Below are 57,671 nucleotides of genomic sequence, written 5' to 3'. Positions count from 1 at the left end.
TGCGACGTCTCTGCCGTTTTCTGCGAGCCTGCTGTGCTTCGCAGGTCTGGCGGTGACTTTTGTGGGCTTACTGGTGCAGCGGTGGAGAGCCAGGTTAGGGCTGGTCATCTCTGGCGTGGGGCTGGCAATGCAGGGCATTTCTGCGGTGCAGGTCTACTTTTTGGCGTATTTCGTTGTCTGTTTCGAGGCGTGGTACATCGCGGCATACTTGCGCCGGAAAAACTGCTGGTGGCTGGCGATCCTGTGGGTCGGTTCAATGGCATCCGTGACCTGGGGTTACATGCGCGTGAACTTGGGTGGCGACTATAGTTCGGTGCCACAAGTGGGATTCTTGGCGGTAGTGCTGACACTGCTGATCACGGCGAGTATTGGGTTGTCCACGATGCTGGGGCGTTCCACCGCCAAGCGCAACGAGAAGATGGAAACGCTTGCCGCGCGCGCCGAACTGGCCACCGTGTCGGAGCGCAACAGAATCGCCCGAGAGATGCACGATATCGTCGCCCATTCCCTCACCGTGGTCATCGCCCAGGCTGACGGGGGCAGGTACGCGGGCCGGAAAGACCCGGACAAGGCCATGGAAGCGCTGGAGACGATCTCCGCGCGCGGTCGCGATGCGTTGGCGCAGATGCGATCCTTGCTGTCCGTATTGCACGACGATTCGCAGGACGAGCGCGAAGTTTCTGTCGCGCCGGGTGTGGCGGGAATTCCTGATCTAGTGTCCGACGCCAAGCGCTCCGGCCTTACCGTTGGTTACCAGGTCGAAGGCGAACCGCAATCCTTGGAGGAGGTGCGTGACCTCACGGTCTATCGCATCGTGCAGGAGTCTTTAACGAATGTCATGAAGCACGCAGGCAGCGTGCGCGTGGTGCTGCGCATGCAGTGGAGCAAGGAGAAGGTGCGCATCGCCGTGGACAATCAGCGCGGCGAGGACCAGATCGAAGGCAGCGGTCGGGGACTGACGGGCATCGCGGAACGGGCCCGCGTACACGGTGGCACGGCAACCTGGGGGCCTTCGCGCCTGTTCGCGGGTGGTTGGAACGTCACTGCTGAGCTTCCTACTGGGCGCTAGAAATTAGGACGATATTGTGAAGGGCATGAACTCACCACACATCACGGTCGGGTTGGTCGATGATCAGCAACTGGTGCGTGCCGGTTTTTCCTTGGTGCTCGATTCACAGGACGACATCGAGGTGCTGTGGCAGGCAGAACAGGGACAGCAGGCCTGTGAGTTGGCAACGCAGCAGCCGGTGGACATCATGCTGATGGACGTGCAGATGCCCGTGATGGATGGCATTGCTGCTACGCGAAAGATCCTGGATGCAGCTCCGGTCGGCCCCGGTGGCGAAGTGACGAAGATTATCGTGCTGACCACCTTTGATAACGATAGCTACGTGTTGAAATCAGTGGAGGCGGGCGCCAGCGGGTTTCTGTTGAAGGACGCGGAGCCCGAGGATCTGCTGTCTGCTGTGCGCACGGTCGGGGAATCTGCGTCCGTCATTAGCCCCAAGTCCACCGCCCGTTTGCTGCGACACGTGCGGGAGATGGGGACGGGTGAAGAATTTGACGGCGCCGCGTCCACAGAAGGTATGGATGGCGAGTGTGTCTGCGACAAGGGTGCGAATAGAGAGTGCGCGAGCGAGGATGGCACTCAGGGGAATTCTGATGCGAGCGCAGATTTCGGATTGGTAGAACCGCTCACCCCGCGCGAATTGGAGATCCTACGGCTGATGGTCAAGGGCAAAAGCAATCAAGAAATCTCCACAGAGCTATTCATCTCTTTGCCGACCGTGAAGACCCACGTGGGTAAGGTCTTGCTCAAGACAAATTCCCGTGACAGGGTGCACGCCGTACTGTTCGCCTTCAGAAACGGGGTGGTTAACCCTGAGGATCTTCTGGGGGATGTGGGGGATCATCCCTGAGGATGACCGATTCAGACCGAAAGAAATAGTACTTCGGTCGGATGTGCAGTCTTAAAGTTTCCGGCACAGTAGATGTCATGATCACAGTCGAAAATCTCACGAAGCGGTATGGAAAAAAGACCGCAGTCAATCAGCTCAACTTCCACGTTCCGGACGGCCAGGTCACAGGATTCCTTGGGCCCAACGGTTCCGGAAAGTCCACCACCATGCGCTGCATGCTCGGCCTGGACGCTCCTACGACGGGGCATGTGTCCTTCAGCGGCGCATACCCACACGGCGAGGCTTACAACGCCTCGTTTGCTTCTCTGAACATGAAGGCCGCCGTGGCGGGTTCTGTTCTCGACGCCCACTGGTTCGAACCCAAGCGCTCCGGACGTAACCACCTGCGCGTCATCGCTGCTGGTGCCGGCATTTCGGACAAGCGAGTGGAACAGTGTTTGGAACTAGTCGGTCTGGAAAAGGCTGCGAAGGGCAAGGTCGGCGGTTACTCCCTGGGTATGAAGCAGCGCCTCGGCCTGGCAGGCGCTCTGCTGGGCGATCCACAGCATCTGTTGCTGGACGAGCCCGTCAACGGCCTGGACCCAGAAGGCGTGTCCTGGATCCGCCGTGTCATCCGGCAGCAGGCCGTCGAGGGGCGCGCTGTATTGGTCTCCTCCCACCTGCTTTCGGAAATGCAGCAGACGGCTGACCGCCTCGTGGTGATCGGTAAGGGAGAGCTCATCGGTGAGTATTCGATGGCGGAGTTCCTCGCAGACGGCACCCGCGTGCTGGTGGAATGCCGCGAGGCCGTTCTGCTGGCAGAGGAGTTGCGCAAGCAAGGCCTGAAGGCAGATGTGGAACGCGAACGCGTGTTGAGCATCACTGTAGGACAGCAGATCTCGGAACAAAAAGTCCGTACGGTGGTCGCCGAAGCAGCACTTTCTCAAGGCTTCCTGGTCACTGGTCTGAAGACTGAAGCCGCCAACTTGGAACAGCGCTTCCTCGCAGCCACTTCGGGTGCCCAGGAGTACCGCACCCAACAGATCCCAGGTCAGAATTCGGCACCAACCAACACCCCACAACAGCGCTCGGAGGCCAAGTAATGAACGCCACAGTTGCCGAAAACCACAATTCTCAATCTGTGCCACGCCGCCAGCCGGTAGTGGCGCAAGGAAATCAATTCGCTCACGCATTCAAGTCCGAGCTACGCAAGGTGCTGACTCTGCGCAGCTCCATCATCTGGGTTGTCCTGATGACTGGCTCACTCTACGGATTCGTGGTGCTGCAAGGCCTGTTCACCACAGAGAAGGCTCCGTTGAACTGGAACGACCTCACCACTGGCACTTTGGTGTTCATGCTGCTGGCGATCGTCTATGGAGCGGGAGCTAGTGCCGGTGAGCTGGGCAACCACATGCAGGCCCACTCATTCTTGACCCAGAAGGCCCGCTGGCACTGGCTGTCCGCACGCTTAATCATCACGGTGATGTTCGTCATCGTGAACTACGCAGTGGGCCTGCTCGTGTCCCTCCTCGTCGCGGTCATTATGCCGAAGCTGGAGTTCAACGGCGGAGATATCAAATTCGCGTGGGTCCCAGCAATCTACCTGGCTGGATACGCCCTTGTCGCAGCAGGTGTGGCCATGATTACGCGTAGCCGCGTGGCTGGACTGGCACTGCCGCTGGTGTGGTTCCTGGTCATTGAAAATCTGCTCTTTGCTTTCGGAACTACTTACGAAATCGCCAAGAAGCTCTACGAAATCTCCCCGGGGCACGCCATGCAGGATCTCTCCATGGAGGCCTTTACAGCAGAAGCTCCGGCATTCACCGTTGCCCACAACGTGACGGTGCTCGCCGTGTGGGTAGCGGTCGCGGTAGCAGCCGCACTGTTCTTCAACAGCAAGCGGGACGTGCGCTAAGCACCAACGGTCAAACGACCTCACCCTGCGAAGACAGTACTACGAAGTCAGCTCTGTGAAGCCGAAGATCTAGCCGGCGTCATCTACGCGATGACGTCGGCTTTTTCCGTGTCCTTTAGCTCCTCCAAGCGCGCTGGGTGGGAATCCGTGGACATCACCACGGAACCGCCAACAAGCAGGGGAGACAAGCATCGCGCCAAGCCGCGAACGTCATCCCACGGCCCCATCACCACGCGTGCACCGCGCCCAATTCCGTGCTCAGTCTCCAGCTGCTCCGCAGCCGCGCGAACCACGTCCACATCAGCGCTGGGATTGAGCGGTGCCGAACCCATGAACGCATCGGGGTGCACGCGCAGCTCGGGGGAGAAGTCATTAATGCCGAAGGGCACATCGCCACCAGCTTCCTCCACGCCCCGGCCGAAAGGGTCGGAAGACAAAAGGTAAATTTCCTGCACGGAAGCCCCCGTGGGGGAGTCCTCGAAGCCCTCGGCCAGTTCCAGTGAGTCGGTGAACAGAACTGCAGGCTCGCCGGAGTTGGCGTCGGAAATAAAGGCACCGACCTTCCATGCACCCACCGCAATACACGCTGGCTGCCATCCGGGCGCGGCGGCGATGGCGACGGTATCGCCCTCGCCCACGCCAATGCTGGTGAGCAGATTAGCCACCTTGGCCTGCCAATTCGCCAGCGTGATGCCAGACAATTCCATGCGCCCAGCCTCGGTGTACGTGGTCAGGCGGGGAGCAGCAGGGTCGTTGAGAAGGTCTGCGATGAGATCCATGGCTCCCCAGACTACGTGCTCACCGCACGCGAATTCGTCGCGCTCAGCAAGGGAGCTAGTTCACGCACATAGGGGCGTTGGAACCCGCGTCCAAGGTCTGATTCAGCTTCGGATCATCGCCCATGGAGCCCTCCGTGCCCACCACACCCGTACCGGAATCACTGCCGGTATCGCTGGAGGAGCCGCTGGAGTTCGAGGTGGAATCACTAGTGGAGCTGGAATCCGTGTCCTCGTAACCGTCGCCATCCAGGTCCTTAATGCCCTCGGTCAACGTGCCAACGGTAGGCGAGTTCGGATCCTGCAGGGCCACCATGACGCCGTTGGCACCTGGACCGGAGTATGTTCCGGCCAGAGTGATGGACAGTTCCTTATCGCCCAAATCCGGGTCCTCTACGACCTTCAAACCACCCAGCTGGCGGGCTAGTGCACGCGCGGCGGGATCGTTCTTGTCCTTCGCGTTGACCTGGGATTCGGAGATGCCGGATTCAGGGGCATTGCCCACCTTGCCTTGCTTGTATCCGTAGCCCTCCACCAGGGAACCGACGGACGCAGCCAGTCCGGCCACGTCACCACCGTTGAGGACATCCACGGTGTAATCCTCAGCCTTGAAGTCCTCAATTGGTGCGTTCGGATCGGTGGTCTCTTCCGGCTTTTCCTCGGCTGCCTCGTCATCAGTGTTGGCGAGATCGTCGAAGAACTTGTGCACCTGATTGCGGTCCACGGTGACGATGGATTCGCCGTAGTCGCCGGTGCCATCGATGCTGGTCACGGGGATCGTCTGGAACGTCACGTTGCCACCGGCCAGAGACTGCATCTGGGTGGCCATGCCCATGATGTCCCATCCCTCGTCCAGAACCACCGAGCGCTTCACCGCTTCGTTGATGTGGTTCAGGCTGGAAGGGTTGGTCAAGGTTTCCGAGCTGAGGATGTGGTTGGCCAGAGATGCCATGTACGCCTGCTGACGAGTGATGCGGTCCAAGTCGCCGCGGGGCAACTCATGGCGCTGGCGCACAAAGCTCAAGGCATCGGGGCCGTCGAGTGTTTGGTAGCCCTTGGGGAACTTCGCACCGGATAGCGGCTCATCCACCGGGTTGTTGAGGCACACGTCCACGCCGCCCACGGCATCGGTGAGCAGCACGAATCCCAACAGGCCCACCTCGGCGTAGTGGTCCACGTGAATGCCAGTCAGGTCGCCCACAGTGCGGATCAAGGCCTTACGTCCTGCCTCGGTGGACTGTTTGTCCACATCTTGGGCATCAGTGTCCCCGCTCTGCTCCAGTTGCTGAGCTTTCTCGAACTTCGCGGAGCCGTACACGCCGTTGAGCTTCATATTGCCCATGTCCTCGGTGGATACGTACGTATCGCGGGGCAAGGACACGGCGGTGGCGGAGGATCCATCGTTGGGAACGCGAATGAGGATCATCGTGTCCGTGTTGGTGGCATCTTCTTCACCTGCGCGCAGCATGTCGATTTCCTGCTGGCTCAGAGGCTTGCCCTGGGCATCCGTACGGGAATCTACACCCACCAGCAGGATGTCCGTGGCGCCATCTGGTTGCGCGCCGAGGTCCAAGCCGCTGGCTTGGGCCAGCTGGCTGTTCAGGTTGCCGATGGTGGCGTATCCAATGCCCGTGGCCAGCAGGAAAATCGCAGAAATGAGAGCCAGTCCAGCCTTAACCGGGCGCGCGCCGATCTGCCGCGGGCGTTGTGCGGAAACCGGGGAAGCCTGAATCTGCCGAGAGTGGCGCGACCGTGTGCTGCGCTGCTCAGAGTCTTCAGGATTCATATGCTTCGGTTTCCTACCAATGTCGATCGGGGGCAACGGGTCAGCGCGGCAAAAAGGGACAGTGCGCCGGGACTGTGTCTAAAAGTATCCCCACACTGTAGTGCGCGAGTGCGTGGTTGAACATAGTAATGATAGGTGATGGTGCGCGAAATCACTTCAGGTGCGACACTTGGAAACCATGACGCTGTACTTCACCGGTGCCTCTGGGCAAGTCGGCCGCGCGATGGGGGCTTTGTCTCCCCATGCCGTGGGTCTGACCCGTCGCGATGTGGACCTGGCGGGGGACGTGGTGGATCTTCGTTCTTTCTTTTCGACGCCACCTCCGCCCCATTCCGTCTTGATTAACCTGGCCGCTTATACCGCCGTGGATGATGCGGAGGCGCAAGAAAACCGGGAGCTTGTGCACCGGATTAATGCCATCGCGCCGGGGGAGTTAGCGCGGCAATCCCAGGAATTGGGAATGGCAATGATTCAGGTGTCCACGGAATACGTGCTGAGTGGGCGTCGGGAAAAAGGACAGTGCAACCCCACCACCGAAACTCCCGCACCACTGAGCTACTACGGACAAAGCAAATGGGAAGGCGAGCAGGCGGCGCTGGCCTACGGCGCACACGTGGTGCGTACCAGCTGGGTGTATACGGGGCCACGAAATTCTGGACGGGACTTTGTGAAGACCATGGCGGATCTGGCGGGACGGGGCATCGACCCAAACGTGGTGAATGACCAGTGGGGCAGGCCCACCTACGCGCCCCACCTGGCTGGTGGCTTGGGGGAGATGGCTCGTGCGTTAGCGGGGCAGCACGAGGCGGTAGTCCCGGCAGATATCCCGCAGGTGCTGCACTGCGCGGGCTCGGGGGAGCCCATCACGTGGTACGAGCTGGCCACAGCCTCTTTTGCTGCGGCCGGCTACGATTCCCAGCGCGTCACGGGCATCCCCACCAGTGAGTACCCCACCCCAGCCAAGCGGCCACTGAACGCTGCGTTGTGCGTAGATGAATGGGAACGGCTGGGTCTTGCACCTCTGCCCGCGTGGCAGGCAGGGCTGGCAAAAGCAATGCAGTAGGGTGCTTGACCATGGCACCGATTGCGATCATTACAGTCACGTTTTCTCCCGGGAAACACCTGTGGGATTTCATGAACTCTGTTCCTGCCGCCACCACCCAGGGCGCGCACGTGGTGATGGTGGACAACGGATCCACCGACGGAGCGCCGGAGGCAGTTGCCGCCGCGGAGCACTCCATGCCGGTGGAACTGGTGAATTCCGGAGGCAACATCGGCTATGGCGCGGCAATGAACTTGGGTGCGCGCCACCTGCGCGAGCTGCGCGAAGCGGGCGAAATCGACGATGAGTTCTTTGTGATCTCCAACCCCGACGTGGTGTTCGGTCCCGGTTGTGTGGACGCGATGGTGGAGGTTGCTGGCCGTAATCCGCGCGCTGGTGCGGTGGGCCCCGTGATCAAGGAGGCCGACGGCAGCGCCTACCCCTCTGCGCGAGAGATCCCCGGGCTGCTGTCCGGAATTGGGCACGCGCTGTTGGGTCCCATCTGGCCGGGTAACCCCTGGACGGTGCGCTACATGAATCAGTCAGACATGCGCCGCGAGCGGCTGGCGGGCTGGCTGTCTGGCTCCTGCCTGCTGCTGCGGTGGGATGCTTTTGCGTCTGTCGACGGCTTTGACGAGCGCTACTTCATGTACATGGAGGACGTGGACCTAGGAGATCGCTTGGCGAAGGCCGGGTGGACGAATGTGTTCACCCCGTCTGCGGAGATTGCGCACGCGCAGGGGCATTCGGCCAGCAAGCACCCGGAGATTTCGCTCAATGCGCACCACCAGAGCGCGTATCGATTCCAGGCTGATCGTCTGCGCGGACCGCTGTATGCGCCGGTGCGATGGGTATTGAAGGCCGGGCTGACAGTTCGCTGCACGGTGGCTATTTGGTGGGCCAAGCGAGAGCTGGCGCGCGAGTCTGCCTGAGGTACTCAGCCGACAATAATTCTGCAGCCTGCCCGGCGTGGGTACGGGACAGTTGTCTTTCTCGTGGATAGTCTGCCGGGTGAAGATATTTTGAACGGCAATCGAACTCAAACTAACTCTGCAACAAGAACGTCTGACAATGAATGAGGAAAGCATGACTGAGAATCTCGCAGCAACCACTGATGCGGTCATTCTGGTTGGCGGTAAGGGCACGCGGCTACGTCCGTTGACGAACTCCATCCCTAAGCCGATGCTGCCCACCGCGGGCTTTCCTTTCTTGCAGCACCTACTGGCCCGCATCAAGGACGCAGGAATGACCCACGTGGTGCTGGGGACCTCCTTCAAGGCAGAGGTCTTTGAGGAGTTTTTTGGTGACGGCTCTGAGTTCGGGCTAGAGATCGAGTATGTCGTCGAAGATGAACCACTAGGCACGGGCGGCGGCATCCGCAACGTTGCGTCTCGCCTGCGACACGACCGTGCGATGGTGTTCAACGGCGATGTCCTCGGCGGCACGGATTTGGGCGCTGTGTTGCGCAGCCACGTGGAGCGGGAAGCTGATGTGACGCTGCACCTGCTGCGTGTGTCCGATCCTCGTGCTTTTGGTTGTGTCCCCACCGATTCTGACGGCCGAGTGAGTGCCTTCTTGGAGAAGACGGAGGATCCTCCAACGGATCAGATCAACGCGGGAACCTACGTGTTCCAGCGTGAGGTGATCGAGGCTATTCCTGCCGGACGCGCCGTGTCTGTGGAGCGCGAGGTCTTCCCCGAGCTGCTGGAGCGAGGCAGCCGTGTGTTTGGTCACGTGGACCAGGCGTACTGGCGCGATATGGGAACGCCTTCGGACTTTGTGCGCGGGTCTTCTGATCTGGTGCGTGGCATCGCTCCATCGCCGTTGTTGGACGGGCGCCACGGTGAGGCTTTGGTGGATGAATCTGCAGCTATCGCTGGGGGAGCGCTGCTGCTCGGCGGAACTGTGATTGGCAGAGGTGCTGAAGTGGGAGCTGGAGTACGCGTGGATACTTCGGTGATTTTTGATGGAGTGCAGATTGAAGCTGGCGCCATCGTGGAGCGTTGTGTGATTGGTGCAGGTGCGCGCATTGGTGCGCGGGCACAATTGACGGATTGCATCATCGGCGAAGGTGCTGTGGTGGGCGCCCGTTGTGAGCTGCGAGATGGCGCGCGAGTGTGGCCAGGAGTGCAGCTTCCCGACGGTGGACTGCGTTTTTCTTCGGACATTTAGTAGACATTGAGTTCCCTTTGGGGGCCAAAAGCTGCTGAGGAGAAATTTTTTTAAAATTTCTCTAGATGTGGTGGCTGGACACAGGATTGTTCAGATTTTCTCCCATATATTGTGGTTGCTTCGTTGGGCTGGGGGATATCTCGTGTTGCTGCAGCGGGGTGTGGCAAAAGTAACCTCAATGCTTCTGTGGCTGATGTGACTCAAGTGAATATTGGGACTACATGGGGTTTCGCAAAGGTTGACGCGATGTAATTACCATTGTGTAATCTGTCCAGTAGTGACACGCAGTAAGGTTTTCCCGCGTAGTCCTCGCAAAGGTTTTGGCTTCAGTTTCCGTAAAGGGAATGTGCTTTAAGGATCTGACAGGGGATTGTGCGCCAGCTGTAGTTCGATAGGACTTCAAGCAGGTACGGAAGATACAGCGTGTAAATCAGACACAGCATGCAGTAGTAATAAGGAGAAAACGGTGGAAAAGTCAGTAGATACGGCCTTTAGCGGCCAGTTCGCTGACGGCTCTGCTGCGGTGGATAGGAGCGCTAACGTGCACGGTGATACACGCCAGCGCAATCTATTTGATCTCACTGAGGACTTTGACCTGTTGTTCGACGCAGTCGAACAGGACTGGCAGGAACAAGCACTCTGCGCGCAGACCGATCCAGAGGCGTTCTTCCCGGAAAAGGGAGGCTCTACCCGCGAGGCCAAGCGCATTTGCCAAGCCTGCGGTGTGCGAGACGAATGCTTGGAGTACGCACTGGCTAATGACGAGCGCTTCGGAATCTGGGGCGGCCTGTCCGAGCGCGAGCGCCGCAAGCTAAAGAAGCGCCTTGGCTAATTACGCCCCGTGGGGGCTGCTAATTGCACAATGATCCCCCGGAAGTGCCACTAGTTTTGTATTGCCCCAGTTCGCGAAGACCGGGCTGGCACTTCCGGGGGATCGTTGCGCACGTGAGGTCATTCCGGCCCCACTGGCCCTTTAGTCTTCCCAGCTAAAACGGGGATCAATCGTGTTCGGGGAAACATTGAGGTAGACGGCCACCAGCCGTACCAAAATGTAGTGCAGTTGCTCCCGCAGGCTCTCGGCGGAGTCCGTTCGGGATTCGACTGGGCGTCGGAAAATAATGATCCGCGGCCGCGTAGGGCAACCAGACGCATCCACGCCAGCAAACACCAATCGGCCTAAAGGAACCTGGCCATCGGCAACCACGTCATCCGGCCACTGGCGGTACCCCACGTCCAACCGCATGCGCGGAACCACATCAACAGCAACATCCAATGAAGCCAGTTGGCTTTCTAGTTGCTCGGCGATGGGTTCGTAGGCGTCCATGACGGCGGCATCAAACTTCTGGGAACGCGTCTTATACCGAGGTAGCTTGGGCAGGAAAGGGCCCCGAGGGCCTCGTCCGTGCCGGTCATTGCGCACTCGCGTGATGTGTCCCATGAGCACACAGTCTAACGAGCCAGCGCGCTCGTCTAGCGCTGTGACACGTGAAGAGTCTCACGTGCGCCAATTGACACTATTCGTATTGCAAACCGTTAAGATATTCTCCGTGACTGTGAGCCGACAATGTTCCAGACCTGGATGCAGGAAGCCTGCGGTGGCCACGCTCGAGTACAACTACGCCGAGCAAATCGCCATCATCGGGCCACTGCAGGTCCAAGGCAACCCCCACCGCTGGGATCTCTGCGCGGACCACGCCGGCCGGACCACCGTCCCCCAAGGATGGGAATTACAGACCGCAGACCCTGGAGCCATCGGCTTTCACGCCGAAGATGACACCGATGATGAAGACCTCATGGCCCTCATGGAGGCCGTGCAGCAAGCGTCCAGCCATGTCGACGAAGAAGTGGCGGAACCCGCACCTCGCATGGTGCGACGCGAACACCTCCCGCTGCCCACCGGCCACCACCCTGCGCATCGGAATCTCCCACCAACTTCTCCTCGGCGCCATCTGCGTGCCGTGCGAGAAAAGGAGAACTAAGCTAACTAACCCGTTGCGCCCAGCCGATTAAGACTTTCGCGGATGACCGTCCGCGCCCCAACCCGAGGAGAACCCCAGCTATGACGGAACGTACCCGTGAGGCGATTTCAGCGATCATCAAAGCATATGACGTGCGCGGCGTGGTGGGCAGTGGTGCGAATGAAGTGGATGAGAGCTTCGTCCGCGATACCGGCGCGGCCTTCGGCAAACTGATGCGCGGGGAAGGTGCAACCAACGTGGTCATCGGCCACGACATGCGTGAAACGTCTCCACAGCTGTCTATGGCCTTCGCGGAAGGGGTCAACTCCCAAGGGCTAGACACGGTATCTTTGGGTCTGACTTCTACGGACGAGCTCTATTACGCATCCGGCGTGATGGACTGCCCGGGCGCCATGTTCACCGCCTCCCACAACCCGGCCAAGTACAACGGCATCAAGCTGTGTCGTGCGGGTGCACGCCCTGTGGGCCAGGAGTCCGGTCTGAAGGAGATCACCGATGACCTCATCCAGGGCGTCCCAGTGTTCGAGGGAGCCCCAGGCCATAATTCCCGCAAGGACGTGCTCCAGGGCTACGCGGAGTTCCTCCGCGACCTCGTTCCTCTAGACATTCGCCCACTCAAGGTCGCGGTCGATGCCGGCAACGGCATGGGTGGCCTGACGGTTCCTGCGGTATTCCAGGGACTGCCGCTGGAGCTGGAAGCCCTGTACTTCGAACTAGACGGCAACTTCCCCAACCATGAGGCCAACCCGCTGGATCCCGCCAACTTGGTGGACCTGCAACACTTCACCGTTGAAGTGGGTGCAGATCTAGGCATTGCTTTCGACGGAGATGCAGACCGCTGCTTCATCGTGGATGAAAAAGGCGAGCCGGTTTCCCCGTCTGCGATCTGCGCAATCATCGCGGAGCACTACCTGGATGAGCAGCCTGGTTCCACCATCATTCACAACCTGATCACCTCCAAGTCCGTGCCGGAACTGGTGCAGGAAAAGGGCGGTAAACCGGTCCGCACCCGCGTGGGACATTCTTTTATCAAGGCGCAGATGGCAGAGCACGGCGCGATCTTCGGCGGCGAGCACTCCGCGCACTACTACTTCGCGGACTTCTTCAACGCGGATTCGGGCATGCTGGCTGCCTTGCATGTTCTGTCCACGCTCGGTTCCCAGGACAAACCGCTCAGTGAGCTTGCACAGGCTTACAACCGATACGAAGCCTCCGGAGAGATCAACTCCGAGGTGGCAGATCAGCAGGGGCGCACTGCAGCCGTGGTGGAGGCCTTCGCTGATCGCGCCGCAAGTGTGGATAAACTGGATGGCGTAACTATTGATTTGAATGACGGATCCTGGCTCAACGTGCGTGCATCGAACACGGAGCCGTTGTTGCGCCTCAACGTGGAGGCCAAGACGCAGGACGAGGTTGAAGCCATCGTCGATGAGGCTTTGACTGTCATTCGGTCCTGATCCGAGGAAGTGACTTCATCGTGCAACTCATCGAGGGCACTATTCGCTCCTATGACTGGGGTTCCCGCACCGCAATTGCGGAGCTGACGGGTCGGCCGTCCCCCACGGATCACCCCGAGGCTGAGATGTGGTTCGGTGCGCACCATGCGGCGCCCAGCATGGTGATGAGCGAGGACGTCACTCTTGATCAGTTCATAGATGCCGATCCTGAGCGCCAGTTGGGCGAGGGGTACCAGAGCCTGCCCTTTTTGCTGAAGTTGCTGGCCGCGGACAAAGCCTTGAGTCTGCAGGCGCATCCGTCCAAGGCCCAAGCTGAGACGGGCTTTGCTGCGGAGGACGCAGCGGGGGTGCCCCTGACGGCCTATGAGCGCAGCTACAAAGATGACAACCACAAGCCCGAGCTGGTGGTTGCGCTCACGCAATTCGACGCACTGGCGGGCTTCCGCAGCGTGGAAAAAATCACCGAAATTCTGCGCGTGCTGGATCTGCCGGAACTGCAGTCTTACGCGGGCATCCTCGGCTCCGGCGATGCCGCCGCCGATATCCGCAGCCTCTTCACTACGTGGGTCACACTTCCGCAGTCGTTCATGGATGAGTTGCACGCCGTTGTGGTTCCTCGTTGTGAGTTTCTTCTCGACGCCAACTCCGCGCAGCTCAGCGACTGGATCAAGCCATCACTGGAAACGGTCATCACGCTAGCGGAGCAGTTCCCGGGAGATTCTGGCGTGCTTTGTTCGCTGCTGCTCAACCGCCTACGCCTACAGCCTGGTGAAGGTCTCTACTTGGATGCAGGACAACTGCACGCCTACCTGGGTGGTACCGCGGTGGAGATCATGGCGAACTCGGATAACGTCCTGCGCAGCGGTCTGACCAGCAAGCACGTGGACGTGCCGGAGCTGATGAAGGTGCTGACCTTCGAGCAGCTCGAGGATCCTTCGTTGACGGCCAATGAGCTGGGGATTTTTGAGACTCCCGCGCCGGACTTTTGTTTGCGTCGGATGGAACAGGGCCAAGAAACTACGGTGACCGGCCCGGCGATCGTGTTGAGCGTGGGCAACGGGGGAGTGGTGGTCACCAGCGGCCACGGTTGCCGAGAGACGGATTTGGCTTCCGGCGGGGCCGTGTGGGTGAGTAACGAGGATCAGGGCACGCGCGTGGCTGTTCGCGCGGAGGGATCATTAGCGTTCATCGCCACCGTGGGTGGCAACGAGTAGCTGCTGGATCTGGCTAGCGGCCAGTGGTGTCCGTGGTTGGCGCGCTGGAGTTGTTGTGAGTGCTCGTGGACGTGCCAGTGGATTGAGCTCCTGCGGTATTGGACTCAGAAGTGCTCGTGGCTCCTGGTGTCGATGGCTCAGAAGGCTCAGTGGTCTCTGCTGCGCTGGTGGGAAGCTCAGTTAGAGTCTCGGTGGGTTGAGGCTCTGTGGTGGCCTTTGACGTTCCGGGAGTGATTTCGTCGAAGATGCCGCCCGGGTCATCTGGCAAACCAAGGTCATCGGTCCAGCTATTGGGCTGGGATGGAGCGCTTGGTGTCGGGGTCGAAGGCTCAGAGACAGAGGACGGGCTCTGTTCAACACTGGGAGCAATGCTGCTTGGCTGTGACTGGGTACTAAAAAAATGGCCACTCCAAGAGTTCGGCGGAAGGTAGGGATCATCCTGCAGAGAGGACAAAGATCCACCGCGCTCCGAACTATGTGAAGCCGAAGAACTACCAGCCGCCGAAGGCATGCGTGGGCTTTCCGTGGCATCGCGTGGATCTGCCGACTGAGGTCCGTTCGAGGAAGACTCCCCAGTCAGCTCGCTGACCTGCGACTGCTCGGCCACGCTCTCTTGACGATCCTGAGCAGAGTTATCTGTGGTCTGCAGAGTCCACACACCCACAGCACCTGCTGCCAGCAAACCGACAGCGGCGAACCCAGCAATGAAGCGTGCACCGACACCGCGAGATTCAGAGGAGGCGGCACCGGCGGGGTGTGATCTGGCATTGACGTACACCGGGCTGGACTGAGAATCCTCGTCGTTCTCGGATTTCATTGGAGCCAACTCGAAGTTTTGAGTTGTTGATGCAGATTGAGAATCAGACTTGTCGTCGCCTGGGTGACTATCCATTGTCTCCTCCTTTCTCTGTGGGGAGTTGCTGTGGTGATTCGGGGTTGAAGAAGAGATGTTTATTCGCTCTGTTTGTTGCTGGTATTTTGTGTGCGGTGAGTGCGGACAACTTTGCTAAGAATCTCGTGTGCACGAGCCCTTCCTGTCATCGCGAGCTGGTCGTGGTGAACCCGCTTCGTTAACTACATCGCAAAAAATCACGTTTTGGTTACAAAGTCTGAGTAAGGCTAACACGATCTTCTTCATAGAGTAAAGGGCTGACAGCACATTCGGCGTTTCGGATTCTTAAGAAAAGTACAGGTGACGGCCATTTTGTCTCCCCTGTCACACTGCGGTCCCCGCGCGTCTCCAGGACTTTGGACTAAGGTCAAAAGCACGCAATCGGTCTATAAAGCTTTGGTAACAGCAGTCGTTGTAACTGCAGCCAGTCTGCAGAGAGGGAGTGGGTGTCATGAGCGTGTGGGATCAGGTTATCTTCCAGGATGAAGACAACATTGAATTCCTCGACGAGCTCGTCGACATGGATCAGCAGGACATCGAGGAAGCGTTGGAAGATGCAGTAACTCTCGCGCTTCGCCACGCTGAGCCGGGCGAGGTGGAATACAGCAACGGGCTGTGTGCCGCCAGTGTCGCAGCAATCTGGTGCGGTGCACCTTTTAGCTCCGCAACCGTTGCTGACGTACACCCTTTTGTCCGTCAGTACATCGGACAGTGCTCGGATTCCTTGCAAGAGCGCGCCAGCACGTTGCTGGATCGCGAGCTGGAACTTCGTGGTGAGGACGCCCCAGAAGGGCTGGAGACGTTCTCCGAAGCCCTGTCTTAGCCCGCGGCGCAGTTGGTGGACTCGTTCATAGTCCGCACAGCCTGTGTACCGGCCACAATCGGCGATCCAACAATCTCTTCACCACCCGCCTGGTTGAGTCATGGAACAGCGTTGTCTCGGCACCAGTTAGACTAAGGCACGTTAATGAGTGTCGAACTGTGGGCAAGGAGCCGATGAGGTCATGGAGATGAACGTCGATCGCGTGGGAGAGCTAGAATTTAAGGTCGCAGACCTCTCGCTGGCGGAGGCTGGACGTCACCAGATCCGCCTCGCTGAGCACGAAATGCCAGGCCTGATGGAACTGCGTCGAGAATACGCACAAGAGCAGCCTCTCGCGGGCGCTCGCATCGCCGGTTCCATCCACATGACCGTGCAGACCGCCGTTCTTATCGAGACCCTGACCGCATTGGGTGCGGAGGTTCGATGGGCATCGTGCAACATCTTTTCGACACAAGACGAGGCAGCCGCTGCTGTTGTCGTCGGAAAAGGAACTCCAGAACAACCGCAGGGCGTTCCCGTGTTCGCATGGAAGGGCGAATCCCTCGACGAGTACTGGTGGTGTCTGGAGCAAATCTTCGCGTGGGGCGAAGCAGACGGCGTGGCAGTTAACGCCAACATGATCTTGGACGACGGCGGCGATGCGACCATGGCCGTGATCAAGGGTGCCGAATACGAAAAGGCCGGTGTGGTTCCGGATCCAAGCACCGGAGAATCAGACGAGCACAGCGCCTTCTTGGGAATGCTGGGGCGCGTGCTGGATAAGGACAACGGTCTGTGGACTCGAGCCGCAGAGGAAATCCGTGGCGTGACCGAGGAGACCACCACCGGCGTGCACCGTCTCTACCACTTCGCTGAACAGGGCGTACTGCCTTTCCCAGCGATGAACGTCAACGATGCGGTGACCAAGTCCAAGTTCGATAACCGCTACGGAACCCGCCACTCCCTGCTGGACGGCATCAACCGGGCCACCGACATGCTGATCGGCGGCAAGAACGTGCTGGTTTGTGGCTATGGCGATGTGGGCAAGGGATGCGCGGAGGCCTTGGCTGGACAAGGCGCCCGAGTCAAAGTCACGGAAATCGACCCAATCAACGGCCTGCAGGCGCTCATGGACGGTTTCCCAGTAGTGACTGTGGAAGAAGCGATTGCTGAAGCAGACATCGTGATCACCGCTACCGGCAACTTGGGCATCATCAGCTTCGAGCACATGCAGAACATGAAGGATCACGCGATCCTGGGCAACATTGGCCACTTCGATAATGAGATCGACATGGCCTCCCTGCTTCACCGTGACGATGTCACCCGCGTGACAATCAAGCCGCAGGTGGACGAGTTCACCTTCCCGAACGCCGAGGGCGAGCCCACCAGCATCATCGTGCTGTCTGAAGGTCGCCTGCTCAACTTGGGTAATGCCACCGGCCACCCCAGCTTTGTGATGTCTAACAGCTTCGCGGACCAGACTATCGCGCAGATTGAACTGTTCACCAAGCCTGATCAGTACAGCAATGAGGTCTACCGTCTGCCCAAGAAGCTGGATGAGAAGGTGGCACGCATTCACCTGCAGGCTCTCGGCGGTACACTGACTGCGCTGTCTAAGGAGCAGGCCGCCTACATCGGCGTGGATGTGGAAGGCCCATTCAAGCCGGAGCACTACCGCTACTAAGACGTGAGTTTAAGGGAGCAAGCGGCATGATCATTGCCTTTGAGGGCGTGGACGGTGCGGGAAAGAACACTTTGGTCACCGCGGTGGCCAAGAAGTTGGAATCCCGCGAGGTTCCCGTGGCGAAGCTGGGTTTCCCGCGCTATGAGCATTCGGTGATGGCTCAGCTAGCGCAGGCCGCGTTGCACAAGAACATGGGCGATCTCACGGAATCCATCAATGGCATGGCTACGCTGTTTGCCTTGGACCGCCACGAAGTGGCAGAAGAATTGGCAGAGCTTGATGCCGAGGGCTATGTGATTCTGCTGGACCGCTTTACGGCCTCGAATGCCGCGTACTCCGCCGCCCGCAGCGTGCTGCGCGACGAGCAAGACGGAGAGTCTGAGCACTCCGAGCTGGTCACGCATCCCATCGTTCAGTGGGTGGCGGACTTAGAGTTCGACACGCTGGGTATTCCTGAGCCCGATCACCAGGTGCTGGTGGACGTGGAGGCAGAGGTCGCGGCAGAGCGCGCGGAAAAACGAGAGGCTGCGGATGTTTCGCGCACGCGAGATGCGTACGAGGCTAACTCCCGCCTGCAGCAGCTGACTGTCGCGGCGTACCGCGGACTGGCCGCCGCCCAGTGGCGCAGCCCCTGGACCGTGGCCAACGCCACGGCAAGTGATACCAGCCGACTCGCGTCAGAGATCGCCGACCTGATTTGTCGCGACCTCGTTGTAGACTAATTTCATTGAATTCCCGCCAGCCTCGCGAAGAACGGACAGCTTAGGTTCACATGACCCCCACGATTTTGGTTGTTGATGACGACCCAGCGATTGCCGAAATGCTCACCCTCGTGTTACAGGGTGAGGGTTTTGAAACCGTCGTTGTAGGCGATGGCCTAGAAGCGGTCCATGCCGCGCGATCCGTGCACCCAGACTTGATCCTGCTGGACGTCATGCTTCCCGGCATGAACGGCATCGATGTATGCCGGGAAATCCGTGAGGAATCCGTAGTGCCCATCGTGATGCTTACCGCGCGCACGGACACCCTGGACGTAGTGCTGGGCCTGGAAACGGGCGCGGATGATTACATCCACAAGCCATTCAAGCCCAAGGAGCTGGTGGCTCGCGTGCGCGCACGTTTGCGCAGGCAGCCAGAAGAACGCCCGGATACCGTGACGGTGGCAGATCTGACCATCGACGTGGGCGGACACCGAGTGTGCCGTGGGGAAGAAGAGATCTCCCTGACTCCCATCGAGTTCGAGCTGCTGGTGGTCATGGCGACCCGTCCAGGTCAAGTATTCTCCCGCGAAGCGCTGATGGAAAAGGTGTGGGGTTACCGCAAGGCGTCCGATACGCGCTTGGTCAACGTGCACATTCAGCGTCTGCGCTCCAAGATCGAGCACGATGTTGATGATCCGCAGATCATCCAGACCGTCCGAGGCATCGGCTACAAGACCGGCGCTTGAGCTCCGTGACCTCCCCTGCAGATTCCACCGCGGAACAGCCCAGTCCGGTGCGTGACGATTCACCCACCGTATCGCTGTCTGCCGTGGAGCGCGCCGATCTAAAGAAGATCAACGCGCCGCGCACCGCCAAGGATGGAGTCCGCCAGTTCTTCGCGGCCCCGGTGGATACCACCAAACGGCTGTGGCATCTGCTCATGCTGCGATGGCGCACCTCCATCCAGCTTCGCGTGATCGGCTCGGTGCTGCTGTCTTCCACCCTGGTGATCATGGTCCTGGGGTTTGTCCTGATTAGCTTCGTGGGCCAGCAGTTGCTCAACCAGAAGTACGGAACCGCCACCGAAGAGCTGGATCGCGCCCGTGCGGTGGTCGAAGAACAGATTGATTCCACGGATGCGTCTAACCCAACATCTGTGCGGCTGAACTCTGCCCTGGCCGCGGTCTCTGACCGGCAAGGCGCCATCGAAGATTCCAACTCCGTGGTCTACGAGCCCGTTCTCATCGCCTCCGGGGTTCGGGAGGGCGAGACGATCATCCCAGCAGAGTCGAATATCCCCAACGACCTGCGATCCTTTGTCCAGCAGGGACAGGTGGCCTTTGAGTACGTCACTCGAGATACCAGCTCGGGCCCGTCTAAAGCGCTGGTCATCGGCTCACCCGTTGCAACGGACATTCCTGGCGTGGAGCTGTATCTGGTCATGCCCCTGGATTCTGAAGAGTCTACGCTCGGCCTGATGCGCGGTTTGCTGGTGGCTGGCGCGATCGTGCTGCTGGTGCTCCTCGTGGTGATTGCGTGGGTGTTCTCGCAGCAGCTGACCGTACCTATCCGCACCGCTTCACGTATCGCGGAGCGCTTCGCCGCAGGGCATCTGCGCGAGCGCATGGTGGTGGATGGGCACGACGAAGTGGCCCGTCTGGCCGATAGTTTCAACGACATGGCAGAAAAGCTCTCCACCCAGATCCACAACTTGGAGGAGTTCGGCAGTTTGCAGAGGCAGTTCACTTCAGACGTCTCTCACGAACTGCGCACGCCGCTGACCACCGTGCGCATGGCGGCGGATTTGATCAATGACAACGCCGAAAGTCTGGACCCCGTTTCCGCCCGCGCAGCAGCGTTGATGAACAAGGAACTGGACCGTTTCGAATCGCTGCTGGGGGACTTGCTGGAAATTTCTCGGCACGACGCAGGCGTGGCGAATCTCTCCGGTGAACACGTGGATGTGCGCGGTGTGGTCCGTTCCGCCCTGCGACAGGTTCGCGCTATCGCCGAGGAAGTGGGAACCAGCTTCAACCTCTCCCTGCCGGACGAGTCCGTGCTGGTAGAGATCGATTCCCGCCGTGTCGAACGCATTTTGCGCAACCTGTTGGCCAACGCAGTGGATCACTCGGAAGGCAAGCCCATCGATGTCACTCTGGCCGTGGGCACCGAGTCGCTCGGCATCACCGTAGCGGACCGTGGCGTGGGCCTGAAGCAGGGAGAAGAGGACATGGTGTTCAACCGCTTCTGGCGCTCGGACCCCTCCCGCGAGCGTCGCACCGGTGGCACAGGCTTGGGCCTAGCAATCGCCAAGGAGGATGCGGAGCTGCACGGTGGCCGGCTGGAAGCCGCCGGCGAACTGGGAATCGGCGCGTGCTTCCGGCTCACCCTCCCGCTGGTTCCCGGTACGACAGTCCGCAACTCTCCTTTGCCACTCAAGCTGGCGTACCTGGACGAACAATCGCCAGGTTCGGAACTGGAAGCGGAAGAGGACAAGCCTGGCGTCGAAACTAAAAAAACGCCGGAAGGATACGACGCGAGCCACGGAAAGGACGGGGACTCATGACCACCCGCCACGCGCGCCTCAAAGCCACCACCGCGACTGTCTGCAGCGCCGCCTTGCTCAGCGCGTGCACCACCTTGCCGGGTGATAGCTCGCCGGAAGCGGTGAGCTCGTATTCCACCACGCCCGCGATGGAAGAAGTCATTCAACCCACCAAGGGCAACCCGTCTGACCTGATGCTCAGAGACTTCTTCGCGGCCAGCGCACATCCCTTGGCAGACCACGAGGCTGCGCGTCGCTTCCTCACCGAAGAGGCCAGCTCCAAGTGGCAAGCACAAGGCGAGGTATTTGTGCTGGACAAAATGGAAATCGCCTCCGAAGGCGGCGCCAGTGAGAACAAAATCACCTATAAGGTGCGCGGCAGCTTGATCGGCAAAGTTGGCGAAGGCGGTGCGTACACGCCACTGTTCACCGGCTACGAGACGACGTACGACCTGGTCAAAGTGGACGGCGAATGGCGAGTCGATCAGTTGCCCAATGCGGTGATTGTGGACCGTAGTGACTTCACCGCCGCCTACCAACCGCGCAATCTCTACTTCGTGGACAAGCAAGGATCCACGCTGGTTCCGGACCGCCGATGGATCTACACCCGCCAGCAGTCCGTGGCCGCCTCCTTGGTGTCCTTGCTGATCACGGGGCCACGGACCAACTTGAGTGGTGGAGTGCGCTCCATGCTGCCCGCGAAAACCACCGCGCAGACCCGCAACTTGGAGGACCGTGGTGTCTCAGTGGAACTTACCGGCCTGACCAATCTCAGCTCGGCGGAGCGAGAACTTTTGGCGGCCCAGCTGGTGTGGACCTTAGCGGCTGCGGAAGTGCGCGGACCGTACGAGTTGAAGGCGGATGGCGTGGCGCTATCCGAATCCGTGGGGGAGACCTGGGAGGTAGACGACGTATCGCGTTTCGATCCGCGAGCCGTGGCCACAACCACTTTGCGCGCGTTGATTGATGGAAACCTTGTCGATGTCACGAGCGATAACGGCACCGAGGAGCTGCCGGGATGGCTCAATGAGCAGTACAACGAATCTGCCTCCTTCACCCCGCAGGGTGGTGTTTTCGCGCTGGTCACCGGGCGTGGAGATGAGAAGCGCAAATTGCTGGTGGGCGAAGAGAATGGCGCCCCGCAAACGGCTCTGGAAGCCGATTCCATCACCCGTCCAGCATGGGGCTCGTCTTCGCAGTTCTTGTATGCAGTGGTGGATGGCCGCGACGTGGTGCGTTTGGACCGCCGCGATGCGGGTGCGGTGCAGCGCACAGAGGTGGACACCAGTGAAGTCACACAGTTGGACGATCAGGGCGCGCGCATCAGCGTGTTCCGCGTGTCTCGCGACGGCGTGCGCGCGGTGTTGTTGATTAACGGACGAGTCTATGTTTCCGTGCTGGAATCCAGCGATAGTGGCGCTCCCAAGTTAGGGCCGTTGACGCAGGTCGGACAGCAAATTGGGGATACTGCTATTAGTGCGGACTGGACTCCGGAAGGTTCGTTGCTGGTGGGCACGCGCGCTGCCGATACACCCTTGTGGACCGTGGCTGTGGATGGCTCCAGCACCGCGCAGATGCCTTCGCGCAACCTCTCCGCGCCTGTGGTGGCGGTGGCGGCGACCGCGGATCAGATGTTTGCTACTGATGCTCGTGCGCTGATGCAGCTAGACAATTCCACCACCGATGCCAGCTTCTGGCGCGAGGTCCCGTCTGTGCGCGGACAGCGTGCAGCACCGATCTTGGGTTATTAGTATCCAGGGATATGAGCGCGCAGGTTGCGCACTGGGCAAGAGGCCTGGGGGAAGAGGTGCTAGGTGGGGGCACGCGAGAAGCGATTCGAGCTGTGGCAGGCTGCCGCCGGGTTGCTTTTGCGCGCGGATTGCTTGTGCTGCGGACGGCTGGTTGGCCTGGATTCTGACCTTCACAGTGCCGGTGCTGCGGTACATGGCCAGCTTTGCGAGGACTGCGGTGCGCAGTTGCAGCAGCAGTGGGTGCGCGCCGATCCTCCGGTGCTGGCTGTGCCTGTTTTCGCTGCGGGGGCGTACGGCGGAGTACGCCGGGCATTGATCTTGGCGATGAAGGAGCGCCTGCGTCCCGCCGCGTTTGTGGTGGCGGCGCGGGTGCTCGAAGCGGGAATTATTCACCTAGCTGGGCGAGCTGTGGTGCCGGATCCTCGCTGGGGTGAGGTGGTTTTGGTTCCTGCTCCTTCCCGACGCCAGGCTGCGCGCCGTCGAGGTGGTGACGTAGTCAGCAGGATGTGTCATCTCGTGGCTGAGCGAAATGCGGGCGTTCGAGTCTTTGATGTGGCGTATATGCAGGAGTCCGCTCGAGACTCGGTGGGGTTGAACCGTGCTGAACGCAGGGCTAACGTCTCGGCGAATATACGGGTTCTGCGGCCGGTAATGCGCGAGTTGCTGCGGGTGAGTGGCGAGTCCGCGCGGGTCGTCATCGTTGATGATGTGTGTACTACCGGGGCGACCATTGCTCAGTTCGCCACCGTTCTGCGGGCCAACGGGGTGACGGTGGCGGCTGCGCTGGTGTTGGCATCTGCCTGAGGGTTTGCCGAGTATTCCCAGAAGAAAAAGAAAACTTGAACCCACGATGAACTTCCGCGGGTAATATCGGCTTTGTACACGTTTCGTCGCCCCCTACGGAGGGCAACCCCGCCTTCCGGAGAACGATGAGTACCACTTGGGAGGTTGCACATGTCTAGTGTCAACAATGCATCGCAGGCAGAAAACCGAGAGGCTCGCATGGAGCCGGAAGCTGACGTGCAGATCACGGGTCGCAATGTGGAGGTGCCTGAGCACTTCGCCGAGCGAGTCAACGGCAAGCTCGCCAAGATTGAGCGACTCGATCCCAGCCTCAACTTCTTTCATGTGGAGTTGCAGCACGAGCCCAACCCTCGTCGTTCCGATGAGTCCGACCGCATCCAGATCACCGCGACGGGCAAGGGGCACATCGCCCGTGCCGAGGCCAAGGAAGATTCTTTTTACGCGGCTCTCGAAGTGGCGATCGGTCGCATGGAGCGTTCTCTGCGCAAGGTGAAGGCGCGTCGTAAGATTTCCCGTTCCGGCCATCGCACCCCTATCTCTGTGGGAGAGGCGACGGCAGCGCTGGTCGAAGACGCTCAGCCTCAGGCAAGTGAGGCTAAGGCCGGCCAAGTTCGATCCAATGACGAGGCCGGTAAGTACGACGTGGATCCTTACGAGGAAATGTTCCGCCCTGGCCAAGTGGTGCGCACTAAGGAGCACGAGGCCACACCGAAGTCAGTCGATGAGGCGCTGAGCGAGATGGAGCTGGTGGGACATGATTTCTACCTGTTCATCAACGAGGAAACCAAGCAACCATCTGTGGTCTACCGCCGTCATGCGTTTGACTACGGCTTGATTTCTCTGAAGAACGAGTCCGGCCAGTAATGAGCCACACCGTCCTACCCCTAACAACTCCGCAAGAGTCAGGGGTAGGATGGTTTTTTGTTTCGTGCCAAGTTACAAACGGCGGCACACCAAAACAAACCTCCAAGACATCTCCAACGCGAAGGACAATCAGGACGTGCTAGGACTTTCGAAGGTTCTCCGGATGGGCGAAGGTCGCGCGGTTAAGCGACTGGGCAAGATTGCTGATCAGGTCATTGGCCTAGAAGATGAGTACGCCAGGCTCACCGACGAAGAACTGCGTGCCAAGACGGACGAACTGAAAAAGCGCGTGCAGGAGGACAAGGAGTCTCTGGACGACATTCTCCTCGAAGCCTTTGCGACTGCCCGCGAGGCTTCGTGGCGCGTGCTGGGACAGAAGCACTACCGCGTGCAGGTCATGGGTGGTGCTGGTCTTCACTTCGGCTTCGTCTCTGAGATGAAGACTGGTGAGGGCAAGACTCTGACCTGTGTGCTTCCTGCTTATCTGAATGCACTGTCCGGCAAGGGCGTGCACGTGGTGACGGTCAATGATTACCTGGCCAAGCGTGACTCGGAGTGGATGGGGCGTGTGCACCGCTTCCTCGGCCTGGAGACGGACGTCATTCTTTCTGGCAAGAGCCCGGAGAAGCGCCGTGAGGCCTATAACGCGGACATCACCTACGGAACGAACAACGAGTTCGGCTTCGATTACCTGCGTGACAACATGGCGCACCGCGTGGATGACCTGGTGCAGCGTGGACACAACTTCGCCATCGTCGATGAGGTGGACTCCATCCTCATCGATGAGGCGCGTACACCGCTGATCATCTCCGGCCCTGCTGGCGGCTCCAGCGCGTGGTACGTGGCTTTCGCCAACATCGCGCCAAAGCTGACCAAGGACATCCACTATGAAGTGGACACCCGCAAGAAGACCATCGGTGTAAAGGAAGAGGGTGTCGAGTTTGTGGAAGATCAGCTGGGCATCGAAAACCTCTACGCGCCAGAGCACTCTCAGCTGGTCAGCTACCTGAACAACTCCATCAAGGCCAAGGAGCTGTTTACCAAGGACAAGGATTACATCGTCCGCAATGGCGAAGTAATCATCGTGGACGAGTTCACCGGCCGTATCCTCGATGGACGTCGTTATAACGAAGGCATCCACCAGGCCATTGAGGCCAAGGAGCGGGTGGAGATCAAGAACGAAAACCAGACGCTGGCCACGGTGACGCTGCAGAACTACTTCCGCTTGTACGACAAGCTGGCGGGCATGACTGGTACCGCAGAAACTGAGGCCGCTGAGCTGCACCAGACGTACAAGCTCAACGTCGCCACGATTCCCACCAACAAGGAAAATCAGCGTACGGACAAGGTTGACCTGATCTACAAGACTCAGGAAGCCAAGTTCGAGGCTGCAGCTCAGGACATCGCCGAGCGCGTGGAAAAGGGTCAGCCCGTGCTGGTCGGTACCACCTCGGTGGAGCGTTCCGAGTACCTGTCTCGCCTGCTGCAATCTCGTGGCATCAAGCACAACGTGCTGAATGCGAAGTACCACGAGAAGGAGGCAGAGATTATCGCCCAGGCCGGTCGCGCTGGTGCCGTCACTGTGGCTACCAACATGGCTGGTCGCGGTACGGACATCGTGCTGGGCGGCAACCCTGACATCCTGGCGGACATCGACTTGCGCGAGCGCGGCTACGATCCTGTCGAGGATCCTGAGGCCTACGAGGCAGCGTGGGACAAGGAGATCGAGAACTTCCGCGCTAAGTCCAAGGAAGAAGCGGAAAAGGTGTGCGAGGCAGGTGGCCTGTACGTGTTGGGCACCGAGCGCCATGAGTCCCGCCGCATCGACAACCAGCTGCGTGGTCGTTCTGCCCGTCAGGGTGATCCGGGCGAGACCCGCTTCTACCTGTCCATGCGCGATGATCTGATCGTCCGCTTTGTGGGCCCCACCATGGAAAATATGATGACTCGTCTGAACATCCCAGATAACGAGGCCATCGATTCCAAGATGGTGACGAACGCCATCAAGGGTGCACAGACCCAGGTGGAATCCGCCAATTTTGAGATGCGCAAGAACGTTCTGAAGTATGACGAGGTGCTCAATGAGCAGCGCAAGGTCATCTATGGCGAGCGCCGTCAGATCCTCGAGGGCGAGAACGTGGAAGATGAGATCCGCGCGATGCTGGATTCCACCATCACCGCTTATGTGGATCACGCCACCGCTGATGGCTACGTGGAGGATTGGGATCTGGATACCCTGTGGAATGCGCTGGAATCCCTCTACGAGCCACGCATCACCCACCAGGAGCTGGTGGATGGCGATGAGTACAGCAAGCCCGGCGAGCTGAGCTCCGGCCAGTTGCTCAAGGCCATCCTCAAGGATGCTAACGAGCAGTACGACGAGCTGGAGGCCAAGGTCACGGAGATCGGCGGCGAGAAGCAGATGCGCGGCATGGAGCGCGCAGCTCTGCTGAACGTGGTGGATCAGAAGTGGCGCGAGCACCTCTATGAGATGGATTACCTCAAGGAGGGCATCGGCCTGCGTGCGATGGCACAGCGCGATCCTCTGGTGGAGTACCAGCGCGAGGGCGGCGATATGTTCAACCGCATGAAGGAAGGCATCAAGGAGGAGACGGTTCGCCAGCTCTTCTTGGTGCGCAAGCAGATGGATCAGGCACAGACCAACGTGAATGTTCCGGATCCTGCTGCGGGTACGGATTCTGACGAGGATGGCCGCAACGCCAAGCCTCAGACCACCATTGGTGGCTAGTCTGGCGACTCGTTAGATGATCTGCAGGGTCTCCACCCTCCACTGTTTTTGCGTGGGGCGTGGAGACCCTTCTTTTTTCGGCAAGCGCACCAGTTTGGTGGTGCCGGCGATGGCACGCACGCGCCCTCCGATCACCGCCGAGGCGCAGAATCGTACCGTGGGAGTGGTGGTTTTCTGTATGTGTAGGGTCTTTATTTTCGACGCCACCGCGCCCGCCTGCTTTCCATCGCCAGCCTGAATCAAGCGTTGATGCCCGCCCAGTTGGGCGAGGATATCCGGGTGAAAGCGCCCGCTTTTCAGCGACCGGGGCGAGCGCCGTCCGTCCACGGATTCGAGCCAGAGTATGAGCAACCGCCCGATATCTTCCCGACGGGGATAGTTCTGTTCTTCCGGACGCTCCGTGGGAGTTATGCGCGTGGAGGGGCAGGACTGTGCTGACGGCGGCCCCTCCGGCCGCTTGAGATAGATGAATCCGTGCAAGGCTTGTAGAGCCATTGATGCTTCTCCCCAATAAAGAAATCCCCCGTGCAGATTCTTACTATACCTGGCCATTATGGCCGCCGTCTGGCAGCGGTGGCACAATGAAAGCATGCGTGGATTAGTAGTGGATTATTGCGGAGTGCTCGATGGAGCCGAAGAAGATCGCCGGCGTTGGCGGAAGGTGTTGACGGCCGCCAAGGAGGAGGGCCTGTCCACCGCCATTTTGTCTAACGATGCCGGTGGCCCTGGCGCTGCGCAGATTCGCGCGTGGCAGGAGCAGGGTTACGTGGATGACGTGATCCTGTCTGGTGAAGTGGGCGCAGAGAAGCCCAGTGAAGAAATCTTCAAAATCGTGGGCGATCACTTGGACCTGTCCGTCAAGGACCTGGTGCTGGTGGATGATTCCATCCTCAACATCCGCGGTGCAGTGGATGCGGGCATGATCGGCATTTTCTACCAGCAGTTTGATCGCGCGATCGTGGAAATCACGGGCGTGCTGGGACTCGAAGGGGAGTTCTAAGTAGCATGCGCGTTTATATTCCAGCGACGTTTGACATGTTGCGCACCTTGGCCGAAGACCAGCAGATGCCGGTGCGTTCCGGTGTGGGATTCGCTCTGACTCCGGCGGTGCGGGAGTACTACACGGGTGGTGACGAGGAAGAACTGGCCTACACCGCGTTTCTCGATGCTGCCCGCGCTTCGCTGCGGCTGCTCAGCATCGGCGACGAACAGCGCTTTCCTCATCGCCGCGTGGTAGTCAGCGCTGATATCGACGATTCTGCGGTGACGCTGAGCCCACAAGACGGCGAGTCCGTGGTGCGTCTGTCCCCAGCCGTGGTGACTACCAAGGCGCTGGCCGCGATCCACGTGGACGACGAGGACGCGGAAGAGACCACCAAGGCCGCGATGGAGATCATCGACGAGGCTGATCTGGGATCAGAGGAAGCGGAATTGGCTCTGGGTGACTGCGAGGACAACTTGATGAGTTGGTACGGCCCGCAGGAGCTTCCGTTCCTCGTGGATCTGCTCTAGCTTTTAGCCCTAGCCTTCCAGCTCCCACTCGTTGTTGGTGCGCAGCGCCTCGAGCAGCAGGCGCACAGCCTGCGCGCGCCGGGCACTTGCCCCCTCGAGGTTGTCCAGCGCGCACTCCGGATCCGCAGGCGGCCCCATGTGCGTGCACCCGCGCGGGCAGTCTTCCGCCACCTCGCGGAGGTCATCGAACACTCCCACCACGGTATCCGGGTGCACGTGCGCGAGACCGAAGCTGCGGATACCCGGGGTATCGATAATCCATCCGCCGTCCGGCAGCGGCAGCGCCACTGACTGCGTCGAGGTGTGACGGCCTTTACCCACACCAGAGACTTCTCCGGTCTCGCGCTCGGCGTTAGGAACCAGGCGGTTGACCAGCGTGGACTTGCCCACACCAGAGTGACCCACCAGTGCCGTGACCTTGTTGTGAGCCATCTCCCGCACCGCATCGAGCGGCTCCGAGACACCCGCCAGAACCACCTCTAGACCTAAGTCCTGGAACTCTGCGGCGAATTCCTGCGGATCGGCCAAGTCTGATTTAGTCAGGCACAGCACGGGGGTTACTCCGCCCACGAACGCCGCGATCAGCGCGCGCTCCACAAAGCCCGCGCGTGGCGGGGGATCGGCGACAGCGGTGACGATGTAGAGCTGATCCGCGTTGGCCACCACCACGCGCTCATAAGGATCATTGTCATCAGCGGTGCGGCGCAGCACGCTGGTGCGCTCTTCCAGCTTCACGATGCGCGCCAGAGTGTCCTTTTGTCCGGATACGTCGCCCACCACGCCCACGCGGTCGCCCACCACGATTGCGGTGCGTCCCAGCTCGCGGGCGCGCATGGCGGTGACGTGCGTGTGCGAACCATCCAGCACCACGCCCCACCTGCCGCGATCCTTGCTGACGACCATGCCGAACTCAGCGTCATTGTGCTCAGGCCGGTCCTTGGTGCGCGGGCGGGATCCCTTGCCGGGACGAACCCGGATGTCGCTCTCGTCCCAGCTGCGCTGTCCGCGTTTAGGCATCCGCACCCTCGGCAGTGTGGTTCAGCATGTCCGCCCATCGTTGGCGGAAGCCGGGGAGCGTCTTCGCCGTGGTTTCGATGTCATCCACCAGAATCTCTGGCACGGCCAGTCCGAGGATGGCGCCGGCTGTGGCCATGCGGTGATCCTCGTAGGATTCCCATCGCCCACCGTGCAGTGGGCGCGGCTCGATGAGCAGACCGTCCTCAGTTTCGCGCACGTTTCCGCCCAGCGCGTTTATGTTATCGGCCAGTGCGGCCAAGCGGTTGGTCTCGTGTCCTCGGAGGTGAGCGATGCCATAGAGGTGGCTTGGGGTCTCCGCAAGCGCGGCCAACGCCACCACGGTGGGGGTCAGCTCGCCGATATCGTGCATGTCCCACGTGATGCCCTGCAGCGCACCGTTGGCGGTGACTTCCAGGCTGCGGGAATCTGCGTGATAGATGGCCTCTGCGCCCATATCGCGAAGAATCTCTCGGAACTGATCACCGGGTTGATTGGTGGTCTGCGGCCAGTTGGTGATGCGGACGTTACCTTGGGTGGCGGCGGCAGCGGCCATGAACGGGGTGGCGTTCGACAGGTCTGGTTCTACGTGCCAGGTGCGCCCCGCGATGGGTCCTGGTTGCACGGTCCATGTATTAAATTCGACGTCAACCTTCACACCCGCAGCGCGAAGCATCTCCACAGTCATCTCGACGTGGGGTTGGGAAGGCAGGGAGGCACCCTCGTGAATGACCTTGACACCCTGCTTAAAACGGGGACTGGCAAGCAGGAGGCCGGAAACGAATTGGGAGGAGGCGCTGGCGTCGATCCGAACCTCCCCGCCAGGAACTGCACCGTTGCTCTTGACCAAAAACGGTAAGCCCTTGTGTGGACCGGAGGCATCTGCGGCGGCTAGGGACTCTGCGGTTCCCGCGCCCTTTTCGGTGGCCTCATTGGTGGGATACTCCACCGTGGCCCCCAGGGCCTCGAGGGAATCCAGCGTGGTGGACATGGGGCGCTTGCGGGCGGCGACATCGCCATCGAATTCGACAGTGCCATTGGCCAGCATCGCGACGGGCGGGACAAAGCGCATCACCGTTCCCGCCAGTCCGCAGTCCACCTCGCCTCCGGTGAGTTCCTTCGCGGGGACCACGTGCAGGGTGGTGCCTTCTTCGGTGATGGTGGTTCCTAGAGCCCGCAGCGCGCCCATCATCAGTGCGGTATCGCGACTGATCAGCGCGCCGGTGATCGTGGACGGGCCGTCCGCTAATGCCCCCAGAATTAACGCGCGATTGGTGATCGACTTGGATCCGGGAATCGACACAGTGGAAATTATCGGAGCAGAAGCGGTGGGGGCTGGCCACAGATCATCAGACATGTAACCCATTGTGGCACCTAAACAGCACCATGGGGAGTATCACTACGGCCATAATGGGAAATATGTGTGGCCGATATGTACTTTTCAGCAGTCAGGAACAGATCATTGCATCTGTGCAGCGGGCAACGGGTGCACGTGAGGTTGACGACGTCGCCGCACGGATGGATGGAGTGGGGCCATACCGGGCGAACTACAACATCGCCCCCACCCACCAGGTGCCCGTGGTGCGCGAATTCCGCGAGCGGGTGGCACTGGGGCCCGCGCAGTGGGGATACCCCCGAGCCTCCGGCAGTGGGGGAGCGCCCGTGGTGTTCAACGCGCGCGGAGAGACGGCCTTTGAGAAGTACCTGTTCCGCGGCAGTGACCGGTGCTTGTTCGTGATGGACGGTTGGTACGAGTGGACAGGAGCCAAAAGGGACAAGCAACCCTGGTACACCCACCGCAAAGACAACGAGCCTTTTGTGGTCGCGGGACTGTGCAAGCCCATTGGTAATCAGCTGCACGCCACCATCATCACCACTGCGGCCGCCGAGCCCCTGGAATGGCTGCACCACCGGATGCCACGAGTGCTGGGACACGGCGAGGCCATGGCGTGGCTGGATGCACCGGATGACGACGCACAAGAGATGGCACGAATTAGCCCCGCCGAAGCGGTTATCGAGCAACTGGCGACGAGAAAGGCTGACCGGGCGGTGGGTGGCGTCGGAAATAACGGGCCAGAACTGATCCAGCCGCAACCCGACGACTAACCAGCAGACGAAGAAAAGGAATACTAGAACCACACACCGCGTTGAACCACAACGAGGAGGAAGGAGACCGATGACCCCCACAGCATCGAAGCGCACTGATGACAGTCAGGCGGAGCTGCTGAAGCGATTCGAAGACGAAGCGCTGCCGCTGCTGGATCAGTTGTACGGTGCTGCACTACGAATGACGCGCAATCCCACGGATGCGCAAGACCTAGTGCAAGACGCGTACATGAAGGCGTTCCAAGCCTTCGCCTCGTTCAAGCCCGGGACCAACCTCAAGGCGTGGATGTACCGCATTCTCACCAACGCGTACATCAACAACTATCGCAAGGCGCAACGTCGCCCTGCGGAATCCTCCGGCGAGGACCTCACGGATTGGCAGATGGCGGAAACCGCCTCCCATCACTCCACGGGTCTGGAATCCGCCGAGGTCGAAGCGCTAAAGAACATTCCGGACACGCGCATCCAAGATGCGTTGATGGGCCTGGCGGAGGACTACCGGATGGTGGTCTACTACGCCGATGTTGAAGGCCTGCCTTACAAAGACATCGCCGAAATTATGGACACGCCCATCGGCACGGTCATGAGTCGTCTCCACCGAGGGCGCAAGCAACTGCGCGCAAAACTCAAGGATGTGGCGGCCGAACGCGGCATCGCCACCCAAGACACAAAGAGCAAAGACAAGCCTAAAACTGCAGGGGTGAAGGGATGATGAACAACCCAATGAATTCTCAACCACAGAATCACATGCGTCACCTCGACGGATGTCAAGGGCTGGTCAACTCCATGTATGGAGAAGCCGACGGCGAATGTATCGATGGCAACTGCGTGGAAACGCAGATGCGACTGATTGAACAGCACGTCAAGGAGTGTCCGCGATGTCTGGAGTTGCTCAGCGCGGAACAGAAGGTTCAGGACCTGCTCCGTCAGCGCTGTGGGCAGCAGGCACCACAGGAGCTGAAGACCAAGATTGTCCGCCAGCTGCGAGTCACCTATACCGAGGTGCGCCACGGATAGCTCGTTGACTTTTGGTCTGGGGCTGGGGGTCGGAGCTATTGGAATTCCTGCTACGGCGAGTTCAAATAAGTGACTAGATGAACGAGCGGACCAGTGCCTTTTCCAAGTGAAAAGTACTGGCCCGCTCGCTGTGTGCAAGAAGATTGTGCGGTGTTTATTCCCGCACAGGCTTAGCTGTTTGGACGACGTCCGTGGTTAGCCTTCTTCTTACGGCGATCCTTGCGCTTGCGGCCACGCTTGCTCATCGTGTGCTCCTTTACGAACCTGGCGGGACAAAATAATTAACCGCCCTAGCTTATCCAACGAGGGCGGTTCGCAACAAAATGCTGCGTCGGTGTGAGGCCGATGAAGGGTTTAACCCAGAAGGGCTAAACGGTAGCGCGGGTGCGCTGGCGGGTACGGCCGCGGTTGGTGCGACGCTTCAGAGCGCGACGCTCGTCCTCGGACATGCCGCCCCAGACTCCGGCGTCCTGGCCGGAGCTGATTGCCCAAGCGAGGCACTCAGAGGTGACAGGGCAGCGGTTGCAGACCAGCTTGGCCTGGGCGATCTGAGCCAGTGCGGGGCCGGAGTTGCCTACTGGGAAGAACAGCTCAGGGTCCTCGTCGCGGCAAACTGCTTTGTGGCGCCAATCCATGATGATTTCCTTTCGTCAACGGAATGCATGCCCGGAACTGTGAATAGTCCGTGGGCGAAAATGTGTGGAGGTAGTCGGGTCCTTTTCGCAACGGCTGTTGTTCGGTGCGTCAGAGCGCACTGAACCAAGGCTGATCTCACATCGAGTGTGAAAACAGACCTAAAAAGCCCTTGTTGAAGGGGGTGTTTCGTCGTTAGTTGTGGCGAAGTGGCGTGCTAGACCTGCGTGCTGCGAGGTAGCGGCGACTTCTCGCCAAGATGAAGAGTGCGCTGCGCTCGGTAGAAAACTCTCCGGTAGTTATTAACCTTGCGTAAACCTGGCGTACCCTTCGCGGTTACTTGAGAAATCATGACATGAATTCTCAGCCGTGGCTAGGGCTAACACCCTAAATGTGACGAGTATCACATAAAGTTGATTTGCTTCCGTAGCAGTGACCCTTGTATCGGAGTCCTATCGGCAGGGAAACCACTTGCGCGTTCACCGCAAGAACCTAGCGGGGGCTGAGAATCTCCATGGCATCTGGAATGAACTTCAACCCCACGGCCGAATACGATCCCTTGTACTCGCCGTCCACTTGGAAATCGCGCTCTTCATCCAACCGGATTTCTACGCTGGTGGCATTGGATACGGTCTCGACCTGGCGGGACATTAGCCTGCGCAACATCGGGTTAATCAACCCGCCGAGTGCTAACAGCGCGCGCCACCCATCGCGATTCTTCAGCGTGAATACGGAAAAGCCGCGTTCCATCGAGCCTTCCTTGACGATGCGCACTGGAAACGGCCCCAGATATGTCCATGGATCTGTATGGGACACGAAGGCGAGGGGAGAGTTGTGAACCTCCATCGGCCCGTCCTTGGCTTCAGCCTTGACGTGGATGGATGGAGTGCCCGCCGAGCTCGACGTACTGGAGAACCAGGTCTGCACGGACACCAGCACGTAGCGCAACGGTGAGGCAGACAGGCCCAGCTCACGTCGCTTTTCCATCTCGTGGATGACTTCTGCATCGATGCCCAGCCCCACGTTCACGGCGAACCACCGGTGGGCACGCGGGGTGTTCTGTTCCAGATCCGCCCATGCGCCCAGGGGCACCGTGCGGCGTTGGTTGTTCTTCAGGGCTTGCGCCAACTGGCGCACCGCCACGTCTGGGCTGGGAGCGTATCCCACGGAGCGAGCAAAGACGTTCGCGCTGCCGGTGGGGATGATTCCCAGGGCGGGGAGGTTGCTGGTCAGCACGCTGTGGGCTGCCCGGTCGGGATCATCCGTGGGCTCGTCCAACAGGCCGTTGATGACCTCGCTGACAGTGCCATCGCCGCCGATGCAGATCACCGCGTCAAAGCCCTGAGTGCGCGCCCTGCGAGCGAGCTCTTCGGCGTGCCCGGCATAGCGGGTGAACTGCGAAAGGATGTGCAGATCCGGAATAGACCGCAACGTTGGGATAATAGACGCCAACTTGCTCTGCGTGATGCTTGTTGAGTTCGGATTCGATATCACTAGGACGTCCACTCGGCCTACCTTAGCAGCGGGTAAGACACCGCGGGTTAGACTTGATAACTATGAGTTCTCGGGATTCTGCGCCAAAGAAAAAGCAGGCGGAAACGCCACAACAGACCTCCGCTGCACCTTTTGCCCCGCCGGTGGTTCGCTACGCCGGCATCTTGGGCATGCTGCAGGGCGCGGCAGGCCTGGCTTTCGCTGCATTCTTGGTGTTCCGCGAGGCCACTGGTTTCCACGATCCGGGTGCCGTGATCTCCGGTTATGGCACCGCAGTGTGGTTCGTGATCATTTTCGGCGCAGTGCTCATCGCCGGGTGGTTCCTGTTCTCCGGCAAGAAGTGGGGCCGCGGTCCCGTGGTTATGTTGCAGCTTTGTTTGCTCGGCGTGACGTATTACATGTTCACCTCTGGCCGCCCCGAGCTGGCCATTCCCACCGGCGTGATGTGCGTGGTGGGCCTAGCCCTGTTGTTTAACCCCGTTGCCGTGCACTGGGCAGCCACCCGATACAACGAGCGTTAACCAATCAACCCCACCAGCTGCGTTCCCCGCTGTTCCACGATCTGCCCGTGACTGACGCGTAACGTCACCTCGCCGGTGTAGCCACCCCGGTCCACGCGAATTGTGCGTTGGGTTTTTCCACTGGCGGGATCCACCTCCGCGATGCCCTCCGGAACCGGAACTAGCAGTGATCCTTCGTAGAGTGCGCCCGTTCCGATAGCCGATTCGACGTGCTGAAACGTATTCAGGTTGTTCAGGTTGAAGATGGTGAGCCGTTGGCCATCAAACCAGGTGTGCAGCAATCCTTGGGTGTAGGTGCGGGGTTGATGTAGATCCTTTTCGACGCCAACACTGGCCTCCTCCGGGAATCCCTTTGCCTCTGGGGTGGGGATCGTGTGGAAGGTGCCGGACTCGTCCAGAATCTGGATGCGGGAGCCATCCTGCTCACTAGCCGGGATGTAAATGGCTCCCTGATCACCGCTGACCCCGATGAGCTCCGCGCCAGCAGGAACGGTGAACTCGTGGATGGTTTCGGGCGCGTCCGATTCTTCTGGAGTGGCCTTGAGGAAGCGGATGAGCTTCTTGTTGGGGTCTCCACAGTTTTGAGCGGTGACCAGCAAGTCGTCGTGCGTGAGGGCGGAGGTGAAACGGCATTCCGTATGAGATTGTTGATCCGGCTGGTGGGGTGCTTCCTGCTGGCCTACCTCTACCGTGCGCACTAGATCGCTGCGCCACAGTTCAACCCGTTGGGGGGACAGGGTGCCTGCGCGGTTGTTGCCTTGCAGGGTTTCCACGTCTTCCGCGGCCAAAGCATCGCGCGTGTACGCGTACTGACCAGTAGTGATATCAAAGGAGATCGCCTCGCCGCAGCCCTTAGGGCCGCGGAAAGTGACCACGAGGGTGCTCCATTTTTCTGGCTGGGAGAGGCCACAGATCTGCCGGTGCTGATCGTAGTGCCAGACCTCTTTGCCACTGGACGCATCGTGCATGCTCACGCGGGTGCCCTGCACGCTCACTACTCCTCCGTCTGTGGCGATCAGGCGCGAGGACTCGCCCGTACCCGTCCACGAGGTGTGCAACTCATCGGGTAGAGCCGTGACCTGCGAGCCCGCGGCGGTGACGGACTTCGCGTCTGGCAAGGGCCGCTCAGCGACCTGGTGATCTACCTTGTGTTGCTGGGAAGTCAGCCAGGTGCCGGCAACGATGACGATGACCGCAAGCAGTATGCAGCCAGCGACGAGCAGATCTGTGCGCGTGCGCTGTTCCGGGGGCGGCAGAAACTTCATGATCGGCGAGTGCGAACCTTGCCCGAGCTCTGCACTCGACGTGGAGACCCCACGCGGTCGTCCACGTCATCCGGCAGACCGAATGTGGAGAGGAACTCGGGAGACGAGCTAAACCACTGCGGTGGCTCAGGCTGACCCAAGTTCAGTGCTTCGTCGATTGCCTTCCATCGCAGCACCTCATCCCACCCCAGCAGGGTGACGGCGATGCCGGTGCGCCCCGCGCGCCCCGTGCGGCCGATGCGGTGGACGTAGGTTCGCTCGTCGTCCGGAACCTGATAGTTGATCACGTGAGTGACATCGTCGATATCAATGCCGCGAGCTGCGACATCCGTGGCGACGATGACATCCACCGTGCCGGAACGGAAAGCCGCCAAGGCCTCCTCGCGTTCGGGCTGCTTCATGTCTCCGTGCACAGCGCCAACCTTGAAGCCCAAATTCGCGAGGTCTTCAGCAATGCTGGCGGTCATGCGCTTGGTACGGGCAAACACGATGGTCCGTCCCCGATCCGGGGTTTGCAGAATCCGGGCCAGCGCGGACATCCGATCCATCTTGTGTGACTGGAAAATAATCTGCTGTGTGCTGGCGTGGGTGGCATCCGCTGCAGCGTCATCAGCCTGAACCATCACCGGTTGCTTCATGAATTGGCGCGTCAAAGCGGTGATGGGACCAGGCAGAGTCGCAGAAAACAGCATCGTCTGCCGCTGGTCGGAAGTCTGGGACAGGATCTCCTTCACATCATCCAAAAAGCCCTGATCCAGCATCTCATCCGCTTCATCCAGAACCACGATCTCTACCCCGGATAGGTCCAAGAAGCCCTGACGGTGCAGATCTAGCAATCGGCCCGGAGTGCCGATCACCACGTCCGCGCCCGAGGCAAGAGCATCGGTCTGCGCGGCAAACGGCACGCCACCGTAGATGGCTAGCACGTTCAACGCGCGATCGTCCAACTTGAGGTACGTGGCTGCGGTGCGCAGATCGTCGGTCACCTGCAGGCACAACTCTCGGGTAGGGACAACCACCAAGGCACGGACAGAACCGTCGGGGGCGGTGAGGTTGGCGTCGTCAAAAACCCGATCCAACAAAGGAACACCGAACCCATACGTCTTGCCCATGCCCGTGCGAGCCTGACCAATCAAGTCCGCGCCCTTCAACGCAAGAGGAAGTGTGTACTCCTGAATGGCAAAAGCGTGCGTGATGCCACGGTGAGCCAGAGCTTCGACGATCTCTGCGGCAACACCCAGCTCCGAAAATGATCGACCGGGTTGCTTATTTACTGCCACAGCTGTGCTCACGCCCTCTCCAGAGATCTATTATTCCATGCGGTTATGATGGTCACATTACTGCACGTCTCAATAATTAGTTAGGACGCTTTAACGCCATGCAGATCAAGATCGGATTCACCCACAACAACCGCGAGCTGCAGATTGTCAGCGAGCGCAACCACGACGAAGTACTGGCCGAGGTGCGCGAATTCCTGCAGGATTCCACCCCCACCCGCGTGCTGGAGCTGGAAACTAACAAGGGAGATCGCCACTTGGTTCTCCGCGAGCACGTCGCCTATGTTGAGGTGGGAACGGCCGCTAAGGGCACCGTCGGATTCCTCTGATCCGGCGCAATAAACGAGGGACACGCAGGTACTCATGAACCAACCAACTCCGCAGCCACCGCGGTGGGAACGTTTCGACATTCCCGCACCGGTGCGCAGCAACGGGGGACATGGGCATCATCGCAGTCCCGAGCCTAAAACCGGCGGTCGCGTGCAGCGCTGGCAGTTGGTTGCACTGGCAGTGGTGGTTGTGGTCACGTTTTTGGTGTTCGTCAGCGCTCTGAGTGCGGATTCGGAATCGCCGGACCAGCAGCAGGCGGCATCTACGGCCACGCAGGATGGCACGCAGGATGGCGCGCAAGACGAAAATTCACGCGGAGAAGGTCCCGTACCGGGGGAGGGCTACCAGGGCGAATTCGCAACGGGCGAGCTGCCACCAGGTGGTCCGTATGCGGAGAAGGGCTCCGATAAATACCAGGTAGTTGGCCAGCCCAGCCCCAAGGTGGGCGAAGGCCGCAAGGATCATTACACCTACGTGGTGGAGGTGGAAGACACCGTGGATGCCTCGCGCTCTGGAGGTGGGGATGCCTTCGCCGCGATGGTAGATGCCACCTTGTCTAACCCGAAGTCCTGGATCGGGGACAAAGACATCTCCTTTGAACACGTCGATGAATCCGCGCTTCCCGAAGGCGAAGAGCCGGATCTACGCATCCAGCTGACCAGCACCGAAACTACCCACGACGTCTGCGGTTTCACCTATCGCTTGGAAACTAGCTGCAACATGCCCATCGGCAACCGCGTGGTGATTAATGACGCACGGTGGATGCGCGGCGCTCTGCCGTTCGACGGTGACCTGGGCAGCTACCGCCAGTACGTCATCAACCACGAGGTGGGGCACGGCATCGGTTACGCCGCTCACCAGGGTTGCCACGCAGATGGCGCGCTGGCTCCCGTGATGATGCAGCAGACGCTGAGCCTGAATAACGGCGTGTTGCATGACATCAACCCCGAGGGAACTTACGGTCAAGGGGATGCGACCTGCCGGGCCAACCCATGGCCATATCCCACCGGCGGTCCAGAACCCGATACTGAGACTGAAAACGGAATACGGAACGATTCATGAGCGCTTCGCCTCCCACGCATATCCTGACGAGTTTTCAGGTGCCCGCAGCTCGGCCCGTACAACTGGATTCCGTGTGGAGTGGAGGTTGGCGCTGCGATAGGGCAGTGATCAGCCGTGCCGACGAGCCCGCGCGTGCTGCGTGGATTGCCAAGATGATGGCGAAGATGCGTCCGGCGGGGGTGAGCGTGTCTCGTCCGATCGTGTCCTCCGACGGCCGTTTTAGCGTGTCCGGTTGGCGGGCGCGGACGTTCTTGAGCGGCCACCGAGCGCCGCGTTTCGATGAGATGGCCACCGCCGCCTTGCGCATTGGCGAGGCCCTGCGCGGCGAAGAGCGTCCTACGGTGTTGGCGCCGCCGACGCTGACTGGCGCGTGGGAGGAGAACGAGATTTTCGCAGCGGCCGAGCAGGCGGCGTTCTCCGAGGATCCGTCGGTGTGGCTGAGTGCCGGTTTGGATCCGGATTCCGTGCCGCGTCCGGATATTGCCCAGGCGCTAGGCAAGGCCGCCGAGCTCTCTCACCTGCGCGGCGAGCTGACCGAACCGGATCAGCTGGTGCACGGCGATGTGTTGGGTTGCATAATCTTCGATGGCACCGCGGATCCCGTGTTGACGGACTTCGTGCCCACCTTCCGGCCCGCTGGGTGGCCGGTTGCTCTTCTTATTGTCGACGCCATGGCGTGGGCCAATGGACCTGATGCCTTGCTGCAAAGGTGGGCGCACATTCCGGGATTCGATGAGCTGGTTGTCCGCGCGGTGCTCTACCGCGTGCTGCTGCATATTTTCCTTCCGAACTCCCGCCCCGAGGCGTGGCGTGGTTTGGCTCGCGTGGCTGATGTGGTGGCGGGGCAGCGCAAACGCGCGATGGAGTCCGCTGGGGAAGCTGGCGCTGAGTCTGGGGAAGACTCTGGTTCTGATTCTGATTCAAGTTCTGACTCTGACGCGGCGGACGCTGAGGCTGGTTCGAACGCTAACTCCCGCTCCGGTTCCGGCTCCGAAGCCGAGTAATTCGCCTGCTGTTGTCTCGGGCAGATGAGACACTAGGGAACATGAACAGTCAGGAAGAATCTTCGGTGCGTTTGGACGCCCCAGATCAGCGCATCGGTGCTACTGCGCAACCGCAGGTGGTGCTGGATTGGGGTACGCGGTCCACACGAGAAAAGCGAACCTGGGAGGGGCTTTCCGCCGCCGTTATTGCTGGTGACGATGCGATTTCTTATGAGCATCCCTACGCGGTCCTGGGCGGTCCTGGCACCGGCAAGACCAGCTTATTGGTGGATGCCGCGGTGCAGTTCCTGGTTCAGGGCGGCAGCGCGGAAGAAGTGATGTTCGTGACTGCCTCCAAGGAATCCGCCACGCGAATCAAGAACGAGATATTCGAACGCGTAAGCGATATTAACCAATACGCTGCTACGGGCGCGCCCGTACGCAGCGTGCACTCCTGGGCCTTCGCCGTCTACCGGGCCATTCGCCAACAACAGAGGCAGAACTCACCCCGGCTGATCACCGGTGCAGAACACGATGCGCAGCTGCGGATCTTGTTGAAGGGAGAAGTGGAGGACGGCGCCAGCGGATGGCCCGCAGACATGGTGCCCGCGCTGACATACGTGGGGTTCGCCCGTCAGCTCAGGGATCTGATCCTGCGCGCCACGGAACGCGGGGTCAGCGCAGAGCAGCTCGAGGAATTGGGCGTGCAGTACTCCCGCCCGATGTGGGAAGCAGCCGGTCAGTTCTTGCGGCGCTACGAGCAGCTCCAGCGCCTGAGCGAGTCCGATAACCTCAACGCCTCGGAGCTGGTGCACACCGTGGTCCGCGCGATGAGCACGGAAGAGGCCGGGCAGCAGATGGCGGAGACTTTGCGCCAACGGCTGCAGCTGGTGTTGGTGGATGACGCGCACAATATTGATCCCGCTGCCGCGCAGTTTGTGGAATCCCTCATCGCGCCGGGAACCCGGGCTCTGATTGCGGGCGACCCTGACCAGTGCGTATTCCACTTCCGCGGTGCGGACGAGGCTTTTCTCAACCGCCATGCGGTGCGCGATGATTTCCGCATCGTGCTCAGCTCGTCGCACCGAGTGGGACAAAAGCAGGTCCAGGCAGTGCAGTCCTTGCTCACACACCTGCCACACCATCCGGCGCGCATGCCGCTGCGCGTGAGTTCACAAAGCCAGCAACGTGCTCAACTGGAGGTGATCCGCGCGGGCTCAGCTACGGCAGAGAAGCTGCATGTTGCAGATGCAGTGCGGCGCGCTCACCTCACGGATGGTGTCCCGTGGGAGGATATTGCGGTGATCGTGCGTGGAGTGGGTCAGATTGCGGGTTTGCGTCGGACATTGCTCTCCCACGGCGTGCCCATCAAGGTCGACCCCACCTCGGTGGTGCTGGCCGAGCAACCGCTGGTGGCCATGTTGATGCTGGCGGTCGAGGCGGCCTACCGAGAGCTGACAGCGGCCGAAACGCGCCAGCTGCTGGAATCTTCCGTGGGCGGGGCGGATCCCGTGACCCTGCGCAAGCTGCACCGGGCACTCAGCCGAGCCATTGCGCACATCCGCACTCGCGGCGGGGACTTGCCCACGCGCAACGGCGGAGTTCCCTACCAATCCGCAGACTGCCTCGCCGCGCTGGTCGCAGGCACGGCCACCGCCCAGCAGCGCGAAGACTGGACGCAGTTCATGGGACCGGTGGAACTGACCGTGCTCAACCACGTGGTGGAGGTCGTTGCCGCAGGGCGGGAAGTGTATGCGGACAACCCTCGGGCGGTAGAGACTGTGCTGTGGAAGATTTGGCAGGCCACGGGCTTGGCAACTCGGCTGCAGACCCATGCGTTGCGCGGCGGCACCGTGGGTTCCCAGGCGGATCAAAACCTCGATGCCGTGATGAGTCTGTTTGACCTCGCGGGCGATTTCGCTGAGCGCAATCCACAAGCCAGCCTGCGCACGTTCGTGGAGGAGGTGCGCGCCCAGGAGCTGCCCACGGGCACACGCGATCGCAGCAGCGGAGACACGCATGCCGTGGAGATCCTGCCTGCTCACGCGGCCACGGGAAGGCAGTGGAAGGTCGTGGTTGTGGCCGGAGTGCAGGAAGATCTGTGGCCAGCTGGACCTACCGTTGGTGGCCTGTTCGGCCAGCTGGAGCTGGTGGACCTGCTGGATCGGGGCATCACGCCGGATACTATCGTTTCGCGCATTGGGCCCGCCGTGGAGGAGGAGCGCAGGCTGTTTGTGGTGGCTCTTAGCCGCGCCAGCCAGCTCTGTGTGATCACTGCGGTGGACAGCGCGGGCGAGGAAGGCACCACGCCGTCGCGTTTCCTCGACGAGATCGCCTCCGCCACTCAGCAGGACACCGCATCTATCGAGGATGTCTCCAGCGAGGCTTCCCTCGAGATCCAGGACGCGGAGCCAACGATTCCTCGGGTCATGGCGATTGAGCCCCTCATCGCCGAGTTGCGTGACGCCCTCGTTGATTCCCGACGCCAACTCGCCGACCGCCTCGATGCCGCCCGCAACCTCGCCAAGCTGGCCCGCGCCCACGTGTTCGGCGCGGATCCCTCCCAGTGGTGGGGCATTGCAGAGCCTTCCACCTCTGACCGCCTCGTGGACCGCGAAGGCCGCATTCGCCTCAGCCCATCCCGATTGGTCGCCATTGAAAAGTGCTCGCTCAGCGCGTTTTTCGACCGCCATCGCGGCGTGGAATCTGATTCAGAAGCCCAGCGCGTGGGCAACGCGATCCATGCCATCGCGGAGGCGATTGTCGCCGGGCTCAGCGAAGAGGATGCGGTCAGGGCAGGCGAGAGCATCGTCGCGCTGGTCGCGGACGGTCCAGAGTTCCACCGCGCCAATACCATCGAGCGCTGGCGCACAGGTGTGGCCAAGTTGCACCGGTTCATCACTTCCAGGATGTTCGCTGCGGATGGGGCAGAGGTGGCGTCGGAAAAAATGCTCCAGATACCACTGGGCCAGCTGACGGACGGCACGGAGGTGGTGCTCAACGGACGCATCGACCTCATGATCACCGACGCATCCGGCTCCACGATGGTCTTCGATTTCAAGACCGCCAAGAACGCCCCGTCTGCAAAGGAGGCAGGGGAAAGCCCGCAGCTGTCCGCATACCAATTCATGGTGATGCACACCGAAGGGCTGCACAACAACGGCGCGGCGCTGGTGTTCCCTGGGACGAAGAAGGACGAGGCCGAAACACGGCAGCAGGAACCACTGACCGAAGAACAACTGCAGCTCTACGGCGTGCACCTGATGGATGTGGCGGATAAAGCCGCAGGTCCACGATTCGCCGCCACCCCAGGAATCCACTGCGATCACTGCGAATTCGCTGCCTCCTGCCCCGCACAGCCGAACGGAAGGATGGTGGTCTCATGAACGCCACACATCAATCATCCACGCTGGACCCGAACCGGCACATCTTCAGTCCCACAGAGCTCTCGGAACTGTTGGGGCAGAAGTTTCCGCCCACGCAGCAACAAGCAGCGGTGATCGGGGCACCTCCGCAGGGAACCACGCTGGTGACCGCAGGTGCGGGTGCCGGTAAAACCGAAACCATGGCCGCGCGCGTGGTGTGGCTGGTGGCCAACGGCTATGTGCTGCCCGAACAAGTGCTGGGCCTGACCTTTACCAAGAAAGCGGCGAGCGAGCTGGGCATGCGCATTCGCACGCGATTGTCCACGCTGGCCCGCAGTGCCTTCCTCGACCGCCTGGATGCAGGCGACCCGCGCCGGGAGACGCTGAAGAATATCTCGCCTGCCGTGTCCACGTATGATTCCTACGCGGGCACGATAGTGCGCGAATACGGACTGTTGATCCCGATTGAACCGAGCAGTCGCATCATCACGCAGGCAGAGCGGTGGATGATCGCCTGGGACGTGGTGGTCAACTGGACCGGCGAGCTGGGAACCTCGCGCCGGGTGATTGACTTGGTCAGCGACGTACAAGCCTTGTCTGACGAGATGGATAACCACCTGGTGACTGTGGATGACCTGGTTTCCACCACCAAGCTGGCCATCCAGGGGCTGGAGGAACTGCCGAAGTACCGCGGAAAGTGGAGCGCGGACAACCAGAAGTTCTACGACGCGCAAAATGCGCGCTTGGACGTGTTGCCATTGGTGGAGGCCTTCCGCGCGCGCATGCAGGAACTGCAGGTGATGTCTTTCGGCCAGCAGATGTCCAAGGCCGCCGAATTGGTGGACAAGCACTCCCGAGTCGGAGTGGAGCAGCGACGTCGCTTCCGCGTGGTGTTGCTGGATGAGTACCAAGACACAGGCCATGCGCAGCGCGTGATGCTGCGCAATCTGTTCGGTCAGGGCGCAGACCTAGAGCTGTCTGTGACGGCGGTGGGTGATCCGATGCAGTCCATCTACATGTTCCGTGGCGCCACGGCCTCGAACTTGGAGAAGTTCCGCACCGACTTCCCGCTGGGAAACGGCCAACAGGCGAACAAGTTGGAGCTAACCACCTCCTGGAGGAATCCCTCCGGTGTGCTGGAACTGGCGAACGAAGTGGCCGGGTGGTCCATGGATACGGGACGGATTGTGTCTCCGCTGCAACCCCGCCCGGGTGCCGATCGCGGCGTGATTTCCTTGGCGTTCTACGGACGTGAGGACGAAGAAATCGCTTGGCTGGCGGACCAGCTGGCCCAGCATTGGGAGCACCATCAGCGCGGCGATAGGAAGAAGCCATTTTCTGCTGCTGTGCTTGTCACCCGGAACAAGATGGCGTTGCCAATTTATGAGGCGCTGCGGGAGCGGGGAGTTCCAGCAGAGATGACCGCAGGGCCGGGGCTGCTAGATCTTCCTGAGGTTGCGGATGTCTACGCCACCCTGCGGGTGGTGGTGGATCCGGAAGACGATGCCGCCATGATGCGTCTGCTGACTGGTCCCCGAATCAACCTAGGTGCTGCGGACATCGCGGTGCTTTCACAGCGAGCCCAGCATCTGCGTAGGCGAGCGACCAATGACGAAAGCGCTAGCGGTTCGTCCCAACGAGCCGGGGACAACCCGTTGCCCGCCGACCTTCCCGAAAGTCTGCGTGCCGCGCTGGCTGAGACCATTCCCGATCCCAACGAACAAACCGTGGGACTGGCAGATGCTCTGGCGGATTTCCACGATGCCGAGGACCGTGGCATGAGCGCGGAGGGGGCACGCCGGATCGAGCAACTGTCACAGGAGCTGGGGCAGCTGCGCAGACACAGTCTTCCAAAGACCCTGCCGGACCTGGTGGCCGATATCGAAAAGATGATTGGTATCCGCACCGAGGTGATGACCAGGTGGTTCCGTGACCAGGAAACGTCCATCGGCACTAGCCACTTGGATAAGTTCGCGGACGTGGTGCGCGAGTTCTCCAACCTGCCGAACGCAAGCGCCAGTGCGCTGGTGGATTTCTTGCGTGCCGCTCACGAAGAAGAGGGAGGACTGGAGCCGGGCGAGGTGCAGAAGAAGCTCAATACCGTGCAGATCCTGACCGTGCACAAATCCAAAGGCCTGGAGTGGGACATCGTGGCAGTGCCTTTTGCCACGCGCAACTACTACGCGGATGCCTCCCGGCCCAGCGCCGAGTCTTCCTGGACCCAGGTATTCTCCCGCATTCCTACGGAGCTGCGCGGAGATTCCGAACCGGACCCCGCTACGGGGCGCAGCCTGCCCATTTTTGAGCCACCCGAAGATGGCAAGAGCTCGGATCACAACAAGGCGGTTCAAGCGTTCAAACACGAGCTGAACCAGTACGCGTCCAAGGAATCTGACCGCGTGTTCTACGTGGCAATCACCCGCACTGAGCGCGTGCTGTTGGCCAGTGGCTCCGCGTACAGTCCAGCCCGTACCCAAGCTGTGGATCCTGCCGTGGTGTTTAAGCTGCTGATGAACGCTGCGCGTCCCCATGAAGTGGCACACCAGTCCGACGTAGGCATGGTCTACCCCAAGAAGTTCTATGACGCGCTAGAAAAAGGCACATTGAGCAGGGAAGATGAGCTGCTCTATCCCAGTCCAGAAGTCAATGACCAGCGCCGAGAGCGCAACGCGGAATGGGCCGAGCGCATCAATTCCGGCGAGTTCGCACCAGCCACACAACCCGGCGGCAACGTATGGCCCCGAGCTCTGAGTATCACGGCAGAACTTCGCGATGCAGCCAAGGACGTTGCTGCGGTGAGCGCTGAGCAAGACACACAACCCGCGCGCACCGCGTGGGATATGGAAACCGATGCGCTCATCGAGGAGTTCCAGCAGCGCGGGGCACCCCAAGTTCGCGTCGAACTTGGGACTAGGCTCACCGCGACAGAAGCAGTGGCGCTCCGCAGGGATGAGCACGAGTATGCGAAACGTCGGCGTCGACCAATCCCACTAGAACCCAAGCCCTACGCCAAGCGCGGCACGGCGTTCCACAACTGGGTCGAACAGCGCTACGAACACTCCAGCCTGCTCGATGAAGACCAACTGCCCGGCGCCTCGGATGCCACCCTCACTGACCCGGAACTGGAGCGGCTCAAGGAAGCATTCCTGGCCAGCACCTGGGCCAACAAGCAGCCGTACAGCGTGGAGGGTGCGTACTCGGTCACTCTGGGCGGTCACGTTTACGAAGGTCGAATCGATGCCGTGTTCCACGAAGGCGAGGACATGGAACAGGGATGGATGGTCGTGGACTGGAAGACCGGCAGGAAGCCCACCGGGGAAGACATGCGCGCGGCAGAAATGCAGCTTGGCGTATACCGCTTGGCGTGGGCTAAAGTACTGTCCCGACAGCTGGGCGTGGACATACGCCCCGAAGCAGTGCGCGCGGCGTTCCACTACGTGAGGGCGAACGAGACCGTTGAACCGCGTACACTACCTTCAGCAGATCAGTTGCTCTCCGCAGCTGCATCGATGGACCACGAAAGCGGAAAGTAGGCGAGCATGGGCAATAAGCTAGGCGACCGCTTTCGCGCTGATCAAGAGGTGGATGAGCTTCCGCACCACGCCCTGCTCAACATCGTTCACATCCCAGAAGCGGCGGTCCAAAGCCCCTGGTGGTTGATTGCCCGCCGAATGTTCTACGCAATGATTTTGCTGTTCGGTACGGCGGCCGTGGCCTTTTGGGACAAGGAGGGCTACACGGGGATCAACACGTTCCTCGATGCCGTTTACTATGCGGCGGTTTCGTTGTCTACCACCGGTTATGGTGACATCGCCCCGGTGACCCAGGAAGCCCGCCTGATGAACATCGTGGTGATCACCCCGATGCGCGTCATCTTCCTGATCCTTTTGGTCGGTACCACCCTGTCCGTGCTCACGGAGGAGTCCCGACGGGCTCTGCAGATTCGTCGCTGGAGGAAGCGCATGCGTAATCACACCATCGTCATCGGTTATGGCACCAAGGGCCGTTCAGCCGTGACCGCTCTGCTGGCCGATGGCGTGGCACCCGGACAGATCGTGGTCATCGATTCCGACCGCGACGTGCTGGAACAAGCCACCACCCAAGGATTGGTGACCGTTCAGGGCTCGGCGACCCGCTCGGACGTTTTGAAGCTCGCGGGCGTCAACCGCGCCCGCGCCGTGGTGGTGGCACCGAACCAGGACGATACGGCCGTTCTGATCACCCTGTCCGTCCGCGAGATCGCGCCGTCTGCCACCATCGTGGCCTCGGTTCGCGAATCCGATAACTCCCACCTGCTGCGTCAATCCGGCGCGGACTCGGTGGTGGTCTCCAGCGAAACGGCTGGCCGTCTGATGGGACTGGCCACCGTCACCCCAAGCGTGACGGAAATGATGGAAGACCTCCTCAGCCCGGACGATGGATTCTCCATCGCCGAGCGCGTGGTGGTGGAAGAGGAAGTCGGTGGCAACCCACGCGTGCTGGAGGACGTTGTTCTCGGTGTGGTTCGCTCCGGCGAGCTCTACCGCATCGATTCCTCCGAGGCCGAGACCGTGGAGCCAGGGGACCGCATTTTGTACGTACGCAGCAATGTCGACCCTGAGGAGAGTGCGCTGTAGTGTCCGGGGGACGCGTCCCGTTTGATCTTTCCGAACTAGACCCCGACCAGCTCCAAGCAGCCACCGCCCCGCGGGGTCCCGTGTGCATCATCGCCGGCGCGGGCACAGGCAAGACCCGCACCATCACTCACCGCATCGCGCACCTCGTGGGCGGAGGTTACGTCAACCCGGACAACGTCATGGCCGTAACGTTTACCACCCGTGCTGCCGCCGAACTGCGTGAGCGACTCACCATGATGGGTGCTGCCCGCGTGCAAGCGAAGACATTCCACGCAGCGGCCATGCGCCAACTGGGCTACTTCTGGCCGCAGTACGCAGGCGAGCTGCCGTGGCGCTTGTTAGACGGCAAATTCCCCGTGGCTGCCCGCGCCGCTCGCGGTGCCCGGCTGGATGCAGATAAGACGCAGCTGGCGGACATCATCGGGGAGATCGAATGGGCCAAGTCCTCACTGGTCGCGCCCGAGGATTATCCGGGGCGCATCGTGCCCGACCGGCGCGATTGCCCGGTGCCGCCGGAGCAGTTCGTGCAGATCTTCAAAAACTACGAGCAGCTCAAGCGCGGCGGCGAGCAGATGCTGCTGGACTTCGATGACCTGCTAATGCACATGACAGCGGCCCTGGAGTCTGAGCCTGGCATCGCCGACGAGTTCCGTTCCCGGTACCGCAGCTTCGTGGTCGACGAGTATCAGGACGTCACGCCGTTGCAGCAGCGGATGTTGGATGCCTGGTTGGGGGAGCGGGACGATCTCACCGTGGTGGGCGACGCAAACCAGACAATCTACAGCTTCAATGGCGCGACCCCGGATTTCCTGTTGGACTTTTCCCGTCGCTTCCCTGAGGCCGTGACCGTTCGCCTGCAGCGGGACTACCGATCCACCCCGCAGGTGGTGGATCTGGCGAATAGGGTGATCGGCCAAGCCAAGGGACGCGTGGCCGGAACTCGGTTGACGCTGATTGGTCAGCGCGAAGCCGGCCCGGTGCCGAGCTTTTCTGAATATTCGGACGAGACGGCAGAGGCCGAAGCAGTTGTCCGGGAAATCTCCGCGTTGCTGGACAAGGGCGTGCCTGCTTCCGAGATCGCGGTGCTGTTCCGCATCAACGCGTCGTCGGCAGCCTATGAATACGCACTGGAACAGGCAGGAATCGGTTACCAGGTCAAGGGCGGCGAGGGTTTCTTCCAGCGTCCCGAGATCCGAGAGGCCTTGACCGCGCTGTTGCGTGCCTCCCAGCAGTTCACTCCAGATCCGGGCGACGTGCTTAACGCGGTGCGTGCCGCGCTGGTTCCAGTGGGACTGACTCCGCAAGAACCCACCGGTGCCAAGGAGCGCGGACGCTGGCAGTCCCTGCAAGCGTTGGTGTCTCTCGTCGAAGAGCTCACCACGGCTACCCCGGGGCTGTCCTTGTCTGGCCTGATGGGACTGCTGCGTGAACGCGTGGAAGCGAAGAACCCGCCAAAGGTGGAAGGCGTAACACTAGCCAGCATCCACGCCGCCAAGGGCTTGGAGTGGGACGCGGTGTTCCTCGTGGGACTGGTGGATGGCATGTTGCCCATTCACTATGCGCTGAAAGGCACGGACAGCGAAGGCGCCATCGAGGAAGAGCGTCGCCTGTTCTACGTAGGCATCACCCGCGCCCGGGAGCACTTGCACTTGTCCTGGGCACAAGCGCGCCAGCCGGGTGGAAAAGCGAATAAGCGACGCACACGATTCCTGGACGGCCTCATGCCCGCTGCCGACGACGCAATGGAGCGTCGCGGGAATTCCCGCAGCAAGCACCTGGGTGCGCCGAAGAATTCCTGCGTGGTGTGTGGAGCGCGGCTGTCCACCCCAGAGTTCAAAATCATCGGCCGATGTGGGCAACACGTGCAGGACCTTGACCACATGGTGGTTACCCAGTTGCGATCCTGGCGCACAGATGCGGCTAAGGAGCGCAACGTTCCAGCGTATGTGGTGATGACGGATGCCACCCTAAAAGCGATCGCCAGCGCGCTGCCCACCACACCAGAGGAATTGGTGCAGGTGCCGGGCATGGGGCCGGTGAAGGTAGAACAGTTCGGCGAGGACATCCTGGCGATTACGCAGAACGTGGCCTAGGCAGTTGCTTGGTCATCTGACACGCCATGCACTCCGGATCCGCGGTGATTTCGGTGGAGCTGACGTGGACATCGCCGAGCCTAATCTCCGAACGGTGGCGGAGAATCTCCGGAATCTCGGACGGTAGGCAACCGCGGCTCTGCCAAGGAATCAGGTGCCGCGCCACGATGCTGGCGACCATGAGTGAGGACGCTTCAACGTGTAATTGATCTGTGGTTACGGGCCTGCCTGCCGCTTGCATTCGAATGCTGTTCCACTGCGCATCCTGGTGGCCGTAGTGGCCATCAAAGCAGTTCAAGCAAGGAGTGACCCCGGGGATAACCAAGGGGCCGATGATCACGGAGCCATCGATAGCCGCACTGGGGAGATGGCTGATGCCGGCCTGCATCAGCATGTAGTGCAGATCTGCGGGCAGAAACATGTTCCCGGGCAGTAGCGCCACGGAGGTGCGCTTATGAGAGACCAGCGTTGCGGGACTGTCCACCAAATGCGCGGAGATTCCTTCTTTTCGTAGCGCGGCGATCTGCCGGTCGCTCGCGGTTCCTGATTTCAGCACCGGCACGGAGTGCTGTTCCGGATACTCCCGCAGAACACGGCAGCGCATGAGTTCGTCCACAATGTCCGCAGCAGCATCCGGACCTAGTCCGCAGTAGTTCAGGGATGCTGTGAGCTCGTCGATGGGGACTGGCAGCCGTGCCGCTGCCAGAGCAGTCATCACGTGTCCGGGGGACACATGAGCAGGAAGCGGCAACACGATCGCATTGTGTGGGAGCAGATTGAACTGCACGCCCACTCCGGGACGCGCGATCACCGCCGTGCCTCGGTTGATGTGTACCTTGCAGCGTGCCTGCAGCGGTGCGGTCATGATTCCCCCAAAAAGCCTGTGACAGTGACATCCCCCCGGAAGTCACAGTCAGCTTAGCAAGACCGGCAGGTTACTCGCCGTCTTTGTTGTCGCCCTCATTCTCATCGTCACCAGCGGAACCAATCTGGCGGTCGTCCTCGCCAGAATTGTCCTGGTTCAGCTCGCGCTCCAGGCGCTCGATCTCGGAGATGGGGTTGAAGTCCTTCATCTCGTCTGCGTCGAACGTGACATGGCCAATGAAGGCGGCCGGATTGTCGAGGTCCTCGGCGACGGGCAGGAAATCCGCGTGATCCCAGATCGCGTCGCGCTTTTCGGTGCCCACAGCCTCTTCGAGTCGACGCCACAGTTCCGCAGCCTCCGCAGCCTTCGGCGCGGACAGGCTAATACCCAGAGTCTTGGTGAGGTTGTCCATGGCGGGGGAGCCGTTGGTGCGGAAGCTCTGCCACGCAGCACCAATCATGGCGGCTTCAGGGATGCGGGAGCCCAACGCGGAGCCCACCACGTAGTCCACCCATCCCTCGACCAGCGACAGGCTGGTCTCTAGGCGCTGTCGGGCGTGGGCGTTAGAGGAGACAACCTCGGGCTGGATCTCCTGGCTCTGGAATCGGTTCATCATCTCCTGCATGGCCGCAGGATCGTTCATCATCTCCGGATTGAACTCGCGTGCAGCCTCGTCCAGCTTGGAGGTGTCGATGGTCAGTCCGGCGGCGAATTCCTCCACGTCGAGGATCAGGCGCTCGGTCAGCCACGGCACGTGCTGGAACAAGCGATGGTGTGCGGCTTCGCGCGCGGCCAGGTAGATCAGGGTTTCTCGGTTGCCTGCGCCCAGCTTCTTGGATAGTTCGTCCAGGTGAGCGGTGGCGATGGCAGCCGTGCGGCCAGTGGCCAGCGGCATGCCCCACTGGGTGGATAGGATCACGCCCTTGGCCAGCTCGCCGAGCGTATTGCCCAGCTGTGCGCCAAAGTTCATGCTGTTGACCTGCTTCATGATGGATTCAACCGGTCCCAGTTGTCCGCGCATTTCCTCGGGCATGGCAGACAGGGAGGCATCGCCCAGCTTCTCTGCCAGAGGCGTGATGATGCGCTTCCACGTGGGCATGGTTTCTTCCAGCCACTGGGTCGGGCCGAAGGCCACGGAGCCAGTCGCGCCCGCGGGCAGGGTGGTGGCCTCGTCGAGCCACAGTTCGGCGAGGCGCACGGATTCAGCCACTGCTTGGGTGTCCTCGGACTTCGGTCCGGCTGCTTGGCCGATGTTCTGCCGAGCGATGCGCTCGGCCATCGAGTAGTTGACGGTCTCTCCATTGCCGGAGTTCATGTCCGTGCCGAATCCACTGAGCATGGAACCGAACTGGTTGATGAGATCGCCCAAGTTTCCGGAGCTCATTCCGCTGCCGGTGCCACCGGGGCCGCCGAAGAGGAAACCGAATGGTCCGCCGCCGAAGTTGCCTGGACCACCGGCACCGTTGTTGCCGGAGCCGTCGTTGTTGTTATTGCCCTCGTTGTTGTTGCCCCGACGTTCATCGTCGGAATCATCGCCCGAGTTGTTGAAACCGAAGCCGAAGTTACTCATGTCTTAAACCGTACCTGCGGGCTGCTTTTCGTTGGGTGCTCGATGGGCGTGGGAGTGTGCGCCCTCAGCGAACACGGGTAGGCTTTCTCGGGTGACTTTCTGGAATCGACGCAACCGTACAGTCGTTATCGGTGCTCTACCAGTGGTTATGCTGATCTCTTTGATCGGTTTACCCACTGTCCCCGGTACCGATATCGATATGACTGTGCCTTATGCGGCCCAGGGTAAGGGACCCACTTTCAACACTCTGGGAGATGTTGACGGTAAGCCCGTGGTGGAAATCACCGGCGAAACCCCTGATGAAACCAGTGGCAATCTGAACATGACCACCGTGTCCGTGCGCACGAACATGACGTTGGCGCAGGCGCTGGGTCGTTGGTTATTCACCGACGACGTGCTGGTACCCATCGAACAGGTCTTTCCCCCGGGACAGTCCCCAGAGGCAGTGCAAGAGAAGAACGCTGCGGCTTTCGCTGCGTCCGAATCTAACGCGACGATCTCTGCGATGGATTATCTGAAGCGCCCCGTGGAGACCATGGTGATGGACATCAGCAAGGATTCGCCGGCCACGGGGGTGGTGCACATCAACGATGTGATCCTCAAGGTGGGGGATAAGGACGTATTCCGGCCAGACGACTTGGCGGAAGAGATTCGCAAGCATCAACCGGGAGATACGGTCACGTTGACGATCGACCGTCACGGACGTGAGATCACCAAGGACGTTCAGCTGGGGGACATGCCCGAAGAGCTGCGCGAAAAGGGCGAAGATGACCCAATTGCGTTTCTGGGCGTGACTTCGGTAGCCCAGCCTGCAGGTGACCTCAAAGTGGAATACAACCTCACGGATGTCGGCGGTCCATCGGCCGGATTGATGTTCTCCCTGGCTGTGGTGGATAAGTTGAGCCCCGGCGAGCTATCCGGTGGGCGCTTCGTGGCGGGCACCGGCACTATCGACGGCACCGGCACGGTTGGTCCGATCGGCGGCATCACCCATAAGATTCACGCCGCAGCTGATGCAGGTGCAGAGGTATTCCTCGTGCCAGCGGACAACTGCCGGGAGGCACTGACCGCGGGCGAGGATGACGTGCAGCTGGTGGAAGTGGATTCGCTCGACGATGCGATCGAGGACCTAGACACCATTAATTCCGGTGGTCAGCCCAGCCTCTGCCAGGACTAGCCGCAGAATTATTCGTCGCTACTAGTCGTCGAAGCCCTCTTCGAAGGTGGCCCGCAACGTGGCGATCACGCCGGGGGCGATGTCATCGCCACCCAACAGCTCCACTTTGTCTTGAGCGAAGGCGTCCTCGGACATCTCCTGGTCCGTGGGGCGCAGTTGGATCAGTGAACGCTCGGCACCGCTGCCGTCCTCGTTGAGCACACCGGAGTACAAACGCGCCGCGCGAGGCTCCGCGCCCGCGCCGTCTGCCGAGTTCACGAAGGTAATCTCCTGGGCCAAAATGGCGCCCACCACTTGTTCCGGCCAGCGCACAGTAGCGATGAATTCTCCCAGCTCCTCCGAGCCCGGGCGGATATGATCCGGAACATCTTCCTGCACAACCAGGGCCAGGGGGTTGTTTGCGTCGTCATCAAACGAAGAACCCAACGCATCAGCAACCAGAGCATGGGGAACCAAACCAAACAACGTCGCCGGACGATCCCAGCCCTCAGCCTGGACGAAATCAACGGCCTCGAGCAACGCGGCATTGAGAACGCGGATGTCGTGGAGATCGGGGTTTGAGGTCACGGTGAGGACTCCCTGTCGCGAATCGGTGGAAAACCTGTTTAGGCACTGAATATAAACACACGTATCCTATGGAAAAGAACACTTTTGCATACGCCGTACACTCTACGACTCGCGACGTGTGCTGATCAGGAGAGATCCCCACTTTGAGCATCACCCCGCCACCACCAGCCGGAAAAAAGTCGCCCTCACCTCGACCGAATCGCCGAGCTCAACTGCTCGGTTTTGCAGTGGGATTGGCGGCATTGGCTTTCTTCATCATCCCGGTCATCGTCTCCAGCTACGTGGACTGGTCATGGTTCCGCAGCGTGAACTACCAGGGGGTGTTCGTCAATGTCATCGTGGCGCGCGTAATCCTGTTTGCGGTCTTCGGTTTGCTGGCCGCTCTGATCGCGTGGCTGTGCGTGTACGCGGCCTACCGGGCGCGCCCGGATGATTTCGAATCCATGGGATCGTCCTCGCCGCTGGCGGAATACCGGCCCATGATCGGCAACAACATGCGTCCATTCCTGGTGGGCATGCCCGTGTTCATCGCGTTGATCACCGGCTTGATCGCGCAGGCCAACTGGCGCACGGCGCTGCTGTTCTTCAACGGCACGGATTTCGGTCAGCAGGATCCGCAGTTCCACAAGGACCTGAGCTTCTACGCGTTCAACCTGCCGTTCTTGCAGTTCATCCTGTCCACGCTGAGCATCCTGCTGATCGTGGGATTCGTGGTCAACGGACTGACCCACTACCTGCTGGGATCCATTACGACCGGCAACCCGCGCGTGGGGGAGAAGGCCTCCGTCTCCGTGCCGGCGCGTCGCCAGTTGGTGATCATCGCGGGCGCATGGATGATCCTCAAGGCCGTGGACTACTGGTTTGACCGCTACTCGTTGCTGAACAACCAGCACGATACGTTCACCGGCGCCTCCTACACCGATATCAACGCGATGCTTCCGGCGCAGATCATCCTGCTGGTGATCTCCCTGTTCGTTGCGGCAATGTTCTTCTCCACGATCGTGCTGCGCGACCTGCGCCTGCCAGCCTTGGCTGCGGCGCTGATGGTGGGCTCCAGCTTGGTGGTGGGCGTGGCCTGGCCGATGATTCTGGAGCAGTTCTCCGTCAGCCCTAACCGCGCGGAGAAGGAAAGCGAATACATCTCCCGCAACATCCAGGCCACGCGCAAAGCCTATGGCATTGGCGATGATGCCGTGACCTATGAAAACAATTGGGGCGCGCAGACTGGCGAGAAGCCAGAGCAAGAGCGCAAGGAGATCGCCAACGATGAGGCCACGTTGTCTAACGTTCGCCTGCTGGATCCAGAGGTGCTGAGCCCTACCTTCACCCAGCAGCAACAGCTGCGTAACTTCTACGGCTTCCCGGATGAGCTGAGCATCGACCGCTACCAGGTGGACGGCGAGACCCGCGACTTCGTGGTGGCTGCGCGCGAGATTAACCCGAACACGCTAACAGGCAACCAGAATGACTGGCTGAACCGCCACACGGTCTACACCCACGGCAACGGTTTCATCGCGGCACCGGCGAACAAGGTGGACGAGGTGGCACGCGAAGCTGGTTCTGCTCGTGGTGGTTTCCCCGTATACACCCGCGCTGACCTGCAATCGATCGCCTCGGGCAAACAAGGTGGCGAGCTCAAGGTGGACCTGGAGCAGCCGCGCGTGTACTTCGGTCCGCTGATCGCCTCTTCTCAGGCTCCGAACTCGGACTATGCCATCGTGGGCACCACCGGCCAGGAGCCAGTGGAGTATGACACGGACACGGAGAACTACACCTACACCGGCTCCGGCGGTACGGATATCTCCAACTACTTCAATCGCGTGATGTTCGCTGCGAACTTCGAATCGATGAACATGTTGCTGTCTGACCGCATCGGTGAGAATTCCAAGATCCTCTACGAGCGCGATCCGCGCGAGCGCGTGCACAAGGTGGCGCCGTGGCTGACCACCGATTCCAAGACTTACCCCGTGGTGGTCGATGGTCGAATCAAGTGGGTAGTGGATGGTTACACCACGCTGACGAACCTGCCGTACTCCGAGCGCACGTCCCTTACTGATACCACTGCGGATGCTCTGAATCCCGATGGCGTGAACCAGACCCAGTTGGTCAACAACGATGTCAGCTACATCCGCAACTCGGTTAAGGCCGTGGTGGATGCCTACGACGGAACCGTGGATCTCTACGAGTTCGACGAGCAGGATCCCGTGCTCAAGGCGTGGCGTGGTGCGTTCCCTGACGTGGTGAAGCCGAAGTCGGAAATTTCTGAAGATCTGATGTCTCACCTGCGTTACCCGGAGGATCTGTTCAAGGTGCAGCGCGAGTTGATCGCCAAGTACCACGTGTCTGATCCTGGCGTGTTCTTCCAGAACGACGCCTTCTGGTCCGTGCCGTCTGATCCTTCCGCCGCGGAGGGTCGTCAGGAATTGGCGCAGCCTCCGTACTACGTGGTGGCCAAGGATCCTGAGAGTAACGACGCAAGCTTCCAGATGATCACGCCTTTCGTCGGCCTCCGACGTGAGTTCTTGGCTGCTCATATGACGGTGGATTCTGATGCAGCATCTGATTCCTACGGCAAGATCTTCGTCCGCGTGCTGCCGACGGGTACGCAGACTCAGGGTCCGAAGCAGGCTCAGGACACGATGATGTCCTCTGATGAGATCGCGCGTGAGCGTTCCTTGCTGGAGGGCACCAACCTGCTGACCAACGGCAACTTGCTGACGCTGCCGGTGGGCGATGGCCAGATCCTGTACGTGGAGCCGGTGTACTCGCAGCGTAAGGGTCAGGAATCTGCGTTCCCGAAGCTGTTACGCGTGTTGGTTTCCTACAACGGCCAGGTGGGCTACGCACCGACGATTGCCGAGGCTTTGGATCAGGTGGGTATTGATCCGCAGAATGCGACGGACCTCGAGGAGATCGACGGTTCTGTGGTCAAGCCGGAGGAAGAAAACGACAGTCAGGGCAGTGGCTCTGATGATTCCTCCAGCGATAGCCAGTCCGACGACCAGCAGGATGGCTCCGGGGCTGTGACGGGTAACTCGAGCGCTGCGCAGCGCGTGCGTGAGGCCATGGACAAGGTCAAGGACGCGCGAGCCAATGGCACCTTCGAGGAATTCGGTAAGGCTCTGGACGAGTTGGACGCTGCAGTGAGTGCCTTGCAGCGTGAGCAGTAGTGC

Annotated in this window: 50 protein-coding genes (1 of these 50 cut by a window edge); 35 read left to right on the top strand and 15 right to left on the bottom strand. The window is 60.6% G+C overall.

Annotated elements, in window-relative coordinates:
- The 4 genes in view from CS919_RS02120 to CS919_RS02105 are tightly spaced (at most 41 nt apart) and all read left to right on the top strand, a layout consistent with a single transcriptional unit that may run on beyond the window.
- A protein-coding gene (locus CS919_RS02120) for a sensor histidine kinase (RefSeq protein WP_099297795.1) crosses the window boundary here: on the top strand, window positions 1-1,069 show its 3' portion. It extends 122 nt beyond the left edge of the window; 1,069 of the gene's 1,191 nt are visible here — the last part of the coding sequence; the start codon falls outside the window, past its left edge; the stop codon is at window positions 1,067-1,069.
- A gap of 25 nt (window positions 1,070-1,094) precedes the next feature.
- Window positions 1,095-1,919, top strand: coding sequence for a response regulator transcription factor (locus CS919_RS02115; protein WP_099298030.1), 825 nt, complete (start codon window positions 1,095-1,097; stop codon window positions 1,917-1,919).
- A gap of 41 nt (window positions 1,920-1,960) precedes the next feature.
- Window positions 1,961-3,001: an ABC transporter ATP-binding protein gene (locus CS919_RS02110; protein WP_370737740.1), complete on the top strand. Its 1,041-nt coding sequence runs from the start codon at window positions 1,961-1,963 to the stop codon at window positions 2,999-3,001.
- Window positions 3,001-3,813 carry a hypothetical protein gene (locus CS919_RS02105; RefSeq protein WP_099297791.1) on the top strand — a complete coding sequence of 271 codons (813 nt, stop codon included), beginning with the start codon at window positions 3,001-3,003 and terminating at the stop codon, window positions 3,811-3,813. Before CS919_RS02110 ends, CS919_RS02105 begins: the two co-directional genes overlap by 1 nt.
- Window positions 3,814-3,896: 83 nt before the next feature.
- Here the strand turns inward: CS919_RS02105 and CS919_RS02100 are convergent, their stop codons facing one another.
- Together CS919_RS02100 and CS919_RS02095 are read right to left on the bottom strand one after the other, a co-directional pair.
- Window positions 3,897-4,592, bottom strand: coding sequence for a TIGR03089 family protein (locus CS919_RS02100; protein ID WP_099297789.1), 696 nt, complete (start codon window positions 4,590-4,592; stop codon window positions 3,897-3,899).
- A gap of 55 nt (window positions 4,593-4,647) precedes the next feature.
- A complete protein-coding gene (locus CS919_RS02095; RefSeq protein ID WP_099297787.1) occupies window positions 4,648-6,375 on the bottom strand; it encodes an LCP family protein in 1,728 nt (575 codons plus the stop codon).
- Between the two features lie 178 nt (window positions 6,376-6,553).
- Between CS919_RS02095 and CS919_RS02090 the strand changes: the two genes are divergently transcribed.
- The 4 genes from CS919_RS02090 (at window position 6,554) to CS919_RS02075 (ending at window position 10,421) form a co-directional block, all read left to right on the top strand.
- Entirely contained in the window at window positions 6,554-7,438 is an 885-nt protein-coding gene (locus CS919_RS02090) for an SDR family oxidoreductase (protein WP_099297785.1), read from the top strand.
- 11 nt (window positions 7,439-7,449) lie between these two features.
- Complete coding sequence (locus CS919_RS02085) at window positions 7,450-8,349, top strand: glycosyltransferase family 2 protein (RefSeq protein WP_099297783.1); 900 nt, start codon at window positions 7,450-7,452, stop codon at window positions 8,347-8,349.
- A 154-nt stretch (window positions 8,350-8,503) separates the two neighbouring features.
- On the top strand, window positions 8,504-9,589 hold the full coding sequence (manB, locus tag CS919_RS02080; protein ID WP_234990753.1) for a mannose-1-phosphate guanylyltransferase: 1,086 nt from the start codon (window positions 8,504-8,506) through the stop codon (window positions 9,587-9,589).
- A gap of 466 nt (window positions 9,590-10,055) precedes the next feature.
- Window positions 10,056-10,421, top strand: coding sequence for a WhiB family transcriptional regulator (locus CS919_RS02075; protein WP_288802265.1), 366 nt, complete (start codon window positions 10,056-10,058; stop codon window positions 10,419-10,421).
- Window positions 10,422-10,562: 141 nt separating this feature from the next.
- On the opposite strand, the gene CS919_RS02070 is transcribed toward CS919_RS02075, so the two are convergent.
- Window positions 10,563-11,027 (bottom strand): metallopeptidase family protein, encoded by a 465-nt coding sequence (locus CS919_RS02070; RefSeq protein ID WP_099297779.1) that lies wholly within the window; start codon window positions 11,025-11,027, stop codon window positions 10,563-10,565.
- Window positions 11,028-11,067: 40 nt separating this feature from the next.
- Here CS919_RS02070 and CS919_RS02065 point away from each other — a divergent pair, with 40 nt between their 5' ends.
- The 3 genes from CS919_RS02065 to manA all read left to right on the top strand — a co-directional run bounded on the left by CS919_RS02065 (window position 11,068) and on the right by manA (window position 14,239).
- Complete coding sequence (locus CS919_RS02065; protein ID WP_306345837.1) at window positions 11,068-11,568, top strand: DUF3499 domain-containing protein; 501 nt, start codon at window positions 11,068-11,070, stop codon at window positions 11,566-11,568.
- Between the two features lie 80 nt (window positions 11,569-11,648).
- Window positions 11,649-13,025: a phosphomannomutase/phosphoglucomutase gene (locus CS919_RS02060; RefSeq protein WP_099297775.1), complete on the top strand. Its 1,377-nt coding sequence runs from the start codon at window positions 11,649-11,651 to the stop codon at window positions 13,023-13,025.
- 20 nt (window positions 13,026-13,045) lie between these two features.
- Window positions 13,046-14,239 carry a mannose-6-phosphate isomerase, class I gene (gene manA, locus CS919_RS02055; protein ID WP_234990750.1) on the top strand — a complete coding sequence of 398 codons (1,194 nt, stop codon included), beginning with the start codon at window positions 13,046-13,048 and terminating at the stop codon, window positions 14,237-14,239.
- 13 nt (window positions 14,240-14,252) lie between these two features.
- Here the strand turns inward: manA and CS919_RS02050 are convergent, their stop codons facing one another.
- Entirely contained in the window at window positions 14,253-15,131 is an 879-nt protein-coding gene (locus tag CS919_RS02050) for a hypothetical protein (protein WP_099297771.1), read from the bottom strand.
- Between the two features lie 451 nt (window positions 15,132-15,582).
- Here CS919_RS02050 and CS919_RS02045 point away from each other — a divergent pair, with 451 nt between their 5' ends.
- The 9 genes from CS919_RS02045 (at window position 15,583) to secA (ending at window position 27,031) form a co-directional block, all read left to right on the top strand.
- Window positions 15,583-15,954 carry a DUF4259 domain-containing protein gene (locus CS919_RS02045; RefSeq protein WP_099297769.1) on the top strand — a complete coding sequence of 124 codons (372 nt, stop codon included), beginning with the start codon at window positions 15,583-15,585 and terminating at the stop codon, window positions 15,952-15,954.
- Between the two features lie 187 nt (window positions 15,955-16,141).
- A complete protein-coding gene (ahcY, locus tag CS919_RS02040; RefSeq protein ID WP_200818328.1) occupies window positions 16,142-17,617 on the top strand; it encodes an adenosylhomocysteinase in 1,476 nt (491 codons plus the stop codon).
- A gap of 26 nt (window positions 17,618-17,643) precedes the next feature.
- Window positions 17,644-18,339 carry a dTMP kinase gene (locus CS919_RS02035; RefSeq protein ID WP_099297765.1) on the top strand — a complete coding sequence of 232 codons (696 nt, stop codon included), beginning with the start codon at window positions 17,644-17,646 and terminating at the stop codon, window positions 18,337-18,339.
- A 50-nt stretch (window positions 18,340-18,389) separates the two neighbouring features.
- Window positions 18,390-19,064 (top strand): MtrAB system response regulator MtrA, encoded by a 675-nt coding sequence (gene mtrA / locus CS919_RS02030; protein WP_099297763.1) that lies wholly within the window; start codon window positions 18,390-18,392, stop codon window positions 19,062-19,064.
- A gap of 194 nt (window positions 19,065-19,258) precedes the next feature.
- The gene (mtrB, locus tag CS919_RS02025) at window positions 19,259-20,884 is read left to right on the top strand and encodes an MtrAB system histidine kinase MtrB (protein WP_099298028.1); all 1,626 of its coding nucleotides are present in this window, start codon (window positions 19,259-19,261) and stop codon (window positions 20,882-20,884) included.
- A complete protein-coding gene (gene lpqB / locus CS919_RS02020; RefSeq protein WP_099297761.1) occupies window positions 20,881-22,614 on the top strand; it encodes an MtrAB system accessory lipoprotein LpqB in 1,734 nt (577 codons plus the stop codon). Before mtrB ends, lpqB begins: the two co-directional genes overlap by 4 nt.
- Before the next feature lie 63 nt (window positions 22,615-22,677).
- The gene (locus CS919_RS02015) at window positions 22,678-23,418 is read left to right on the top strand and encodes a ComF family protein (RefSeq protein WP_099297759.1); all 741 of its coding nucleotides are present in this window, start codon (window positions 22,678-22,680) and stop codon (window positions 23,416-23,418) included.
- A gap of 150 nt (window positions 23,419-23,568) precedes the next feature.
- A complete protein-coding gene (hpf, locus tag CS919_RS02010) occupies window positions 23,569-24,282 on the top strand; it encodes a ribosome hibernation-promoting factor, HPF/YfiA family (protein ID WP_370737739.1) in 714 nt (237 codons plus the stop codon).
- Between the two features lie 136 nt (window positions 24,283-24,418).
- Window positions 24,419-27,031 carry a preprotein translocase subunit SecA gene (gene secA, locus CS919_RS02005; RefSeq protein ID WP_099298026.1) on the top strand — a complete coding sequence of 871 codons (2,613 nt, stop codon included), beginning with the start codon at window positions 24,419-24,421 and terminating at the stop codon, window positions 27,029-27,031.
- A gap of 12 nt (window positions 27,032-27,043) precedes the next feature.
- Here the strand turns inward: secA and CS919_RS02000 are convergent, their stop codons facing one another.
- Window positions 27,044-27,526: a hypothetical protein gene (locus tag CS919_RS02000; RefSeq protein ID WP_099297757.1), complete on the bottom strand. Its 483-nt coding sequence runs from the start codon at window positions 27,524-27,526 to the stop codon at window positions 27,044-27,046.
- A 94-nt stretch (window positions 27,527-27,620) separates the two neighbouring features.
- Here CS919_RS02000 and CS919_RS01995 point away from each other — a divergent pair, with 94 nt between their 5' ends.
- On the top strand, window positions 27,621-28,031 hold the full coding sequence (locus CS919_RS01995; protein WP_099298025.1) for an HAD family hydrolase: 411 nt from the start codon (window positions 27,621-27,623) through the stop codon (window positions 28,029-28,031).
- A 5-nt stretch (window positions 28,032-28,036) separates the two neighbouring features.
- Window positions 28,037-28,543: a DUF6912 family protein gene (locus CS919_RS01990; protein ID WP_099297755.1), complete on the top strand. Its 507-nt coding sequence runs from the start codon at window positions 28,037-28,039 to the stop codon at window positions 28,541-28,543.
- A 9-nt stretch (window positions 28,544-28,552) separates the two neighbouring features.
- On the opposite strand, the gene rsgA is transcribed toward CS919_RS01990, so the two are convergent.
- Together rsgA and CS919_RS01980 are read right to left on the bottom strand one after the other, a co-directional pair.
- On the bottom strand, window positions 28,553-29,560 hold the full coding sequence (rsgA, locus tag CS919_RS01985; protein WP_099297753.1) for a ribosome small subunit-dependent GTPase A: 1,008 nt from the start codon (window positions 29,558-29,560) through the stop codon (window positions 28,553-28,555).
- On the bottom strand, window positions 29,553-30,914 hold the full coding sequence (locus tag CS919_RS01980) for a 3-phosphoshikimate 1-carboxyvinyltransferase (RefSeq protein WP_099298024.1): 1,362 nt from the start codon (window positions 30,912-30,914) through the stop codon (window positions 29,553-29,555). The genes rsgA and CS919_RS01980 overlap by 8 nt, the downstream gene beginning before the upstream one ends.
- 29 nt (window positions 30,915-30,943) lie before the next feature.
- On the opposite strand from CS919_RS01980, the gene CS919_RS01975 reads away from it, so the two are divergent.
- The 3 genes from CS919_RS01975 to CS919_RS01965 all read left to right on the top strand — a co-directional run bounded on the left by CS919_RS01975 (window position 30,944) and on the right by CS919_RS01965 (window position 32,680).
- Window positions 30,944-31,663 (top strand): SOS response-associated peptidase, encoded by a 720-nt coding sequence (locus tag CS919_RS01975; protein WP_306345834.1) that lies wholly within the window; start codon window positions 30,944-30,946, stop codon window positions 31,661-31,663.
- Window positions 31,664-31,733: 70 nt separating this feature from the next.
- Window positions 31,734-32,375, top strand: a complete 642-nt coding sequence (locus CS919_RS01970; protein WP_099297750.1) for a sigma-70 family RNA polymerase sigma factor — start codon at window positions 31,734-31,736, stop codon at window positions 32,373-32,375.
- A gap of 11 nt (window positions 32,376-32,386) precedes the next feature.
- Entirely contained in the window at window positions 32,387-32,680 is a 294-nt protein-coding gene (locus CS919_RS01965; protein ID WP_143341738.1) for a mycothiol system anti-sigma-R factor, read from the top strand.
- A gap of 170 nt (window positions 32,681-32,850) precedes the next feature.
- On the opposite strand, the gene CS919_RS11015 is transcribed toward CS919_RS01965, so the two are convergent.
- The 3 genes from CS919_RS11015 to CS919_RS01950 form a co-directional block, all read right to left on the bottom strand.
- On the bottom strand, window positions 32,851-32,925 hold the full coding sequence (locus tag CS919_RS11015; protein ID WP_099298023.1) for a 50S ribosomal protein bL37: 75 nt from the start codon (window positions 32,923-32,925) through the stop codon (window positions 32,851-32,853).
- A 123-nt stretch (window positions 32,926-33,048) separates the two neighbouring features.
- The gene (locus CS919_RS01955) at window positions 33,049-33,315 is read right to left on the bottom strand and encodes a WhiB family transcriptional regulator (RefSeq protein WP_099297746.1); all 267 of its coding nucleotides are present in this window, start codon (window positions 33,313-33,315) and stop codon (window positions 33,049-33,051) included.
- Window positions 33,316-33,805: 490 nt separating this feature from the next.
- Window positions 33,806-34,807, bottom strand: a complete 1,002-nt coding sequence (locus CS919_RS01950) for a diacylglycerol/lipid kinase family protein (RefSeq protein ID WP_234990780.1) — start codon at window positions 34,805-34,807, stop codon at window positions 33,806-33,808.
- Window positions 34,808-34,869: 62 nt separating this feature from the next.
- Between CS919_RS01950 and CS919_RS01945 the strand changes: the two genes are divergently transcribed.
- Window positions 34,870-35,328, top strand: coding sequence for a hypothetical protein (locus tag CS919_RS01945; RefSeq protein ID WP_234990746.1), 459 nt, complete (start codon window positions 34,870-34,872; stop codon window positions 35,326-35,328).
- Here the strand turns inward: CS919_RS01945 and CS919_RS01940 are convergent.
- Window positions 35,325-36,593 carry an Rv3212 family protein gene (locus tag CS919_RS01940; protein WP_099297742.1) on the bottom strand — a complete coding sequence of 423 codons (1,269 nt, stop codon included), beginning with the start codon at window positions 36,591-36,593 and terminating at the stop codon, window positions 35,325-35,327. The genes CS919_RS01945 and CS919_RS01940 overlap by 4 nt on opposite strands.
- A complete protein-coding gene (locus CS919_RS01935; protein WP_234990745.1) occupies window positions 36,590-37,885 on the bottom strand; it encodes a DEAD/DEAH box helicase in 1,296 nt (431 codons plus the stop codon). Before CS919_RS01935 ends, CS919_RS01940 begins: the two co-directional genes overlap by 4 nt.
- Window positions 37,886-37,971: 86 nt before the next feature.
- Between CS919_RS01935 and CS919_RS01930 the strand changes: the two genes are divergently transcribed.
- Genes CS919_RS01930 through CS919_RS01900 form a run of 7 tightly spaced genes read left to right on the top strand, consistent with a single transcriptional unit; the run spans window position 37,972 to window position 50,319 of the window.
- The gene (locus CS919_RS01930; protein ID WP_099297738.1) at window positions 37,972-38,199 is read left to right on the top strand and encodes a DUF3107 domain-containing protein; all 228 of its coding nucleotides are present in this window, start codon (window positions 37,972-37,974) and stop codon (window positions 38,197-38,199) included.
- 34 nt (window positions 38,200-38,233) lie between these two features.
- A complete protein-coding gene (locus CS919_RS01925) occupies window positions 38,234-39,262 on the top strand; it encodes a DUF3152 domain-containing protein (RefSeq protein ID WP_099297736.1) in 1,029 nt (342 codons plus the stop codon).
- Entirely contained in the window at window positions 39,259-40,266 is a 1,008-nt protein-coding gene (locus CS919_RS01920; RefSeq protein WP_099297734.1) for a TIGR02569 family protein, read from the top strand. The genes CS919_RS01925 and CS919_RS01920 overlap by 4 nt, the downstream gene beginning before the upstream one ends.
- Before the next feature lie 41 nt (window positions 40,267-40,307).
- Window positions 40,308-43,631, top strand: coding sequence for an ATP-dependent helicase (locus tag CS919_RS01915; RefSeq protein ID WP_099297732.1), 3,324 nt, complete (start codon window positions 40,308-40,310; stop codon window positions 43,629-43,631).
- Window positions 43,628-47,143 carry an ATP-dependent helicase gene (locus tag CS919_RS01910; protein ID WP_200818323.1) on the top strand — a complete coding sequence of 1,172 codons (3,516 nt, stop codon included), beginning with the start codon at window positions 43,628-43,630 and terminating at the stop codon, window positions 47,141-47,143. Before CS919_RS01915 ends, CS919_RS01910 begins: the two co-directional genes overlap by 4 nt.
- Window positions 47,144-47,149: 6 nt before the next feature.
- Window positions 47,150-48,226, top strand: a complete 1,077-nt coding sequence (locus CS919_RS01905; RefSeq protein ID WP_099297730.1) for a potassium channel family protein — start codon at window positions 47,150-47,152, stop codon at window positions 48,224-48,226.
- Window positions 48,226-50,319, top strand: coding sequence for an ATP-dependent DNA helicase UvrD2 (locus CS919_RS01900; protein ID WP_099297728.1), 2,094 nt, complete (start codon window positions 48,226-48,228; stop codon window positions 50,317-50,319). Before CS919_RS01905 ends, CS919_RS01900 begins: the two co-directional genes overlap by 1 nt.
- Here CS919_RS01900 and CS919_RS01895 read toward each other — a convergent pair.
- Both CS919_RS01895 and CS919_RS01890 read right to left on the bottom strand, forming a co-directional pair.
- Complete coding sequence (locus tag CS919_RS01895; protein WP_099297726.1) at window positions 50,300-51,184, bottom strand: hypothetical protein; 885 nt, start codon at window positions 51,182-51,184, stop codon at window positions 50,300-50,302. The two genes, CS919_RS01900 and CS919_RS01895, sit on opposite strands and share 20 nt — an antisense overlap.
- 70 nt (window positions 51,185-51,254) lie before the next feature.
- A complete protein-coding gene (locus CS919_RS01890; protein WP_099297724.1) occupies window positions 51,255-52,754 on the bottom strand; it encodes a zinc-dependent metalloprotease in 1,500 nt (499 codons plus the stop codon).
- A 91-nt stretch (window positions 52,755-52,845) separates the two neighbouring features.
- Here CS919_RS01890 and CS919_RS01885 point away from each other — a divergent pair, with 91 nt between their 5' ends.
- Window positions 52,846-53,931 carry a YlbL family protein gene (locus tag CS919_RS01885; protein WP_099297722.1) on the top strand — a complete coding sequence of 362 codons (1,086 nt, stop codon included), beginning with the start codon at window positions 52,846-52,848 and terminating at the stop codon, window positions 53,929-53,931.
- A gap of 21 nt (window positions 53,932-53,952) precedes the next feature.
- Here the strand turns inward: CS919_RS01885 and CS919_RS01880 are convergent, their stop codons facing one another.
- Window positions 53,953-54,498, bottom strand: coding sequence for a PPA1309 family protein (locus CS919_RS01880; RefSeq protein ID WP_099297720.1), 546 nt, complete (start codon window positions 54,496-54,498; stop codon window positions 53,953-53,955).
- 143 nt (window positions 54,499-54,641) lie between these two features.
- Here CS919_RS01880 and CS919_RS01875 point away from each other — a divergent pair, with 143 nt between their 5' ends.
- A complete protein-coding gene (locus CS919_RS01875) occupies window positions 54,642-57,668 on the top strand; it encodes a UPF0182 family protein (protein WP_099297718.1) in 3,027 nt (1,008 codons plus the stop codon).
- The last annotated feature ends 3 nt before the right edge of the window (window positions 57,669-57,671 follow it).

This window comes from Corynebacterium dentalis, from assembly GCF_900232865.1.
In the GTDB taxonomy this organism is placed as follows: domain Bacteria; phylum Actinomycetota; class Actinomycetes; order Mycobacteriales; family Mycobacteriaceae; genus Corynebacterium; species Corynebacterium dentalis.
The sequence above is the reverse complement of the archived record's forward strand: the minus strand, read 5'-3'. Positions and strand labels throughout refer to the sequence as shown.

What these genes read in the sequence shown, in the direction of transcription:
- CS919_RS02085 (WP_099297783.1), top strand. Translation starts at nt 7,450, where the DNA reads ATGGCACCGATTGCGATCATTACAGTCACGTTTTCTCCCGGGAAACAC.
- CS919_RS02115 (WP_099298030.1), top strand. Translation starts at nt 1,095, where the DNA reads ATGAACTCACCACACATCACGGTCGGGTTGGTCGATGATCAGCAACTG.
- lpqB (WP_099297761.1), top strand. Translation starts at nt 20,881, where the DNA reads ATGACCACCCGCCACGCGCGCCTCAAAGCCACCACCGCGACTGTCTGC.
- CS919_RS01905 (WP_099297730.1), top strand. Translation starts at nt 47,150, where the DNA reads ATGGGCAATAAGCTAGGCGACCGCTTTCGCGCTGATCAAGAGGTGGAT.
- CS919_RS02110 (WP_370737740.1), top strand. Translation starts at nt 1,961, where the DNA reads ATGTGCAGTCTTAAAGTTTCCGGCACAGTAGATGTCATGATCACAGTC.
- CS919_RS01930 (WP_099297738.1), top strand. Translation starts at nt 37,972, where the DNA reads ATGCAGATCAAGATCGGATTCACCCACAACAACCGCGAGCTGCAGATT.
- CS919_RS01965 (WP_143341738.1), top strand. Translation starts at nt 32,387, where the DNA reads ATGAATTCTCAACCACAGAATCACATGCGTCACCTCGACGGATGTCAA.
- CS919_RS01890 (WP_099297724.1), bottom strand. Translation starts at nt 52,754, where the DNA reads ATGAGTAACTTCGGCTTCGGTTTCAACAACTCGGGCGATGATTCCGAC.
- CS919_RS02000 (WP_099297757.1), bottom strand. Translation starts at nt 27,526, where the DNA reads ATGGCTCTACAAGCCTTGCACGGATTCATCTATCTCAAGCGGCCGGAG.
- CS919_RS01945 (WP_234990746.1), top strand. Translation starts at nt 34,870, where the DNA reads ATGAGTTCTCGGGATTCTGCGCCAAAGAAAAAGCAGGCGGAAACGCCA.
- CS919_RS02035 (WP_099297765.1), top strand. Translation starts at nt 17,644, where the DNA reads ATGATCATTGCCTTTGAGGGCGTGGACGGTGCGGGAAAGAACACTTTG.
- CS919_RS01990 (WP_099297755.1), top strand. Translation starts at nt 28,037, where the DNA reads ATGCGCGTTTATATTCCAGCGACGTTTGACATGTTGCGCACCTTGGCC.
- CS919_RS01955 (WP_099297746.1), bottom strand. Translation starts at nt 33,315, where the DNA reads ATGGATTGGCGCCACAAAGCAGTTTGCCGCGACGAGGACCCTGAGCTG.
- CS919_RS02100 (WP_099297789.1), bottom strand. Translation starts at nt 4,592, where the DNA reads ATGGATCTCATCGCAGACCTTCTCAACGACCCTGCTGCTCCCCGCCTG.
- CS919_RS02050 (WP_099297771.1), bottom strand. Translation starts at nt 15,131, where the DNA reads ATGGATAGTCACCCAGGCGACGACAAGTCTGATTCTCAATCTGCATCA.
- CS919_RS02105 (WP_099297791.1), top strand. Translation starts at nt 3,001, where the DNA reads ATGAACGCCACAGTTGCCGAAAACCACAATTCTCAATCTGTGCCACGC.
- CS919_RS02060 (WP_099297775.1), top strand. Translation starts at nt 11,649, where the DNA reads ATGACGGAACGTACCCGTGAGGCGATTTCAGCGATCATCAAAGCATAT.
- CS919_RS01980 (WP_099298024.1), bottom strand. Translation starts at nt 30,914, where the DNA reads ATGTCTGATGATCTGTGGCCAGCCCCCACCGCTTCTGCTCCGATAATT.
- hpf (WP_370737739.1), top strand. Translation starts at nt 23,569, where the DNA reads ATGTCTAGTGTCAACAATGCATCGCAGGCAGAAAACCGAGAGGCTCGC.
- CS919_RS02045 (WP_099297769.1), top strand. Translation starts at nt 15,583, where the DNA reads ATGAGCGTGTGGGATCAGGTTATCTTCCAGGATGAAGACAACATTGAA.
- CS919_RS01940 (WP_099297742.1), bottom strand. Translation starts at nt 36,593, where the DNA reads ATGAAGTTTCTGCCGCCCCCGGAACAGCGCACGCGCACAGATCTGCTC.
- rsgA (WP_099297753.1), bottom strand. Translation starts at nt 29,560, where the DNA reads ATGCCTAAACGCGGACAGCGCAGCTGGGACGAGAGCGACATCCGGGTT.
- CS919_RS01915 (WP_099297732.1), top strand. Translation starts at nt 40,308, where the DNA reads ATGAACAGTCAGGAAGAATCTTCGGTGCGTTTGGACGCCCCAGATCAG.
- manB (WP_234990753.1), top strand. Translation starts at nt 8,504, where the DNA reads ATGACTGAGAATCTCGCAGCAACCACTGATGCGGTCATTCTGGTTGGC.
- mtrB (WP_099298028.1), top strand. Translation starts at nt 19,259, where the DNA reads ATGCTGCGATGGCGCACCTCCATCCAGCTTCGCGTGATCGGCTCGGTG.
- CS919_RS01975 (WP_306345834.1), top strand. Translation starts at nt 30,944, where the DNA reads ATGGGGAGTATCACTACGGCCATAATGGGAAATATGTGTGGCCGATAT.
- CS919_RS01910 (WP_200818323.1), top strand. Translation starts at nt 43,628, where the DNA reads ATGAACGCCACACATCAATCATCCACGCTGGACCCGAACCGGCACATC.
- ahcY (WP_200818328.1), top strand. Translation starts at nt 16,142, where the DNA reads ATGAACGTCGATCGCGTGGGAGAGCTAGAATTTAAGGTCGCAGACCTC.
- CS919_RS01970 (WP_099297750.1), top strand. Translation starts at nt 31,734, where the DNA reads ATGACCCCCACAGCATCGAAGCGCACTGATGACAGTCAGGCGGAGCTG.
- CS919_RS02070 (WP_099297779.1), bottom strand. Translation starts at nt 11,027, where the DNA reads ATGGGACACATCACGCGAGTGCGCAATGACCGGCACGGACGAGGCCCT.
- CS919_RS01920 (WP_099297734.1), top strand. Translation starts at nt 39,259, where the DNA reads ATGAGCGCTTCGCCTCCCACGCATATCCTGACGAGTTTTCAGGTGCCC.
- CS919_RS01925 (WP_099297736.1), top strand. Translation starts at nt 38,234, where the DNA reads ATGAACCAACCAACTCCGCAGCCACCGCGGTGGGAACGTTTCGACATT.
- CS919_RS01995 (WP_099298025.1), top strand. Translation starts at nt 27,621, where the DNA reads ATGCGTGGATTAGTAGTGGATTATTGCGGAGTGCTCGATGGAGCCGAA.
- CS919_RS02090 (WP_099297785.1), top strand. Translation starts at nt 6,554, where the DNA reads ATGACGCTGTACTTCACCGGTGCCTCTGGGCAAGTCGGCCGCGCGATG.
- mtrA (WP_099297763.1), top strand. Translation starts at nt 18,390, where the DNA reads ATGACCCCCACGATTTTGGTTGTTGATGACGACCCAGCGATTGCCGAA.
- CS919_RS01895 (WP_099297726.1), bottom strand. Translation starts at nt 51,184, where the DNA reads ATGACCGCACCGCTGCAGGCACGCTGCAAGGTACACATCAACCGAGGC.
- CS919_RS02095 (WP_099297787.1), bottom strand. Translation starts at nt 6,375, where the DNA reads ATGAATCCTGAAGACTCTGAGCAGCGCAGCACACGGTCGCGCCACTCT.